The sequence below is a fragment of the Mangrovibacillus sp. Mu-81 genome (genome assembly GCF_036867415.1).
In the GTDB taxonomy this organism is placed as follows: domain Bacteria; phylum Bacillota; class Bacilli; order Bacillales; family Bacillaceae_B; genus Rossellomorea.
In genome coordinates this window covers 1-57671 of sequence record NZ_JBAJHU010000008.1, presented here as the reverse complement: position 1 = coordinate 57671, position 57671 = coordinate 1, and the positions used below count along the sequence as shown (strand labels likewise).

Genomic DNA, 57671 nt, shown 5'->3' with positions numbered 1-57671 from the left:
AGTTCTTTAGTTATTCACCATGACCAGTGACTTTAGCCAAGCTGCTTTCTTCAACTGTTTCTGTTTATGCGAGAACCATTTAGCCATGCACGGATCCTTAGGCATGATCGGCTTCTCATACCAGTCACTTTCTACAGTTGTATAAGAGGACCAGTCACTCTCCATGTCCCAATGATGATTCACTTTTTTGTAAACACTCGAAAGCGGCGGCGTATGTGTCCTCACCATAGAAGGGTCGCAATAATATTCATAATCACTCCTGGAACCTGTAGGTGTCACCTTCATGGCAAACTCACGAAACGATGAATGGTGATCTCTATGAAATAATAATTGAAATAGTATTTTCCCCAATCTGATACGCTCATTCAATTTCCTGAAGTCGTGAACACTCGCCCCGATGAGTTTACCTTTGACTGTGGGGAAAACCACTGAACAAAAATGAAGATGATCCTCAATAAAGAACAAACCTGAACGGAATACCTTCTTTTTATAAACAGGGTGTTCAATGACAGGGCGCTGTATAAGATTCTGCTCATTTATTATCAATGATTGCACAAGCCTCTCTTCATTTCTGTCTGCCCAGAATTTCTCCCATTCATTCTGCATGAATGAAGAAACATGAAAATCCTTCAGCAAGTGAAACATATTCTCCTTAAATAACGTCGAATAATGATAGATGAGGAGCTGCGGATAAGCGTCCTGGAAAATGGACCAATTTGCCCTTTCATACGTCATAAAAAGGTTCTTCCTCGTTTCATCTGGCAGCAGGATTTTAAAAGTATCACTCTCCAAATCCGTCATGTTCCAGCCTGCATTGCGTGATACCATCGATGCCAGAAACGTCCATTTGATTTCAGGATGGAGAATATAAAATTTTTGATAAGCAATTGTTCTTGTAATATTATCTTGATTGTGCCGAAGTATGAGGCATCGGATCGTATCAATCAAATCACTACTGCGTTTAATATCAGAAATATAGGGTATTAAGCGATAAGCGTCATCGAATTCATCCATGTTTTCCTCTTCTCCTTTAGTCATATCTTAAGGAATTTGTAATGAATTATTCACACAAATTGGAGTGGTTTCTGTTATGATATAGTTTAGTCTGCGAGGTGTATTACCATGAAATTCCATTACCCGAATGGGAAAAAGTATATGGAAACGAAATCCCTTCCTAAAAAAACCCGCGTCAAACAAGTCTCCTACAGTAACCGCGGGATGACATTGGAGGAGGATATCAATGAAACCAATGAGTATTATCTTGCCCATAAAACTGCCGTTATCCATAAAAAGCCAACTCCAGTCCAAATCGTGGATGTTCATTATCCAACACGAAGTGCAGCCGTGATTAAGGAAGCCTACTTCAAGCAGCCTTCCACTACAGACTATAACGGGGTATATAAAAGCAGGTATATAGATTTTGAAGCAAAGGAAACAAAGAACAAGACATCCTTTCCCCTTCAAAATTTTCATGAACATCAAATTAACCATATGGAAAGTGTTTTTATACAGGACGGCATCACCTTCGTATTGCTTCGGTTCTCGCTTTCAGAAGAAGTCTATTTACTTCCTTTCAAAGCTTTGAAAATTTATTGGAACCGGATGGTAGACGGGGGAAGAAAATCTATCAGGAAAAATGAAATTGTAGAAGCGGGCTACAAGATCCCTTTAGGACTTCACCCCAGGGTGGATTATTTAAAAATAGTCCATCAGTTATATTTTTAGATAAACAAAAATGAGATACTCTAGAGTTTATCTCAATAGCAGTAGTAGAATTTAAAACTTAGACAATACTAAAAAGACAGAAGATTGAAAGCGAGGAAACAATATGGCTGGTCAATATAAGTCACGGGAAGAAAAGCGTCTAGCCCAGCAAAAATCAAAAACGCCTAAGAATAAAAAGAGATCATTGTTAAAACGTGTCATCATTTCTTTATTCATTATAGGAATCATCGGGATGCTGGCAGGTGCAGGATTATTTGCCTATTATGCATCAAGTGCACCAAAGCTGGATGAAAAATTATTGAAAGATCCGATAGCATCAGAGATTTATGATATGAACGGCGAATTGATAACAACCGTCGGGAAAGAAAACAGGGAATATGCCAATTTCGATGAAATTCCCAAAGTTATGCAGGATGCTGTCCTTGCAACCGAGGATAATCGTTTCTATAAGCATAACGGAATTGACCTTATCCGTCTGGGCGGGGCCGTGATCGCTAATATTACAAGCGGGTTCGGTTCTGAAGGTGCATCCACCATCACTCAGCAGGTCATCAAAGGATCTTTCCTCAGCCCTGATAAAACGCTGAAAAGGAAAGCACAGGAAGCATGGCTGGCACTGAAACTTGAACAGGAATATACAAAAGAAGAAATCTTTGAAATGTATTTCAACAAGGTCTATATGTCGGCCGGCATCCATGGAATGGCGACTGCAGCAGACTATTACTACGGCAAGGAAATTAAGGACATAAAACTTCATGAAGCAGCCCTGATAGCGGGACTGCCGCAAAGTCCAAACAATTATAATCCGTTTAACCATCCTGAAAGTGCAGAAAAAAGACGAAATATCGTTCTTTCCCTGATGGCTCAACATGGAAAAATCACTGAAAAAGAAAAGGAACAAGCTCAAAAGATACCTATTACTGAAGGTTTAGTGTCAAAAGAAAAATTGGAAGCAGAAAACGGGAATAAATACCCTGCCTATGTAGATGCCGTTATCGATGAAGTTGAAAAAATGGGAGACTATAACCTATTCTCGGATGGATTGAAGGTCTATACTACATTGGATACAAACGCGCAGAAACGTGTTGAACAAATTCTGGCAGGAGAAGCCACCAGCTTCAATTATCCAGATCAGGAAGGCGGCATCATGCAGGCCGGTATCACCCTGATGGATACCCAAACCGGTGAAATCCGTGCCATCGGAGGCGGAAGAGACACCGAGGAAGAAGTTCAACGAGGATTTAACTATGCGATTGATACAAAACGCCAACCCGGTTCAACGATCAAGCCGCTGCTTGATTATGGGCCGGCTGTCGAGTACCTGAAATGGTCGACCTATCATATCTTGAAAGATGAACCATATAAATACACGGATGGTCCTGAAATAAACAACTATGATATGCAGCATAAAGGTGCGATCACAATGCGTGAAGCTTTATGGGACTCACGTAACGTCACTGCACTAAAAACGTTCCAGGAAGTCGGACCTGAAAAAGCAGAGGAATTCGTAAACAGGCTCGGGCTTGATTTCGACCACTATTACGAGTCTGCTTCCATTGGAGCCGTTTCACCGGGTATGAACTCTGTCCAAATGGCAGGTGCGTATGCCCCGTTTGGTAATGAAGGAATTTATAACAAACCGCATACAGTAAAAAAAGTGGTCCTTCGTGATGGTGAAACGGAAATTAAAAACGATAACAAACCTGAGCCTGCAATGAAGGAATACACCGCCTACATGATCTCAGATATGCTGAAGAGCGTCATCAATCATCCAAAAGGTACAGGTGCTTACGCGAAGGTACCAGGATTAGCGATGGCTGGGAAATCAGGTACGACAAATTATGACCAAAAAACAAGGGAAGCGAATGATATTCCTAAATCACACGCACCGGATTCATGGTTTGTCGGTTATACAACCAACTATACCGCAGCTGTATGGACCGGCTATGATCAACCAAACAAATTCTCATTAAGCCCATCAGACCGGCACATAGCCCAGTATATTGTCAAAGACTTAATGAGCTACGTACATGATGGCGTGGATACACCAGACTTCAAGAAACCCGGCAGCGTGGTCGAAGTTCAGGTTGAAGAAGGAAGCATCCCGGCAAAACTGCCGAGCGACTACACTCCTGATGATAAAATCATCACTGAATTATTTGTAAAAGGAACAGAACCTACAAAAGTATCAAAAGAGTTTGATAAACTTGATGCACCAAAAGGCCTGAAAGGAAAATTCAATAAAAAGGACAAAACGATCACCCTTGCATGGGACTATGATAAAAAGAAAAAAGACGGCGTTACATTCGAAGTTTCAGTATTGATCAATGGTGCTGATAAACAAACGCTCACTACAACGGATAAAAACGGCCTGAACGTAGAAAATATCACATCCACAGGAACATTCACCTTTGAAGTTGTTGCCATCAAAGGTGACCAGCGAAGCGATCCGGCCACTGTGAATGTGAACGTGAATGGCGGCGGCAATGAAGACGAAGAAGAAAACGAAAATGAACAGGAAAACGGTGATGGCCAGGGAAATGGAAACGGCCAAGGTAACGGAAATGGCCAAGGTAACGGAAATGGCCAAGGTAACGGAAACGGCCAAGGAGAAGGTGACGGCAACACCGGCGATGAAGAAGGAGATAATCCTCCAGCTGACGGTGAAGGCACCGGTACAGGAGAAGATGGTACCGGTGACGACACTGGCAATGAAGGTGAGTCTGGAGGCGGCACGGAAGATGGAACTGGTGACGGCGCCGGGGATGATTCCGGAGGCGACAGCGGCACTTCTCCTAATTCCCCAGGTTTATTTAATCAATAAGAAACAAAAATGAACGCAGCACGGGATCATCCTAAGTGGTTCTGTTTTGAAGTACAAAATATGAATTAACATTGCTTTTCTTATAGTAATTCTCACCAAAATTAAAAAGCAATTTGGAAAGAAAATCAAAAAGAAAAATGCTTGGAGACATATGCTCCAAGCATTTTTTTATCCCAAGATAAGCACTGGTCAGCGATTTTCAAATCTACAAGAATATCCAGAAAATAAGCTACTAAAATAAGGGGATAAACTCCTCTTATTGAGGAAATAGCACGAAAAACAGAGTGAATAAGGGAAAAAATTCCCCCTATTCACTCCAAAAGCATGAAAATGGACCAATTTACTTGCCTTAAAGGAAAAAGCTCCCCTTATATCCCCCGAACCTAGCCCTACTCTGCAGGATAAAGGAAAAACCTCCCCTTATTTAAACATTCAGAGTTTACTCACAATTAAGGATGAAAAAATGTCTGCTTCCTTTATCTGCCTCTAAAACTCACCCCCCCTGCTAGATTAATATCATTCGCAGCAAACCAATTGGTTTAACAATTAGCATGTGAATTTTCATGCTGACAAAAACTTATGACACCATGTTAAAAGGGGTTCTAAATTCAGGGCAGATTTACAGTATAATTTCAACCCCTATATATCAACAAAAAGAAGCAGTCTAATTCAGTTACGAATAGGACTGCTAATTGGTGTGCTAATTTTTTTTATTCGAAATCCGAACCCGTTAGGTTCATTCCGGCTGCCTTATTCTCTGGTCTTTTTCATGTTGTTGATTGCCCTGTCCTTTGCAATCTGCTTATGCAACTCCCGGAATAATTCCGTCAGCTGCACAAAGGAATGATAAAGATTTGGGTTCTGCCTGATGAAAAATAATCTCTCTTCGATATTCACCGGTTTCAGTGATAATTTCTCGCACTCAAGATGCCATTCTTGCAAAGAGACGGGCACTGAATTACTCCAGAACAACAGCATATACAATAAAGCAATCCCTTTCTTCATATGTTGCTGTACAGATTTATCACGGAATTTAAATTGTTCAATGATGATTACTTGTTCTTTATTCCAAATATCCATTACAAATTTAATCGATTTTTCCCTGTGAAGCCAAGGTGATTCCTCCGCCTCTTTCCCATTGTAATACAGCATTTCATACGCAAAGAAATGCGCTTCATCCATATGTCGTTCTGGACAGACAATCACTTCATTTTCTTCAAAGAAAAAAGGGTCAAACAGCTGTTGCGGAACTTGCAGACGAACGGCCGTCATATCTTTTCCTTCTTCTTCATTCTTTTCTGTCCTTCGCGGCACAAATCCAACAGCGGACATCTATCACATTGAGGGGACTGAGCTTTACAGTGGTATCTTCCAAAGAAAATCAGGCGATGATGGGTTTCAGACCATTCCTCCCGCGGAATCTTCCTCATTAATGTGTTTTCCACTTCCAGCACACTATCTTTCCATCTGCAAATTCCCAAGCGTTTACTTACCCTTTCAACATGGGTGTCCACAGCGAGCGCCGGTTCTCCAAAAGCTACCGACACCACGACATTTGCTGTCTTCCTTCCAACTCCCGGAAGTTTGACCAGTTCAGAATGTTCTTCGGGTACATCTCCCCCATGTTCATCTAAAAGAATCTTACTCAACTTCTGGATGTTCTTTGCTTTGTTTCGAAATAGACCGATGGAACGGATATCCTGTTGGAGTTCTTCCAGGGAAACATCTAAAAAGTCCTGTGGTGTTTTATACTTTTCAAATAAGCCCTTCGTTACTTTATTCACTAATGCATCTGTGCACTGAGCAGAAAGCAAAACTGCGATTACCAGTTCAAAAGGATTTTCATGGCGCAATTCACAGTGTGCATCTGGAAACATCTTTCTCATTTCATCCAGGCAGATCTGGACATGTTTTTTATTCAGCACTCTACATCTTCCCCTCACTCTGATTCATCATTTACAGTCTGCACTATCAAAGGGACTGTCCCTGGTCGGGGCAGTCCCTTTGCTTTATCGTTATTGCTCCAGCCAATTATAGAAAGGAACCGATTTTCTCATCGGTAAGTCAGCCTCATTGCGGGCAGGCGATTTTTGATGCGATCTGAACTTTTGACTTTGATTGCGTGCATCCTCTATCGTTTTCACGCCATTCTTCTTCCATTCAAACAAGATGCGGTCGATGTAACGGAAATTCAATTTTCCTGAAATAACCGCTTCACGCAGCGCAGCTTTGATGATCGTGGAATTATGTTCATCCTGATCCAGCCACATAGCCAGCGTTTCACACTCGAGCGGTGATAGGGGACGCCCGAATTCCTGCTCGAAAATTGAATAAATGTCGGCTTCTTCTTCCATTGATTTCTGCATCTTCTTCATCTTGGACTCTTGTATGACAAAGTCGGCAAGCTTTTCCCATAATGGGGCGAGGGAATACTTCTCAAATAATATCCCTTCGGGTGACGCCCCTTCTTCAATCGTCAAGAATTGGTGCTGCATCAGCTTCCTTAAGATGGAAGAACAATATTCAGGAGAGATACTCATATGTTCCGAAAGTTCTTCAGGAGTAGGAAAATAATTTCCTTTTTCGATCTGCCCAAAAATATGCAGCAGCAGGACAAATTCAGATTCATTTAGCCCCAGCGTATGATAATTCGTTAATAATAATTGCGGAATGTTAAGGGTCCCTTCTTCGATCCAGGACACCATCAATTGTTTATAATCCATATTCGGCACACCTCTCTTTAAGTATATCATGCTTATTATCTATGTCGATATGGATGTGTTTCAGAAGAATTATTTAACACTTTTTTCTTAGTCTTACTATATTGAATACCGTTGTTGATTTCCTGGAAGACTTCGCTTTTAAACAGGAGAACACGTCTCCAATCAACAGCTCGTGACAGTTCTGGTATATATAAGATGTTGAACATTTATAAATAAATATAAAAAGCTGACTTTGTGCTGCATTTCTGCAGTAAAGTCAGCTTGAATAATACTTATGGATATAAACGATTCAACAGACGCGGGAATGGGATTGTTTCTCTTACGTGTTCCACGCCACTGATCCATGCTACTGTTCTTTCAAGACCAAGGCCAAATCCTGAGTGAGGGACAGAACCATACTCTCTTAGTTCCAGATACCACTTATACGCATCTGACGCCAGCTCATGCTCTTCGATACGTTTTTTCATAAGTTCTGCGTCATGTATACGTTCAGATCCGCCGATGATTTCTCCATAACCTTCTGGAGCAATAAGATCCGCACACAACACTACATCATCACGGTGGGGATCCGGCTGCATGTAGAACGGCTTGAGTGATGTAGGATAATGGGTAATGAATACAGGCATGTCATATGTTTCAGCGATTGCTGTTTCATGAGGTGCACCAAAGTCATCTCCCCATTCGATATCCTCAAATCCTTTTTCATGAAGAAGCTTGACAGCATCATCATACGTGATTCTTGGGAATGGTGCTTTAATTTGTTCCAGTTTGGAAGTATCCCTTCCCAATCGTTCTAATTCAAGCTTACAGTTTTCAAGGACTGATTGAACGATGAATGATACGTATTGTTCCTGAACTTCCAAGTTATCTTTGAAGTCGTAAAAAGCCATTTCAGGTTCAATCATCCAGAATTCAATCAGATGACGGCGGGTTTTGGATTTTTCGGCTCTGAACGTGGGACCGAACGAGAAGACTTTTCCAAGCGCCATCGCTGCAGCTTCCATATACAATTGTCCGCTTTGAGAAAGATAGGCATCCTCATCAAAATATTTTGTGGCAAATAGTTCTGTCGTCCCTTCAGGTGCACTGCCTGTTAGAATAGGCGGGTCAACCTTGACGAACCCTTCTTGGTTAAAGAATTCATATGTGGCACGGATGATTTCATTTCGAACCTTCATCACAGCATGCTGCTTACGGGACCGCAGCCATAAATGACGGTGATCCATAAGAAATTCCGTACCATGTTCCTTAGGAGTGATTGGATAATCAACCGCTTCATGGATGACATCCACAGCCTTCACTTGTAATTCATAGCCAAAAGGTGAACGTGCATCTTCAGAGACTACACCGGTCACATACAAAGAGGTTTCCTGTGTAAGCGATTTTGCTTTTTGAAAGATTTCTTCTTCTACTTCACTCTTGACTACAACTCCCTGAATGAATCCTGTCCCATCCCGAAGCTGCAGAAACGCAATTTTACCACTTGAACGCTTATTAGCGAGCCAGGCACCAATCGTTACCTCTTCCCCAACAAACTTATTTACTTGAGCAATTGTTGTTTTCACGTTTTTATTCCCTCCAAAAAAAACTAAGACGCTGTATGTATCGTATTATATTATACATTTCGAGCCACCTTGCCGCAATAGATAGCATAAAACACCCATACGTCCAATGTAAAGGACAGACCGTCCCATACCGATCTGCCCGTCCTTTAGTTATTTACTTTTGCTTAAGACAAATTCATGTATTCTTTCGATTGCCTGTTCAATTTGCTCAAGACTTGTTGCATATGACAAGCGGATGTTATCTTCCGATCCGAATCCCGATCCGGGGATAACCGCCACTTTCGCATCCTCTAACAGGGCTTGAACAAAAATATCCACATTGTCATATCCGGTCAGGAGAGCTGCTTCCTTTACATTCGGGAACAAATAAAAAGCTCCTTGAGGCTTTAAACAATCAAATCCAGGAATATTGTTCAATTTCTCAAACACTATATTCAGCCGTTCCTCAAACGCTTTTCTCATTTCTTCCACAGGCTGTTGATCGCCCATATATGCTGCCACCGCACCGTACTGAGATGTGGTTGTAGGGTTGGAGGTTGAATGGCTGACAAGGTTGGTCATCGCCTTGATGATCGTATTATTTCCTGCTGCATAACCGATTCTCCACCCCGTCATGGAATGCGACTTTGATACACCATTGATAATGATCGTCTGTTCTTTGAGCTCATCAGAAAGTTCTGCGATGGACGTATGGACACTTCCATCATAAACGAGCTTTTCATAAATTTCATCGGATACAATCAGGATATCATTCTCCAGACAAACCTGCCCGATTGCCTTTAACTCCTCCGTCGAATAAATCATGCCAGTCGGATTGCTCGGGGAGTTTAAGATCAGGGCTCTTGTCTTTTCCGTAATGGAGTCAGCTAATTGTTCAGGTGTGATTTTGTATGAATTCACCTGCTTACCTTCTACAATGACGGGATTCCCGCCCGCGAGCTTAACCTGTTCCGGGTAACTTACCCAATATGGGGTCGGGATGATCACTTCATCCCCTTCATTCAACAATACTTGAAAGAGGGTGTATAGTGCATGTTTTGCTCCGCTTGTTACGATGATTTCTGAAGGTTTGTATATCAGATTTTGATCTCGCTTGAATTTATGGATGACAGCTTCTTTCAGTTGTGCAGTTCCTCCCGAAGGAGTATATTTTGTGTGTCCTTCCATTAATGATTCGTATGCAGCCTGGATGATATGCTGAGGGGTGTTGAAATCTGGTTCACCCGCTCCAAGTCCGATTACATCAATCCCCTGTGCTTTCATTTCTTTTGCTTTCGCTGTGATCGCCAAAGTTGTTGAAGGTGTTAATGCACTCACTCTGTTGGCTAAAGATAGGTTCATCGATGGGTTCCTCCTAATAGCTTATAAGTTTTCGATTTTCTTCCACCATTCCCCGTTGGAGAAAAGCAGATAAAAATAATTGAGATTTTTCTGATTGTCTAGGTAGGTAATTTCCCAAACCGGACCGACTGATTCATGGCCTAATCTCACTGATAATATCTCTTCGGGATTCTTTTCATCATTTAGTTTATTAATTGCCTGTTCTTTCGAAATGCCATCCGCCCATTGTTTGACGATAATTTCCCCTTTTTTTTCAGGAACGAAAGCAACCATTTTTTCGTTGTCGCCGTCTTTTCCGATAACCACTGTATAAGCATTGGCTCCATGGTAGATGTTTGCTTGATCTATTTCTTTAATAGGTGTCTCATCCAGCACACGTTTGGATGCCTTATCAATTTCTTCCTCTACCGGAGCTCTTGCGCTTTGATACAGAATGACAGAAGCCGTGCCGATCACAAGGATGGCAGCCGCTATGATAATGCTTATCCACTTTTTCATAATAGTTCCTCTTTATGTACGATAAATGGTCAGTACAGCCTGACTTTGATCTTCAGGATCCAAGGCTAAACCAAACATGTAATCATCTTTTTTTAATGTTCTATTCAAAGCATCCACTACTTTATATAATTCATCTGTATATGAAATTCGAACTGTGGAAAGAATTTCAATTTTGCTCTCCAATGCAGATTCCCCCTTCATCTTCTGTCCATCTCTATGGTGGATGGATGCTGTTTCACCCTTGTCTTCAAGAATCACTACACACATTATAACAACATTACACTTGCATATGGTAGACAGAAACTCAAAAAACTTTTTTCATTCTCTTCCTTTTCATATTATTAGGTTTACGGACGGATCAACCTTTCACTTTTTATGCATGATAGGCAACATCATATTGATCAAAGGTGATCACTTCATAATTACTTCTATTGAATTTTATCGAGATCAACCCATGCTGCCCCGTTAAGTAAAGGTCGATCCACGCTTCATTTATCGCTTCAAGCAAGTCCCCATTCAATAACTTTTCTTTCGACCGGTATAGCAATGCCGTCTGTGGATCAATATGTTTGATCAACGGGTCTGAGATGCACTCCGTCTTTGAATGAAGCGGGATTTTTACAATGTTAACATTTTTCAATGGTTTTGACATGAAAACATCTTCTGCATGCCTGGATTGAGAACTCAGCCATAGAAAACGATGTTGAAAAAAAGTAAGTGAGAAGTCCAGACCCTCCTGCTTTTCATTCCCTTCGTGGACCACTTCCATTGAAAGATCCCTTGATATAGGATATGTTTCACCTTCTGTCAGACTCTGCACACCTTTCAAAGTACCGGCGAGCTTACCTGAAAAAGAGGCACCCGTTATGATTTGTTTAATTGAATATCCCTTCCTGAGCTCCTTAATGGTATCTATGTATATTTCGGCTTTCTCCGTGAGGATGATCCCTTCGATTCTTTTGATATGCAGTTGATTCACGTAATAGATCAGCTCTTCAATCTGAGAAAGCGGTCCCGTGTTAATTAAATAATCCTTGCCGGCAGGCACATGAAGCACTGCAACCTCACCTTTCTTCAGAGGCAGAAAGCTGATGGCATATTCACTCTGTGATAAATTAAGGTCAACTTCAGGGACCTTGACCCCGAAACTGACCTGTCCAATCATACTGAATAATAACAACGTGCAGATTACGACTCTCATATTCCCATGCCCCCAGAATTCATCTACTCTTTATCATGTGTTAAAGTATGAAATTTAACCGGTGTCGCTTTGAGGTTACAGGCGTTCAATGGATAAAAAAACGAACCCGATGCTTTGCGATTAGTCGCATGAGCAGGTTCGTCTCTCAGATAATTCATAACCAATCTTCAATCCATGTGATCAAATCGGAAAGGTCTCCCTCTCTTACTTTCATTGCAGGAATCGATTGAATGAAAGCTTTGCCGTAACGGGTCGTCTTGATCCGCCGGTCATACACAATGACAATGCCCCGGTCACTGCTTCTTCTGATTAATCTTCCTACCCCTTGCTTAAACCTTATTATCGCTTCAGGAAGGGAATGACTGGAGAAGGGATTCCTTCCCTGTGCTTTAAGTATTTCAGATTTAGCCTGAGTGACGGGTTCGTCAGGAGGCGAGAAGGGCAATCTCACCAAAGCCAGACAAGACAGGTCTTCCCCTGGTATGTCCACGCCTTCCCAGAAACTGCTGGTACCGAATAGGATGGCTTTATCAAACCGCTGGAAATTCTTTGTCAATCTCGTCCTGCTTCCGGATGTGATCCCCTGAGCCATCAGGACATAATCTTCGAGCAGACCACTCTCTTTCATCAATTCATACGTTTTTCGCAGCATATCATATGAAGTGAATAATATAAGCATTCTTCCTTTAGTCGCTTGAGCGACACCGATCAAATGGGAACTTATTCCTTCTATATATTCCTCGTTCGAAACTTGCTGGATCTCCGGTACATCATTAGGGATGAATAAAGTCGCCGACTGGGCATAATCAAAAGGGGAAGAAAGCTGAAGCTGCTTGATCTCCTCTTTCTTTAAACCGATTTCGTTCAGGAAGTAACCGAATGAATCACTGACAGTCAACGTCGCCGAAGTAAGCACGACACTCTTCTTCTTTGCGAACAACTCCTCTTTCAGGTTTTGAGCGACTGCAACTGGCTGCGCCTGAATGATGAGACTATTTGGCAGCGAACGCGTATCTCCGTCAAGCCAAAGGACATAGTCCGTCATTTCCTTGAGGAAGACGGTTCTGAACTGCTGTTCCAGTTCTCCCCATTCAACCAGGAAACTGTGGAATTCCTCTACAAGTGCTTTTTCATTGTCTTTCAGTTTCAACTTTTTCGATTTTATCGTATCGAGGATCTCCTGAAACTGTTTATTGATTAATTTCATCCCCGAAATGACTCTTTCCATTGCCATCTGAACAGGCTGCCAGCTCCTGCTCATTTTCATCTCTTCCGATATCCTGTGTTGTATCTTCTGGGCACCTGTCCTCTTCTTGGCGTTCTTGAAAAACACATTGCCAAGAACCGTCATCGCTTCTTCCAGGTCGATATAAAATCTTTGCACATGGGAATCCAATTCAAACGAGTGGAGAGAGCCCTCGATATCGTACATATTCATAAGCCCATATAAACGGCCATAAAGCTGTTTTTGATCAAGAGTCCCCAACTGGGAGGTCGAGAACTTTATTGATAGATAGTCCAATACAATTCCCAAATGCTGCCTTGCCGATTTTTCAAGATGATGTGCTTCATCAATCACTAAATAATCATAGGATGGAATCAGATTCCCTTTGTTTATGATATCAGACAGCAGCATGGAATGATTAGTAATGATGAGGTCTGCAGCCTGGGCACGTTTTCTTGCATTCAGATAAAAATCCTTCGAAACCCATGGGTCCTTGCTGTGCGGGAGGTGCCATCCATCATGGCGCAGCCGGTTCCAGAACAATTGTCCGCCGGAAGTGAGGTTCAGCTCATCCACATCCCCCGTTTCAGTTCTTGTCAACCATACCAAGATTTGCATTTTCGTTAAGACGACATCATATTGGAAGTCCCCTTCACGCAGGGACTGCTCAAACTTAAATAGGTTTATGTAGTGGTTTTTTCCTTTTAACAGCACAGTCTGAAATGAGAAAGGACTTACCTTTTCAAGCAGCTTGATTTCTTTTTGCATCAATTGTTCCTGAAGCTGGGTGGTAAAGGTGCTGATCACCACGCGATCATCCCGCTGTTTCGCAAATTGGAGGGAAGGCAATAAATACCCCAATGATTTACCGACTCCAGTGCCCGCTTCGATTACGAGATGTCTGCCCTCCTGAAATGTTTCACTGACTTCATCGATCATCTGGATTTGCGCTTCCCTTTTTTCATAAGGGGAAAGATGCATTTCCAGGTTCGATAAGATATCAGGATCGATAGGATCTCCATCTGCAGCATAAGCTGTCTTACTATCACTTTTCTTTCGGAGTGCAATCCCCCTGTGGACTTCAAGTTCAAGCGGCAGATCTTCCACATGGCCTTGTTTCTGAGTGACGATTTCATTGAACAATAATGATAAGTCACTCTTCAGGTATTCCGAGAGGACCTGAAGTTTCTCCAGTGTCACGAGCGGGAGCAGCTCCAGCCTATGGATAAAGTGAAGCAGAAGCTCCGCAGTCACATAGGCATCACTATCTGCCTGGTGCGGTCTGACATGGCTCAGTGACAACGAATTAGAAAGCTCGGTCAGCTTAAAACTATCTGCTGAAGGCATCGTGATTTTAGCTAATTCGACTGTATCGAATGCAGGACCGTTAAATGTGTAATAGCCGGCTTCTTCCAGTTCAGCTTGTAAAAAAGAAAGGTCGAACGTCACATTGTGAGCGACGAATACCCCGTTTTCCAATAGTTCCAGGATTTTAGGGGCGATTTCATGGAAGGCAGGAGCCCCCTTGACCATCTCATCATTTATTCCCGTCAGTTCTTCAATGAAAGGCGGAATGGGCTTACCTGGAGAAACAAATGATGTAAATTGATCGACAATCTTGCCGTGCTCTATGATGACGGCTGAAATTTGTATTATTTTTTCTCCTCTTTTCGGAGAATTCCCTGTCGTTTCCAAGTCTACTACGATTAATTTGAATGGGTACATATCTTCTCACTGCCTTTATATAGATCCTTCAATAATTCAGTTATACATTATGATTTCTAAATTAGTGTACCATAATTCAAATTAGAAGGCAGATTCCCAGGTATACATTTGTAAAAAAGGACTAAATAGAAGCTGAGTCAAAACAAAAAAAACAACTTCCTAAAGACTAACATGACCAGTGTTGACTCTAAATACCGCTAATGATTTCCGTGCAAGGCTTCGCTTTCCGCGGGTAGCCCGTGAGCCTCCTTTAAATTCGAGGAGGAATTGTCCAGCTGCAGGGCTTAGAGGCACATGACATAAGTCAAATCGACCAAGAAGGCAAAGAACGCCTTCGTGGCCGATTCGCCTTATGCCACACGCCTATGAGCAAAGCCCTTCCGCTTTTCTGATAGGAGTCTTCGTCTTGCACTCCAATCAACCGCTGGAACAAGCTGAAACTAAATGGACATTTGAACAAAGCTAATAAAAACCCGAACTAGTTTGAATATCAGGATTCAAACTAGTTCGGGTTTTACTTAGACTAAAACACTTTTTTCCCCATACTGAAAAATATATTAGTCAGTATATCGTCGCTTCTGGTTCTGTTCCGAGCATTTCCATGATTTGATTGTGTTCGTTCATGATGGCCACTTTCGGGACATGCGTGCGCAACATGTCTTCGGCCACCATTTTATAAGAGATGATGATGACCACATCGCCTTTCTGGACGAGTCTTGCTGCGGCTCCATTCAAGCAAATGACACCGCTTCCTCTTTCTCCCGGTATGATATAAGTCTCGAGTCTTGCTCCATTGTTGTTATTGACGATTTGGACTTTTTCGTTGGCCATCATGTCCACCCGGTCAAGGATATCCTGATCGATTGTGATGCTTCCCACATAATCCAGGTTTGCTTCTGTAACCCGGGCTCTGTGTATTTTTCCGTTCATCATTGTTCTATACATGCTGATTCTCCTTTTTGTCCAATGAGATGATGATATTATCGATTAACCTTGCCTTTTGGAACTGAACGGCGATGGCCAGTATGATTTCACCGTCCCATTCGTGAATGGGCGTCAGTTCGGGGAAGGAATAGATTTCAACATATTCGACCCGGCCAGAAGTCTCATTATGAATGAAGTCTTTCATGCCCGAAATAATAGCTGAAGTGCTCACTTCGCCGGATTCGATCTTCTTCTTCGCTTCTATAAGACTTTCATATATGGCGGGAGCTTCGTTTCTCTCTTCTGAGGAAAGATAAACATTCCTTGAACTTCTGGCCAGTCCGTCCTCTTCTCTGACAGTCGGCACCCGTACAATTTCCACCGGAAAGAAATAATCCTCAACGAGTCCCTCTACAATAGCGATCTGTTGTGCATCTTTCAACCCGAAATAGGCTCTTCTCGGCTGCACAAGATGAAAAAGCTTAGTCAAAACAGTAACAACGCCGTCAAAATGACCTTCTCGCTTTTTTCCGCACAGAATATTTACCCGTTCTTTTACATTCATTTCAACCGATAAGATCCCCTTGTACATTTCGTCTGCATCCGGCATGAACAAAATATCAACATCCGCATTTTCCGCAAGCTTACGGTCGCGTGCAATGTTTCTCGGATATCGATTGAAATCTTCATTAGGTCCGAATTGTAATGGATTCACAAAAATACTCATGACGACGATCTCATTATTGTTCCTTGCTTCTTTTATAAGTGACAGGTGTCCTTCATGCAGATATCCCATAGTAGGGACAAATCCAATGGAGCAGCCAGATTGATTATGTTGATGCATTTCTTCACGGAGTGCAGTAAGTTTCGTTATGGTTTTCATTTTTTACTTCCTCCATAAAGCATCTGCAATTCTTCTTCCCGCATCGTAAAAGAGTGCTTATCTTCAGGAAATCTTCCGCTCTTAACATCTTCTATATAGCCGGTAAGGCTCGAGGTTATGGTCTCTGAGATATTACTATATTGTTTGACAAACTTCGGCACCCTGCCGACGCCGTAATTGACAAGGTCGTGGAAGACAAGTACTTGGCCGTCCACTTCGTTTCCTGCCCCGATTCCGATGACAGGGATGCTTAAAGCTTCCGCAATCTCTTTAGCCAATTGTTTAGGTACACACTCCAATACGATTGAGAATGCCCCTGCCTTTTCACATGCAATTGCATCATCAAGCAGCATTTGTGCTGCTTGCGCAGTTTTCCCTTGTACCTTGTATCCACCTAAAACACCTACAGATTGTGGAGTCAGACCTAAATGCGCCATCACAGGTATTCCGGCGGCGGTCATCGATTGAATGCGTTCGATCACCACACCCGCCCCTTCTACCTTTACAGCATGTGCACCGCTTTCCTGCATGATTCCAGCTGCTGTTTTTAACGTTTCTTCCCTTGATAGATGGTAGGTCATAAAAGGCATATCCGTGATGATAAACGTGTTGGGTGCACCTCTTTTGACCGCTTTTGTATGGTGAATCATGTCTTCCACAGTCACAGGTACAGTGGAATCGTAACCGAGCACCACCATGCCAAGTGAATCCCCTACCAGAATGAGCTCTACCCCAGCTTCTTCCGCTAGTTTGGCACTAGGGTAATCATAAGCCGTCAGCATCGTAATCTTCTCAGATTCCTCTTTCATTTTTAAAAAATCCGTTGTCTGTTTCATATTTTCCTCCTTCTTTACAGTCAGAGGAGACGAAACATCTATGAAAGCACTTTCTTTTCTGGTCATGTTCTGTTCCCGTCCCGTGCTGATTCCCCAGTAAGGAGAGAAATTTGTCCAGGCAAGCGACAGTATTGCTGACAGAACATGCCAATAAAAAAACCTCCTGAAAAAATGACAGAAGGATCCTAAGTGTCTAATATGAATGTTTCGACCCTCTGTCCCAGTCCAATATGGATCAAGGCAGATAATTTGGTATTCATCTTTTTTTGTACTACAGGGTGCAGTTCATTGGATACTGCCCAATTTGAATTATACCATAAAAAAAAGAGAGGGAATAAAGTTTAATCTTCATTCCTCTCCCGGGAGCAATTCTTATATATTCAATTCAATATCTGCGGAATAGATTTGATGAACGGTACCGTCATTGTCTTCTATTTTCAATACACCTTCAGGAGTTATCCCCAGTGCAGTGCCTTCAATTGTCCCATTGATTGTGCGGGCCCTTATTCTTTTTCCGATAGAAACGGCATAGCTTTCCCACAATAGTTTGATGGGAGTGAATCCCTCTTTCATATAGAGAATATAAAGTGATTCGATTCTTTCCAATACCGTCTGAACAAGTTCCGCCCTGGACAGCTGCTCTCCTTTTTCGATTGCAAGCGAAGTGGCAATTGATTGGATTTCATCGGGAAAGTGATCGGTGGTATGATTCACATTCATTCCTATCCCTATAATGATGGAATTGATTTTGTCCGATTCTGCCTGTAATTCAGTCAGGATCCCTGTCACTTTCTTTCCATTAATCAGGATATCATTGGGCCATTTGATTTGAGGTTGAAGATTCGTTGCTTCCTCGATAGCTTGTACAACCGCGACTGCTGTGATCAAGGTGAACTGCGGTGCTTTCTGAGGTGGCAGATGAGGTTTTAAAATCAGACTCATCCAAATCCCGCTGCCTGATGATGAATGCCATTCACGCATTAGCCTCCCTCTTCCTGCAGTCTGTTCATCCGCAATGACAAGAGTGCCTTCGACAGCCCCATTACCTGCTAAATCATGTGCAATCTTTTGTGTACTTGGAACAGATTCTTCATAGTGGATGACTTGCCCCAGAGTTGAAGTCTGTAATCCCAGGCGGATTTTGTTTTCGGTGACACTATCGGGTGTATGAATGATTCGATACCCTTTCTTCCTGACAGCTTCCAATACAAATCCTTCTTTGCGGAGCTCTTCTATATGTTTCCATATGGCCGTCCGGGAACACCCTGCAATATCCGCCAGCGCCTGGCCCGATAAAAATTCCCCATTTGACTCTGAAAAAGCCTGAATCAGTTTTTTTCTGATGGACTGCATGTTTCGATCCACCTCCTAATCATCTCATGTTCGTTCCTGACTTCTCCATGTAATATCGCCATTTCGATATTTCCAAGGACTTCTTTGATCCATGGTCCTCCCTTTCGTCCAGTCCATTGCATAAGATCCCTGCCGGTTACATTCAATTCTTCCCGGCTTTTGATTGGCAAAGATTCAAATTCATCTTTCAATTTCCCAATGGAAGAGGGTGAAATCGAGTGAAGGCAGTTATATACCTTTTCTACATTATTCGCTCTCTGTAAACCAGATTGATAGAGAAGTTCCTTCGTCCATCCTTCTTTTGTACGAATGGAAAGTATCTGTTTTTCTTTTGTTCGCTCTTTGATCATCTTTGAAGGCAGTTTCCACTCTTTTAAAAATTCTGCAGGTCTTTCTTCTATGCATGCTAATAAAAGCAGCCAAGTCTGATCTTTACTTAAACATTTCAATAAAGGAAAGTCCGCAATTTTTTCCATTGTATTTCTCTTGTCGGCAAGGCCAGGAAGTTGCTTGAATAGACATGATTGCAGAAGAAGATGTATGGCCAGATCCTTGTATTCCCCACCCATCATCTTCTCGAATTCCATCGTTTTTCGTTCTACTGCAATATGTGTCAGCAGGTTCTCGTTCAATTTTAATGCGTTCCGGGTGGCAGGTTCCATGTCAAAACCGAGTTGACTGACGAACCGGATGCCCCGCAGCATCCTTAAAGCATCCTCTGAAAAACGATCAGAGGGCGCCCCTACCGTTCTTATGATTCTCTGCTTTATATCCGCCTGACCCTGAAACGGATCATACATCACACCATCTGCATCCATTGCCAGACTGTTCATGGTGAAGTCCCGTCTCTTGAGATCCCCTTCTAAGGAACGGATGAATTCCACTTGATCGGGGCGCCTGAAATCACGATACTCTGATTCAGTCCTGAATGTGGTGATTTCATATTCGCCAAAGGGTTCGATTACCAATACGGTTCCATGTTGGATTCCGATATCGGCTGTACGGGGGAAAATGCTTTTTATTTCGTCCGGAAAAGCCGAGGTTGCTATATCCACATCATTGATGGGTCTTCCAAGAAGGTAATCTCTTACTGACCCTCCCACGAAATATGCCTGGAACCCTGCTTCTTCTATTCTTTTTATAAGTGGAATCGCTTCCTGGAAAATCGTTGGCAGCATTATATTTACATCCTCTCGACTTTCACAGCGAAAGTAGCTGTTTTACATTATTTCTCTATAAATTTTCTCATATTGCTCGAGAATTTTTTTCGAATGAAATTTCGTCCTCGCAGTTTCAAGTGCATTTTTCGATAGGGTTTCATGAAGCGAATCATTACCGAGCAGCCTGATTGCTTTTGAGGCAATTGTTTCTACATCACCGACCTCACAAATATAGCCATTGCTGCCGTCTTCGATGACTTCAGGAATCCCGCCAGTATCGGTACCGATGCATGGAACCCCGCATGCCATTGCTTCAAGGGCAACTAAACCGAAGCTTTCCTTCTCTGAGAGCAGAAGTTTCAAGTCGCTGATCGAATATAGTTCTTCCAGATTATCCTGCTTCCCAAGAAATAATACCCGGTCACGCAGCCCCAGGTCATTCACCTGCTTACATACGACAGTCATTTCAGGTCCATCGCCTACGAGGAGAAGCTTTGCCGGAATTTTTTTTTGTATCAGATTGAAAGATGATACGACATCCTTCACTCTTTTCACTCCGCGGAAGTTAGATACATGGATGACTGCCTTTTCATCTTCGTGGATGCCGTATTCCTTTCGTAAGTGACTTGAATCAACATGGCGGTATACCCGCTCGTCGATGAAATTGTAAACCGTTTTTATCTCTTTATCAGGGCGTATCAACTCATTTGTCTGGTCTGCGAGTGCATTGGAGACCGCCGTTACCACATCCGATTTTTCAATACCAAACCGGATTGCTCCCGTAAGTGACGGATCATATCCGAGTACAGTGATGTCTGTCCCGTGTAGGGTGGTCACGATCTTCACGTCTTTGTCAGCCATCTGCTTGCCCAAAATGGCACAAACCGCGTGCGGAATGGCATAATGCACGTGCAGGATGTCCAGGTTTTCGCGTTCGATGATTTCAGCCATCTTATTTGCAAGTGCTATATCATAAGGGGGATATTGAAATACTGAGTATTGATTGACTTCTACTTGATGAAAATAGATATTATGATACATTTTGTTGATCCTGAATGGAATACTGGACGTAATAAAATGAATTTCATGACCCTTTTCAGCAAGCAATTTACCAAGCTCAGTGGCGACTACTCCAGAACCTCCAACCGTAGGGTAGCAAGTAATTCCGATTTTCAATTTCATATGTCATTCTCCTAACAAGTCGTGATGCAGAATGAGCGTGTTAAAGGAGAAGAACCCTTCTGCATAAAGCATTCCAGCGTCTTTCCCCATCATTCTTTCTCTCGCTTCTATTGCTTCTATGTATTGCTCGGTCAATGGTGTCGAAACACCATTATTCCCTTTATCAAACTGACTTTCATAAGCCCGGAGACTGCCCAGCTTCTGATCGATATGGCTTTCGATATTTACGACAAAATGCGGTCTGTGAAAACCGTTGATGATATAGAAATACAGATGTGCAGCTTTATGTGCAGGTAGTGAAGGATTGAATTTCCGTACACCCGAAGAAAAATACGCCTCTCTCACCAACCTGGAAGCATTTCCATGGTCAGGATGCCGGTCCTGTTCATATGGAGCAAATACAGCTTTCGGCTTATATTTTCTAATGACCGCCACTACTTTACTAATATTTTCATCCGTGAGGAAAATACCGCGGTCAGGGATGTCAAGTGTCACCCTCTCGCTTATCCCCAGAAATTCAGCAGCTTTCATCGCTTCACGTTCCCTTACCGGGACAGATCCGTTGGATGAAAGTTCTGCCTTGGTCAAATCACAGATCACGACCCTTTTTCCTGCCTCTGCATATTTAGCAAGAGTTCCACCCATCCCGATTTCCACATCATCTGCATGCGCACCAAAGGCAAGGATATCCACTTTTTCTCTTGTCACATTAATCCTCCCTTTCGTTTTTAACGCCTCTCCACTGAATATCTCCTCTTTCCAACCCTTTCACCAATACTTCCGCTGTCCCCATGTTCGTCGCTAAAGGGACAGAATATACATCACAAAGCCTGATCAAAGCTGACACATCAGGCTCATGGGGCTGTGCGGTTAACGGGTCCCTGAAAAACAGGACAAGATCCATTTTATCATTTGCGATATAGGATCCAATTTCCTGATCCCCGCCTAATGGACCGGAACGGAAACGATGAACGGATAATCCCGTTTCTTCTGATATCCTCTTTCCGGTTGTACCCGTAGCAAAAAGAGTGTGCTTCTCAATGATCGGCTGGTACGCAAGTACGAAACGGATTAAGTCATCCTTTTTCTTATCATGAGCTATCAATGCAATATTCATCAGCTTCACCCCTAGTCCAAAATATTTTCTAAACCATAAACGAGCGTATTCAGGTTCATAACTGTCTCAACAGAAACTTTGACCCCGGACATGAAGCTTGTCCTGTTATAAGAATCATGACGCACAGTAAGCGTCTGTCCCTCTGCACCGAACATCACCTGCTGATGGGCTATCAACCCGGGCAGCCTGACACTATGGATATGCATACCGTCGATATCGGCACCCCTTGCACCGGAAATGGTTTCCTTTTCATTTTGGTGGCCCTGTGTTTTGGGTTCCCTTACTTCTTTGATCATTTCAGCTGTTTTGACGGCAGTTCCTGATGGAGCATCCAATTTTTGATCATGATGCAATTCAATGATTTCTATATCATCGAAGTACTTTGCTGCCATTTGCGAAAACTTCATCATTAATACAGCACCGATAGCGAAGTTTGGGGCGATGATGCAGCCAAGCTCCCTGGACTCGGCAAGCTCTTTTAGTTCGGAGAGTTCCCCTGCCGTAAAGCCTGTGGTTCCAACGACCGGCCTGACGCCATATTCCAACGCAGTTTTCGTATGCATATAGCCGACTTCAGGTGTAGTGAGATCGATCAGGACATCTGGAGTTTCCTCTTTCAAACATTCTGATATTTCATTATAAACAGGAACGTCGAGGTTCGCTTCGCCTTTATGATCGACCACACTGATCAAAGTAAAATGCGGGGTGTCCTGAACCAGTTCCACTGCTTCTCTCCCCATTCTGCCTCTTGGCCCTGCAATGGTGACTTTAATTTGTTCCATGCTCTTCACCGCCTTCTTTTCTTGTCCAACGATCTTTATCGCGAGTATTGAACTTGTTCATGACCCGATCATGAGCACCCTCGAGGCTGATATCCAGAGAATTCGCCATGCAGATAAGAACAAACAAAACATCGCCGAGTTCTTCTTCAACTGTTTTCTCTTTTTCTGTATTTTTCTTCGGTTTTTCACCATAATAATGGTTAATTTCGCGTGCGAGTTCTCCCAACTCTTCAGTCAACCTGGCCGTCATCGCAAGCGGGCTGAAATAACCTTCTTTAAATTGGCTTATGTATTGATCAACTTCAGTCTGTAATTGACTCATGGTTTTTTCGTTGGTCATCTTGAAAGACACACTCCTTCATCATCTTTTATCATGTTAGCTAAATCTTATCATATTTACAAATATTACGTTTAAAGGATTGCCACATCAAAACGCTTCCTATATAATGTCTCTGTTAATTGGAAATCTATCATCAAAGGAGGGACATCGCCAATGCTCGAATTACGGTTTAAAAATATCTTTTTCATTCTATTAGGTTCTGCAATCTTTGCCTTTGGCCTTGTACATTTTAATATGCAGAATGAACTTGCAGAAGGTGGATTTACGGGTATTACGTTAATCCTATACTTCCTGTTCGATATCGATCCTTCCTACTCTAATCTTGCCCTAAATATACCTCTGTTTTTCATCGGGTGGAAGCTTCTCGGAAAGAAGGCGTTTTATTACACAATTATCGGTACCGTGAGTCTATCAGTGTTCCTATGGATTTTTCAACGTTATCAAATGGTGATCCACCTTGAGGATGACTTATTTCTTGTAGCTCTATTTGCAGGTGTTTTCATAGGAATCGGCCTGGGGATCATTTTCAGATACGGTGGAACAACAGGCGGTGTTGATATCATCGCCAGATTAGTACACAAGTACATCGGATGGAGTATGGGAAAAACCATGTTTATGTTCGATGCTGTGGTCATCATCGCTTCTCTTATCACATACCTGGAATACAGGGAAGCCATGTACACATTGGTAGCTGTATTTGTCGCAGCCAAAGTAATAGACTTCATGCAGGAAGGGGCATATTCTGCACGGGGTGCGATGATTATTTCTGATCATCATGAAGAAATCGCGGGAGTAATTAATGAAAAGATGGATCGCGGTGTCACTGTTTTGAGGGGTCATGGTTCCTTCACTAAGCTGGACCGGGAAGTGCTATACTGTGTCGTTGGGAAAAATGAAATTGTTCGACTGAAAAATATTATAACAGCTGTGGACCCACATGCTTTTGTTTCTGTAACGGTCGTTCATGATGTTCTTGGTGAAGGATTTACACTTGATGCAGACAAGAACCCCCTCAATGACTAAACTGATCTAAAATGGGATCCTCCATAATGAAAGAGGCTGAGACACTTTTGTCCCAGCCTCTTCTTTCGTTACCGTGAAATTAGTCTTCACCCTGCATACCGGTAAAGATCAATACAAGTCTTAGGAGCTCGATTACCGCTACTGCAGCTGCTGCTACATATGTCATCGCGGCTGCATTTAATACTTTCTTTGCATGCCGTTCTTCTTCATTGCGGATCAATCCCAGCGAAACAATTTGATTCATCGCACGGGATGATGCATTGAATTCAACAGGAAGAGTGATTAATTGGAAGACAACACCCGCTGCCAGCAGGACGATACCGAGAAGGAACATGCCTGTCATTTGTGTAAACATTCCAATGAGCAGGAAGATCCAAGACATATTCGAACCGATATTTGCAACCGGCACCAAAGCATGCCTGAAACGAAGAAAAGCATAGCTTTCAGCGTCCTGGATGGCGTGTCCTACTTCATGGGCTGCAACAGCAGCCCCGGCTACTGAATGGCCATGATAGTTATCGGGTGATAATGCAACCGTTTTTGAAATCGGATTGTAGTGGTCGCTCAGGAAGCCCCTGCCCTCTACCACCTTTACATCAAAGAGTCCATTCTCATCAAGTATCTTTCTTGCCATTTCCCTTCCGGTCTTACCGGAAGTCGTAGCCACTCTTGAATATTTTTTAAACGTACTTTTCACCCGCATTTGTGCCCAGATCGGGATCAATGCAATGAGTAAAAAGTAGATAATAAAACTCATCATTGTCACAAAAACCTCCAGATGTTCAGATAACTAAATTTTATATTGCTATAAAGATTCTGTCAATTTTTTTGCCGTTCTGATGAAGGAGCTTCTCCCTGTCCCCTGTATTTTCTCCAACCTACATAAGATAATGTAGAGACAATAATACTTCCGGTTGAAATAATCACCCACCATAAAGAAGGATCTGCTTCATCTTCCTTTTTATTTTCAAAAAGATGCTCAAGATCTGATTGCAGGGTTGTTAATTCTGCCATTGCGTCAGTGCTTTCCAGAACTTTTTGCCGATAATGATCCAGATAAGATATCCTTGCATCCAATGCCTGTGCCTGGTCTACTGGAATATCCAGTTTGATACTTGGCTGTATGATGTTGTATTTCGATAAAAACAAATTCAGTTCTGTATGATATTGTTCGCTGTTTCCGCTTTCAGCCGCCGATTTCACGCCATTAAAAGCTTCCATCAGCGGATCTTCCATTTCAATCCAAAGAGGCTGATAATGACTTGATAATGCATCCATGACTAACCTGAATCTTGTGACAGCATTCACTTTCTGTTCAATTCCGGAATTCGTCTGATTAATGGTTTCTAAAGCAAGATTATGTGAGATCGTCAGGATCCTCAGCTCATCCATTGAAAACGACTGGTGCATGCTTTGTACAGTAAACTCTTCCGAAAAATGATTCAGTAAATGTTTCGCTTCCTCATATTTACCGGCTTTAGTCATTTGCAATGCCTGATCGGCGATATCATCTAGTTCATTTACTGGAGACGGAGCGTGATCTGCTAGAGAAATATGCGGAGCTGAAAATAAAAAGAATAGGATAAACACTGCTTTCATGAATTTCATACTTGTCCCCCCTAAAACTACTAATAAAGTGTATGAAAGGGTGGACAAGAGTAGACCAAAAAAGCTCTCTAAAAGTTGGGATCCAAATGGTAACGAGGTGTCTTTTGGGTGAAATAATAGGCTAGTGCAATCGAAAAAATGCTGAGCCAGAATGTAAAATAACCAATGTTCTGTATGTAAAGAAATAACTTGGAATAAACAGGGAATTGCATGTAAACATAATCAATAATATCATTATGTAAAGTCCAAAGTGCACCTGCAGCCAAGTGCCACATTTTCACTCGATAGAATGAAGAATATAATAGGCCCTGCAAAGCCATCGCACCATGGGATACCATCAACATATATCCTTCCCACGGCAGTTCACCGCTGACCATTAAGGTGAGCAGATTCATGACGACAGCCCAGACCCCATATTTGAATAATGTAATGATTGCCAGCACCTCAAAAAGCGGCCAATTCCTGTTCCTCAGGAACGCAATCAGGACGAAACAAAAGAAGAGACTTGCTGTAGGGCTGTCAGGAACAAAGATCATGAATTGATCCGGTGTATTTCTCAATTGAGGCATGTACCAAATATAACCGTAAATCGTACCTAAGAGATTTACGATGAGCAGCAACCATATAAAAGCTTTATTTGTCAAAATGGAGAAAAGCCAAGTAATCATCGTACCGGCCCCTTTCTTATAAAAGAGTTTCATCGTAGAAAAAAAGAGCCAACATCTGCTGGCTCTTTTTATACATGTTATTCTGCTTTCAGTCCGGAAATGAATTCAGCCAGTTTATCCAGCTCTTCATCCGTACCTTTGAATAAACCTGCCGGCATCCCAGGAGGCTTACCATTTTTGGCGATGTCTTTAATTTCTTCAGGCTTCAGTCCTGTTCCGACTAAAGATGGCGCCGCTGCTCCACCTGTCATATTTTCACCGTGACAAGTGATACAGCTGTTTTTAGCATCAGAAAAGATTTTATACCCTTCAGATTCTTTATCGATTTCTGCTTCCGCCACGATCTTTCCTTGTTCTTTCGCTGCTTCCCAGTCATGAGTTGCAACAGATTCCCAAGTCAGGAAGTAAGTGGCTGCAAGAGCTAACAGCATGAATCCAGTTGCAAATGGACGCTTTGTCGGACGGCGTTCAGGTCCTCTGTCAATGAATGGTGCAAGAAGCAGCGCTCCAAAAGCAATCCCTGGAATGATGAATGCTCCAATCACATTATAAGGTCCAGATGCATATGTGTACTTAAGTAATTGGTATAAGAATAAGAAATACCAGTCAGGCAATGGAATATATCCAGTATCCGTAGGATCGGCGATACGTTCTAACGGTGATGGATGTGCAACCGTTAAACATAAGTAACCAATCAGGAAAACAGCCCCTACCAGCCATTCTTTCAGTAAAAAGTTTGGCCAGAAAGCTTCTGTTTTTCCAGGGAACTCCGAATAATCTTTAGGAATATTCGGTTTTCTGTTTGCAGGCACACGAGAATCACCAACAAACTTCATCCCTTTTCCTCGATGCATAGTGTCCCCCTCCTTTTAGTAGGTTTATCAGATTTTCAATAAATCGTATCTTATAGCGGTCCGGAAATACCTTGCTTCCGGATCATCAGGAAGTGAGCTCCCATTAATCCAAGAAGTGCAGCAGGCAGGAAGAATACGTGAATCGCGAAGAAACGCGTTAACGTTTGAGCACCTACAATTGTAGCATCACCGGCTAAGAGCGTTTTCACTTGTTCACCGATGAATGGCGTTGCAGCCGCAATTTCAAGACCAACCTTCGTTGCGAATAGCGCTTTCATATCCCACGGCAATAAATAACCGGTGAATCCAAGCCCTAACATGACGAAGAAAATAAGTACTCCAACAACCCAGTTCAATTCACGAGGTTTCTTGTATGCACCTTGGAAGAATACACGCAGTGTATGTAAGAACATCATTACGATTACCAAGCTTGCTCCCCAGTGATGCATTCCACGGACGATTTGACCGAATGCTACTTCGTTTTGCAGATAATAAACTGATTCCCAAGCGTTCTTGATATCGGGTACATAGTACATAGTCAGGAACATACCAGATAAGATTTGGATCACGGTTACGAAGAAAGTCAGACCGCCGAAACAGTAAACAAACGCAGAGAAGTGATGCGCAGGGTTTACGTGTTCAGGTACTTCGTGGTCCGCAATATCCCGCCACATAGGCGTAATGTCCAAACGCTCGTCAACCCAGTCATAGATTTTGTTCAGCACAGATTACGCCCCCTTACTTAACATATTTATTTGGTTCAGGTTGTCCAAGGTATAAAATACCGTCTTTCTCTTTTGTCGGATATGTATCCAACGGTGCTGTCGGTGGTGTACCAGGAATGTTTTTACCATTTTTCTCATACATTCCACCATGGCAAGGGCAATAGAACTTATTCGGGTTATTCTTGTCTCCGGCCCAGTTGACTGTGCATCCAAGATGCTTACATACTGGTGAAAGAGCAATGATATTACCTTCCTTGTTCTTGTATACCCATGCAGTGTGAGTAACTTCTGATGTGTACCACGCATCTTTTTGTTCATAAGAATAGTCGACACGAACTGGTTCATTCGTTAGTTCTGATACTTTTTGCTTCGTCGCAATAAAATCTCCGGCAGCTGAAGTTTTCAATACTGGATCGACAGCAAATCGAACCATTGGCATCAGCATTCCTGCTGCCATGAAACCGCCTACACCCGTAAGTGTATAGTTAAGGAATTGACGTCTCGATACACGATGCTTGCTCATCCTTTTCCCCCCTCTATCGTAAGGTAAGTCCATCGGACATATTTCGCACAAATATAAAACTAGGACATAACTATGATATATTAAAGTTATTACAAGGTCAATAACTCAATAAACTAAAAGATGGATACTATGTGAAGTTTTTATGAATTTTTTTGCCATTTTTGTACAATGACATTCAACAGCTGTTTCACTTGATCTTCCATGATTGAGTGCTTATATTGTTCGTCCAAATGTTCCAGCGGGATTGACGGGATCCATATCAGTTGATCATTAAAAGCCTGTTCCGACTTTTTCCACTCACTATCGGAAGTAAGAAAGAAAACATGTTTCACTCCGCTTTCCTTCATTCGTGTCTCCCATTCCTGCACTTCTCCGGTTTTGCCTTCATTGGTTCCCATCAGGTAGGTAAATGGAGGCGTTATCATCATCCGCCCCTTGAATTGCCTCTCCAAATGGAGGGTGAGCAGTGATATGAATTCGGTCTGGGCTGCCGACGATTTGATATCGTTTATGAAATCAACGGGAATCATCGGGATCACAGCGGTATCTATGTATTCTTTCTCCGTTTCAAAAAGTTCAATATCCTTTACATTCCAATTCATCTTGTTCCCTCACTTTTTTCTATCATTTTATACCTCCCATCATATCATTTAATCCTTCTTTTTATAAAGGAAATTCACTTATTCCGTAGTATGTACAATATAATGGAAGCTATGAATAAGAATGAAAAAAAAGAATGAAGGAAGTCTTCATTCTTTTTTCTCCAGTGTATTCAGTTCTTTCGTCAATTTATTGAAGGATTCTTTATCCCCGTTATCCAAAGCACGATCAATTGCTTCCAACAGTCGATTTTTTTGAAATGAATGCAAGCTCTCTTTCAAGAACTGTTCTGCAACGATCCGGTCCTTTTCATTAATCAGCAGGTATTTCGGCATGAATGGATTCTCTTCCAGCACCGCTGCGAATTGGTAACTTGAATTGGCTTTACTGAAGTTCAGTTGGATATAGATATCTTCATCTTTATTCAATCGGATATCATGAAATGATTTTTCAGCATCGGTCGTCATGATGTTTTCTTTGTAGAAACGGAATGGAACATCTTCAACACAATGAGTCGACATCACTAAGCCTCTTGGACAATATTGCGATTCTTCTACAAAGTGTACTTTCTTCATTAACTGATCGTGACTCATCAAATAATTTAATATCCATACACATTCTCTTCTTTTCAATTGATAACGATTTAAAAACCAGCGAATAAATTCTTTCTTCTCGTTGACAGAAACAGGGGTGGTCATAGGTTTCCCTCCTCTGCGAAATCCAATTTAATTAATAAACCGGTCTAATGATAATGTTCGTTCCCATTCAGGCAATTGCAGCTTTGTACCTGCCGGCCAGTCGTCTTCATTCAACCCCGGGTCAGTCTTGCAGTCTTTCAATCAATTCCTGCCACTCATCATTTGAAGGATCCATATTAAGGAGTTCTTTATATACTTCTATTGCTTCTCCCCTTAGTCCTTCTTCAGCAAGGAATTCTCCGTACTCTGCCAGGAACTCCACATGATTCTTAAAATAAGTATATGCAGCCCGGTAATGTTTTAATGCATGATTATATTGTTCAAGCCCCTCGTATGCTTTTGCAAGATCCCAGATAATCTGAGGTTCCTCTTCTCCTTCTGCCTTCAGCATTTGGGCGATTTCCAATACATCTTCAAAGCGATCCTGGATAAAGAACAGCTTATTGATGAGCAGGGCTGCTTCCAAGTATCCTGGATCGAGTGCAAGTGCATCCCTCAGCAATTTCTCCGCTTCTCTTTCCATGCCGAGCTTCAGGGATATCCTCCCCCCATAAAGGTTCAGTTCTTTGTTGTATTGGTCCTGCTTGACTCCTTCATGTATGACACTCATGCTGTCTTCGAGCTGCTCTTCATGTTCATAAGCCTTTGCAAGCAGCAAATACACTGAATGGTAATCAGGATCGAGTTCTTTAACGGAGACAAGTTTTTCAATTGCCGTTTCATAAAAGCCCGCCTGATAAGCAGTAAATGCATAACCGAACAACGTATTGATTTCCAAATGCTCTTCAATGGCTTTCTCATAGTGTGATAATGCCTCTTCAAAAGATCCACCCACACTGTATGCTTCAGCCAGACGCTGATGGATGTAAGTACCGCCGATCTCCGTGGTTCCACGTTCAATCAAATGGCTGTAATACCTGATCGCTTCGAGAAATCTTCCCGTTTCAGCGTATAACTCACCAAGGCCGAAATGAATGACAGGTTCGTCGGGCAAAAGCTCTTTAGCCTTCAGGAGCTTTTGTTCACTAACCTCAAAGAGACCCTGCATCTGATACAGATCTGCCATTAACAGCAAAGCCCGTGGATAGGAAATGTCACCTTCATCTAATTGTGAAAGTTGTTCGATTGCTTCTTCTTCCTTATCCATTTCAACCAACACTTCTGCAAGTTCGATGATCAATTCACCTTCGCCGGGATAATATAAAAGCAGATTTTCATATAACTCTTTCGCTTCTTCTAGAAATCCTAATTGGTGAAGCTCTTCTGCCAAGCTGAATTTTTCTTCATGACTGCCGAACTTCAATGTTTCTTTAAAGTGCTTCTTCGCTTCTTCCAATTGACCTTCTTCCAAAGAAGTTATCATTTTTTCTCCGTAAGACATGTTTATTTCCTTTCTATACTGCATTATTTTCTATAAAAATAGCATACCTTTCCTCATGCTGGAGAACTCATTGCCAAATCGGACTGTCAGTTGAAAAATCCCGGAGTTTGAATTCTGAGTTCTTTTCCTGCACCAGGATAAAAGTAGCCCTGATCATGTAAATAGTAATACTTCCCTCTATTCATTGTACATTTTAGTTCATGACTTTCATAATGAAATGAATCGCTGTCAGGCACGGGCAGCTCCTCACTCTTCATATAGAGGTTATAACTTATTTCTCCACCTGACAGGAAATTTCCTCTATGCGGGTATATGCCAATTTTTTTCAATTTTTCTATGGACATTGGGACTTTTTGCGGTATTTCTTCTGAAAAATGAGGAATTTTCTCGAATTCCATAGTTTTTTGCCAAATTTTAAGATGCTTTATTTTTTCTTTTTTGTCCAGTTTTGTCGTAAAAAAGGGGATAAAAGTAATGGGGTAATCAAGTAACAGCCCTTTAATCCATCCCCATTTAACCGATTTAAATGCTATCATGTCATCCAGCTTCAACCAAATGACCGGAACTTTATTCCGTTTACATAACCTGATGATCTCGGGTGTTATCAACCGTGGCGGGGAAACCAGACCGATTGTATAATCAAGGGGGCTGTTTAAAAGACATGTTTTACATTCCTGAAGTTTATCATGAAATTCAAATTCATACGAAATAGTAAAAGACGTCAGGATGGTGGTACACCCTTTTGATATAAAATGGTTCAGTACATAGGTCTTGAAAGAAGTAAATTCTCGATCGACGGGGAACTCCAGATCACACATTACATGTACAGGGGTCATGATGAAGGGGGAAACATTCAATCTCATATGGTTATAATGAGAAAAACTATTTCTTATAGCAGTTATGCGGTCCTCCTCAATCAACAAAGAAATTTCACGGAGGTTGTCTTGGATTGCACAGCAGGCACGTTCGATAATATATTTACTCATCACTTCACCTTCCTTTATAGACAAGCTATGAAGAAAGGGAAATGGAAATGACTGTTTGTTCATAAATTTACGGAAGAAGACAGGGGGTCTTCTTCCGTAAGGAATCAGAATTACTTTACCAGTATATTTAAATCTTCAAAGAATTGGGGATAAGAAATTTTAATGGCATCAGCATCTTCCAAATAAACAGGAGAATCCGTTATTAAAGAGGCTACTGCAAGCGTCATTCCGATTCTGTGATCTCCCCATGAATGGACGTCTGATCCTTGGAGTGTATTAGTCCCCTCAATGATCATACCGTCATCTGTCGCTGTAATATTGGCACCAAGCTTCTTCAGTTCCTGTACAACGGCATCAATTCTATTCGTTTCTTTGACTTTTAATTCTTCTGCGTCTTTGATGATGGTTGTACCTTTTGCCTGTGTTGCCAATAACGCAATCACAGGGATCTCATCAATAAGTGTTGGAATCAGATCTCCCCCAATTTCAATCCCATTGAGATCGGAGGTTTCCACAATGATATCGCCGATTCTTTCCCCCGAAGCCGGCTTTTCCATCACTTCCATTCTTGCGCCCATTCTTCGCATGACTTCGACGATACCTGTTCTTGTTTCATTTAACCCTACGTTCTTTAAGGTGACCCTGCTGCCTTTCACGATCGCAGCAGCAGTCATAAAAAATGCAGCACTGGAAATATCTCCAGGGACATACACATCGGTCCCGCTGAGTATTTGTCCTCCGCGAAGCTTAATCGTATCTTCCTGCCTCTCGATTTCCCCGCCGAATTCAAGAATCATCTTCTCAGTATGGTCCCTTGTTCTTTGAGGCTCGGTGATTTCTGTCACGCCTTCTGCCTGCAGTCCCGCTAACAAGATGGCGGATTTCACTTGGGCACTTGCGACAGGAAGGCTGTATTTAATGGCTTTTAAGCTGCCTCCTCGTATGGACAGCGGCGTGAAGTTACCTCCATCTCTTCCATCGATAGCCGTACCGAATAGCTTTAAAGGATCTGTCACTCTTTTCATTGGACGCTTTGCAATGGATTCATCTCCGATCAAGACAGAATGAAATGGTCTGCCAGCCAAGACACCCATCATCAGTCTGGTCGTCGTCCCTGAATTTCCTGTATCCAATATTTCAGCGGGCTCTGACAAGGAGTCCCAACCGCTGCCTTCCACTATTACTGCATCTTCTTGCAGCTTGATATCTGCACCCAATTTACGGAAACATGATATTGTGCTTAAACAATCTTCCCCCATCAGGAAATTATGAATCGTCGTCCTCCCTTCCGCTACAGCGCCAAACATGACTGCGCGATGGGAAATCGACTTATCCCCGGGAACATGGAGTTCCCCATTTAATCCTTGTTCCGGCTTTGTTAGTTTTAATTTATTCTCCATCGTTCTCCTCCTTAATCGATAAACAACTCGTAAGTTGTCTTTTCTTTCAGACATTCCACTGCTCTTTTACGATCTTCAATGGTTTGAAAGCTGATGACCAAAACACCGTATAAATCCTCACGGGTTTCAAGGATTCGAATATTGGTCAAGCTGATTCTTTCTTCCGCTAAAAAGGCGGTCAACTCTGATATGATTCCCGGATAATCGGGAACATCAATATATAAGTCGTAAAAAGCTGGAATAGCCCCTTTCGACAGGACGGGAAGCTCATCACGAAATACCTTTGCCTCATGAAAGTAACTGTATATCTTATCCGAATCATTTTCTCTTATCATCCCAATAACTTCTTCCATTTCTACTTTCCACTTTCCGAGTATATCCAGCAACACATGACTGTTTTGCAGTGTGATATCTTTCCACATCACCGGATTCGAAGAAGCAATTCTTGTAATATCACGAAATCCGCCCGCAGCAAGTCTCTTCAGATAAGGGTGCTCCCCTGAAGAATCCTTCGCTCGATGAACAAGGGACGCTGCGATGATGTGAGGGAAGTGGCTGATCATACCCGTCAGTTCATCGTGTTCATCTGAATGAACGACAAGAAACTTTGCACGTGTTCCGCTTAGCCATCTCTTAAGTGTATCAACCCTATCATTATGGATACTCTCAGGCGGTGTGAGCATATAAAAGGCATTTTCAAATAGAATTTTCTTCGCCGCACTTACTCCGCTTTTATGAGAACCTGCCATCGGATGTCCGCCTATGAAGGTGACTCCTTTGCTGATCAAAGGCAGTGATGCTCTCATAATACATTCTTTCGTGCTTCCCGTATCGGTGACTATGACATCCGATTTCAGATTGGTGTTATGTAATATCTTCAGAATTTTTTCAGTTTGGGTGACCGGCGTTGATATAATGATAAGGTCCGCATTTTCAGCACCTTGTTCCAATGACAAAGCCATTTCATCAATCACGCCGAGTGTTTTGGCAAGACGTAATTCATTATGATTTACATCATATCCGGTGATTGAGGCATATTGGTGTTCTTCTTTTATGCAAAGCGCAAGAGAACCTCCGATCAATCCCATACCCACGATCAATACATTGCCTTCCATTCTACTTCTCTCCCTTACATGAGACTTTCATGCATTTGAAAAAAGCCGGACAGGTTAACTTGATGACCCTCCGGCTGCCGTTTATTCAATTATCAGCGATTTGTCAGTATTGCCTCGCAAGAGCAAGAAACTCCTTCATCAGTGAGATCAACTCTTCATTTTGTTCTGCCGACCCGACTGTAATTCTGACAGATTGAGGATAACCCAGCGCTTCGCCTGAACGGACAATATACCCCTTACTCATCAGATATCGGAAGACTTCATCCCCGCTGACCCCGAAGTCAATCAGGATAAAGTTCGCTTGGGATTTCAAAAATCTCACTCCGCTGATTTCACAAAACTCATAAAACTGGCGGAGCCCATTCCGATTCAGCTTCCTGCACTCTTTGATGAATTCCTGATCCTCCAATGCAGCTGAGGCAGCCCCCTGTGCGAGGGAATTGTTGTTGAAAGGTTCCCTGATCGGTTCCAATTTACTGATTACATCCATGCTCCCCACGCCATAACCTATTCTGAAGCCAGCTAAGCCGTAAGCTTTTGAAAAGGTCCTTGTCACCAAAAGGTGTGGATAGGTTTGAAGTAATTCTATGGAATCATAATAATCCTCAGCAGTGACATATTCAAAATAGGCTTCATCCAATACGACCAATACACCTGAAGGAACACGGTCGAGGAAGTCGATAAGTTCTTCTTTACGAATGTATTCGCCTGTTGGATTATTCGGGGAGCACAACCAGACAACAGCAGTTGTCTCATCAACGCAGTCAAGCATCTTCCCGAGCTGATGCCTTCCCTCCCCGTCGAGGGGAACCTCCCTTACCTCTGCCCCCTCTACAATCGCGTTATGTTTGTATTGGGGAAAGGTAGGTGCGGCCATCACAGTGCTTTTCGTGTGATCGAGCAGTGCTCTTGAAACCATTTGAATCACTTCATCCGAGCCGTTCCCAAAGAGCAGCTGCTGCGGCTCCACTGACAAATGGCCGGCTACTTTCATGCGCAATTGCTTTGCGTACCCGTCCGGATAAATGGCATGCGACGCAGCTGCAGAAGAAATGAAGGACTTTACTTTTGGAGAGCATCCATATGGGTTCTCATTTGATGCAAGCTTCACTACTTTTTCAAGATTGAATTGCTCTTTGACATCTTCCATCGTCTTTCCGGGTTGATATGCTTTAAGATCGTGTAATTGAGATTTCCATTGCATATACAAAACTTCCTTTCAATCCGTATGTCGACTGACTATTTATACCTATACTTATTCCTTATTGAGCAAATCGGGTCTCAGTGAGACGGCATTCTTCAAATAAATATGCTGGATATCTTTTTGCGGGCATGCTGTATTATAATGGATCATCACCCTTATACATCGTTCCAGCCCGCCTGGTACATTGAGTTCCTGCATACACATGACGGGAACGAATTTCCAATCTTTAAAGTGCCTCAATGCTTTTGCAGGAAACGCTTCCGTTATATCTGAAGTCGTAGATATGAAGACGGACGCCACCTTATCGTGATCAATATGGTTATGTAGAATCATTTGATTCAGCAGTTCATGAGTTGAATGGAGAATTTCCTTTTCGTTATTCTCTTCAACTGTAGTCGCTCCCCTGATTCCCCTCATCATCATTCTCACTCTCCCTTTTTTCTATTCTCTATTTGTCACCAATCCATTTAGGAATATCCCGTATGAATCGATCTGCCGCAGCGAGTCCTTCTAGAGGGACATTTGATAGTATGGGATGCCCTATTTCTCTTAACAGCACGAATACCGGGGTACGGTCTTTTGATTTTTTGTCACTTTTCATCTTTTCCAAAAGATGGTCGAACGTAATTTTATCTTCGATGGACAGATCGTAACCCAACGAACTCACCCAGCGCACAAACTCTTCAAGGTTGATTGAAAGTCCGCAATATCTTTTACTGAGATAAAGAGCATACACCATCCCGATCATGACCGATTCACCATGGGTCCGCTTTCCATATCCGCAGGCGCTTTCAACAGCATGCCCGTATGTGTGTCCTAAATTCAGGTATGCCCGGATGTCCGCTTCTTTCTCGTCTTTCGAAACGATATCTGCTTTGACTTTGATCCCTTTTAACAGACAGTCAAGGATAAAGTCATCGCGCAGGTCACTCACAGCTGTGAAGTTCGTTTTCAATTCCTCAAGGAATGAAGCTTGTGATAGAAATGCGTGCTTGATCACTTCAGCATAGCCTGAAAGAACTTCTTTTGCAGGTAAACTGTCAAAATAGTCAAGGTCGAAAAAGACGCCTTCCGGCTGATAGAATTGACCGACCATGTTCTTTCCCATGGGATGATTGATCGCTACTTTCCCCCCGACTGCGCTGTCATGGGCGAGTATAGTTGTAGGTACGCCAATGAAAGGTATGCCTCTCATATAGGTCGACGCTACAAAACCAGCAAGATCCCCTATGGCTCCACCTCCAAATGCGATCACAAGAGACTTTCTGTCGACGTGGTTGCAGAGACCATGTGTTATAGCATCCTGATAAACAGCAAAGCTCTTTGACTGCTCCCCTGGAGGAGCCGTATAAATCGTTATTGGATAGAATCGCTTAAGGTCATTTGCAAAACCCTGACCGTAAAGTGAAAAGACTGCTTCATCTGCAATAATCCAAACAGTGGAGATGTCGGGAAATTGAGCAGAAATGAAAGTTGTGATGTTCTCTGTTATTCCTTTCCCAAGCAGCACATCATATGACTTTGAAGAAGTTCTCACATGTATTTTTTTCATTTAATATTCCTTCGTTTCTCTCCGGAGTGTTTCAACATCCCTTTGGAGCTTATCAAATTGATCACTGTGAAACTGTTCCGTGATCGCTTCTGCCAATTCCCATGCAACGACTGCCTCAGCCACTACACTTGCGGCAGGCACTGCACAACTGTCAGACCTTTCGATACTTGCTTTAAATGGCTCCTTTGTATCGATATCCACGCTTTGCAGCGGTTTATACAGCGTTGGGATGGGCTTCATGACACCTTTAATGTGGATAGGCATCCCCGTTGTCATCCCGCCTTCAAATCCACCCAATCTATTCGTTCTTCTGTAGTAACCTTTTTCCTCACTCCAAAGTATTTCATCATGCACTTCACTGCCTGGTTTTCTTGCCATTTCAAACCCCAGTCCGAATTCAACACCTTTAAATGCATTGATGCTCATGATGGCACGGGCCAGTTTAGCATCAAGCTTTCTGTCGTAATGTACATAACTGCCGACCCCTTGCGGCATTCCTTCCACAATCACTTCCACGACTCCTCCAATTGAGTCGCCGTTTTTCTTTGCTTCATCTATTAAATTCATCATTTTGCTTGCCGCATTACCGTCAAGACAGCGGACAGGCGATTCCTCTGTTCTTTCTTTTAAATCATTTATCGAATCGTAGTTTACGTTTTCTGCTTTGATTCCGCCGATTTCAAGTACGTGGCCTACCACTTCTATACCTAGAAGATTTAACAACTTTTTAGCGACCGACCCAGCTGCCACCCGGACAGTGGTTTCTCTTGCCGACGATCGTTCAAGGACATTCCGCAGATCACGGTGGCCATATTTCATACCTCCAACCAAATCGGCATGTCCCGGTCTTGGACGTGAAATTTTTCTCTTCACTTCATCTTCCTCGCCAGGTGATATAGGCTCTATACCCATCACTTTCGTCCAATGGGTCCAATCTTTATTCTCGACTACCAGCCCAAGAGGTGAACCAAGCGTATATCCGTGCCGCACACCTCCGACGATTGAAACGCGGTCTTTCTCTATCTGCATCCTGCGTCCGCGCCCATAGCCTTTCTGCCTTCTTGCCAAGTCCCCGTTGATGTCTTCTGCTTCTATCGGCATACCAGCCGGCAAGCCTTCGATGATCGTCGTCAATTGCGGACCATGAGACTCTCCTGATGTTAAATATCTCATAACACTTTCCCCCTTCAACTCGTTAAAGAATTATGTACCAATATAACATAAGTATTCTATTCATTCCTAGTACTATCTTCAAAAAAATTTAGAGAGTTGCCGCTGTCCTCCCGGATACCTGTTTTCACCCAATTGTGCACAAAAATATCAACATTCACTGGAGACTTGTCCAGATAAAGAATAAAACGATGAATATTGAAGCATCGCAGTTCGAAAGCTGCAAGCCTCTTTATCCATCGTTCATTAATCATATTTTCTTATAAAAGAATGTATCCTCGGATTGGAAACCGTATTGACCAGGGTTGAAAATCTGTTCCGTGCTCCCTACGAAGAATACCCCGCCCGTTTTCAGGGATTCATTGAATTTTTTATATAAATGATCCTTTGCTTCTTCTGTAAAGTAGATTAGAACATTTCGGCAAACAATCAAATCAAAATCCTTTTCAAATGAATCCGCAAGCAGATTTTGCTGTTTGAAAGTCACGGCACTCTTAATTTCTTCTTTTACTTTATATAGAGGTCCTTCTGAAGTGAAGAACTTATGTTTGATTTCAGCGGGTACTTCTGACAGTGATCGTTCGGGATAGATTGCATGCTCTGCTCTTTGCAGTGCATTCCTGTCTAAATCCGTTGCCAGGATATCGAGCCGGGAAAGTGGAAGATAATTTGAAAGCATCATGGCTAAGGTATAGGGTTCTTCCCCGGTCGAACATGCTGCACTCCAAACCTTCAATGTCCCCTTACCCTTTAATAGTCTGGGCAGGATTTGTGTCTCGAGAACATCCCACCTTTTATAGTTCCGGTAGAATTCAGAAACATTGATCGTCATCCGGTCCAGGAATTCAGCCATATGCCCTTCATCCGTACTAATGGTCATATAATAATCATGAAAGCTGGTGTATCCCTTTTTCTCATACAGCGCTGTGAGTCTTCTTTTCATTTGCGCTTCTTTATACAGGGATAAATCAATCCCGGTCCTTCTTTTTATGCCTTGGATGAAATCACTATAGTCATTAACCATTCTTACTCACTCTCTCTGCAGCATTACTGAATTATTTATGTATATAAGATATATCGAACAGAGTTGGAAATTCTTAATATTAATTTTCAAAATACTAGGATTCATTATGCTGATTTTGGCAAATCAACAAATTGAAATTACGGTATCAGCGCATAAAAAAGACAAGCCATCGCTGACTTGTCTTCTCGTCCTTCTATAGAAAGCGCGGATTAATAGATCCACTCGTTCATTAGTTTTGAATATTCAACAAGCTCTTCTTCTTTGAAGAATAAGCCGATTTCCCTTACAGCGCTTTCAGAAGAGTCAGAACCATGGATAATGTTCTTTCCTACTGTCAGGCCAAAGTCACCGCGGATCGTCCCAACAGCAGCATCTTTGGGGTTTGTAGCGCCCATCATTCCACGTGCTGTAGAAATGACATTCTCTCCTTGCCATACCATAGCAAAAACAGGACCAGACGTAATAAAGTCAACAAGTTCACCAAAGAAAGGTCTTTCTTTATGTTCACCATAGTGCTCTGAAGCAAGTTCATCAGAGATGCTCATTAGCTTGGCACCGACTAATTGGAAGCCTTTTTTCTCAAAGCGTGATACGATATCACCGATTAACCCTCTTTGCACGCCGTCAGGCTTTACCATTAAAAACGTTTTTTCCATCTTCCCCACTCCTAATTATGTATGTATAGTCTGTCCGAGGACGTCCCACGAAAATATTAACAGAGTTTAGGGGTTTTGGCAACGTTTCCATTTTAAATTTTCTTAATATTTTCTTTTGCCTATAAAGTTTGCGATATTCTTGAGAGTCTTCTTTACGCGGTTATGCGGCAAAGATTCCAGATCTCTTAAAGCCCTGTCCAGGTACATTCTGCTGACACGGTGAGAACGTTCGATGGCATCCGAAGCAAGGATCGAGGAAATCACCTCTTTCATGTCTTCAGGTGATGTTTCTTCCGTAATCTTCTCTACTTCAGCTCTGAGAACAGGATCTTCCATAGCATACAAGATCGGCAGGGTGATATTCCCCTGCCATAGATCACTGCCAGCGGGCTTCCCTAACTCTTCTTCACTCGCTGTCAGATCCAATATGTCGTCCGTGATCTGAAAGCTCATCCCAACATTATATCCGAATCGGAACAACCTTCTATGTACTTCTTCAGGGGCTCCTGAAGAAATGGCACCCAATTGACAACTGACGGCGATCAATAAAGCTGTCTTCCGTTTGATTCTCAATAAATAATCTCTCAGATTCTGATCATAACGGTATTTATCCTTGATCTGGGCTATTTCGCCTTTACAAAGCTCAACGATTGTATGGGAGAGGATCTTATGCGCTTCTGGATTTTTTATATGCGTCATATATTCCAAACCACGTGCAAAAATATAATCTCCCGTGTACATGGCGATCCGATTATCCCACTGCGCTTTTATCGTAGGTTTCCCTCTTCTCAATTCCGCATCATCAATCACATCATCGTGGACCAGCGACGCCATATGGATCAGCTCCAAGGCGACAGCCACATTTTTCACGGAGTCAATATGGTAATCCCCGAATTTTGCTGAAAGCAAGACAAAAACAGGACGGATCCGTTTTCCGCCAGCTTGCAGAAGATGCAGGGATGCTTGATTCAGGAGTCTGGAATCTGATTCAATGGCTGATTCAAGTTCCATTTCAATTTGATCTATGTCTGTTTTTAGAAAGGAATATATCCTGTTTAGCTTCATAGTTAATCCACCCAGTATACTGATTTGCGATTTTCTATTTCTTGTACCCTACATGCATAGCCGCCACTCCGCCGCTATAAGGTTTAAAATATATGTCTTTAAAGTCCGCTTGTCTATACATATCTGCCAATTCCTTCATCCCCGGGAAATCGCGGGCAGATTCCTGCAGCCATGAATATTCAGTAAAGCTTTTGGCAAAGATTCTTCCGAACACAGGCATGATGAATCTGAAGTACATATAGTAAAGCTGTTTGAATCCAAACATTGTCGGCTGCGATGTTTCCAGACATACAGCCATTCCGCCAGGTTTCAACACCCGGTTCATTTCTTTTAGGACATGTAAATAGTCAGGTACATTCCTTAACCCAAATCCGATGGTGACATAATCGAATGTATCGTCTTCAAAAGGCAGTTCCATAGCATTCCCGTGAATAAGCTCAATATTTGAGAGGTGCGATTCTTTTACTTTACCTTTTCCAATCGACAGCATGTTCTGACTGAAATCCAGGCCGAATACTTTTCCTTTCTCTCCAACTTGCTCACCGATCGCAAGCGTCCAGTCTGCCGTTCCGCAGCACACATCCAATGCTTTGGATCCTTTTTTCACATCCATGTGCTTCATTGTTTCCTTTCGCCATTTTTTATGCTGCTGGAAACTGATTACTGAGTTCATTTTGTCATAATTCGAGTAAATCTTCTCGAAAACGCCATGAACTTTTTGTTCTTTAGACTGTTGCATAACTTTTACCCTTCTTCCGCATATAATTTCGTGATAAGCAGAGACTCAGTGAAAGGAAGAAAATCCATGAGTAATTCCCTGACAGCAGGTGCTGCCGGCTCTTTCTCATCTAACTGATTTTCTATGTCTTTCAGAATCACATCCATTGTGCCTTCGATGGCGGACAGTATAAGATGACCTTTCACAGGCTCTCCTGGTTGTTCCAAAAGAGTGGCTAAAGCATCAGTGAAAATGGTTTTCTGCGAGTTCTCGAATGCTAGGCGCTCTTGTAAGAGTCTATTATACAAAAGTGTGTCTGACAGAAGGGGAATCCATTCTTCCTGTTGTATAAACTCATAGAAATGGCCGACAATTGACGTTTCTATGATCCTTACACTTTCCATCAATTCATTGATGGATGTGCATTCTTTTTTATACATCGATATCTTGCACTCATTAATTTTTTTAATTGCACTGGATAATGCTTCGATCAGATCTACGTCCTCTGTATCTGCTAGCGTTTTATAATAAAGACTGCTGAAGTATACTCCAGCAAGTACCGTTAACTGTCTTTCTTTAAGTGAATCCTGTTCAGAAACCGTTACCTTCTCGTGGGTCTCAAGGGCAACATGTAAAAACATAGCAGTAGAAATCCACTTTATTTCTTTATGTGTGACCATTCGCTGTTCATTCATAAATGGAAGGAGCAGGCAGCTGATACGATTTCGATCAATATAAGGGTGATCGATGTACTCCTTCAAATAAGAGTGATGAAGCTTTTCTTCTATGTATTGATGAATGATATTCGCTTGATGATCGTAATCAATGAATTTCATACCCATTTCCCCATTTCTACTATGTTTCACACTAAAAATTTCAGCAATAAGTATTATACCATAAAACATTCAAAAATAGGGAACCATCGACCTGGCCACAGATGCAAAGATCAATCAGCTTCCGGTGTCCGGTTCACACTGATATAACAAAGGGGACGACTAAGAATATGGCTCTTGGTTCGTCCCGCATGTACAAGTGCTATTTTTTGTTTTCACTTTCAATTTCTCCGTAATTGGTAAGGATGGTGGCTTTACCTCTTACTTTGATTGCAGAAGTGTGATCAGTGAATTGTGCAATCATCACTTCCCCTTTATCAAGTTTCTCAGAATGATGAAAGCGTGTATCCGTACCCCTTGTCAACCCAATTACGTTAACACCGTCTTCTGCTGCCTTAATGACTACATAATCGTTTGAATTCATTGGACCCACTCCTGTACTTACTTTTTAATGAATGAAAGCACTTCGCTGCGCGCTTGGGAATCCTCTTTGAACGTTCCACGCACTGCTGTCGTCACTGTGCTTGATCCGGGTTTTTTTACCCCTCTCATCGTCATGCACATATGTTCAGCTTCAACAACTACCATGACACCATACGGTTCCAGTGTTTCCATGATAGAATCGGCTACCGTCGACGTGATTCTTTCCTGAAGCTGCGGCCTTCTTGCGACAGATTCTACCGCTCTTGCCAACTTACTCAGTCCGGTAACTCTCCCATTCCGGGGGATATACGCAACATGCGCACGACCATAGAAAGGAACAAGGTGGTGTTCGCACATTGAATAAAAAGGTATATCTTTAACAAGGACCAGCTCTTCGTGGTCTTCACTGAAAATAGTTTCAAAATATTCTTTAGGATCATGATCTATTCCCGAGAAAACTTCTGCATACATTTTCGCAACCCGCTTAGGTGTATCCAGTAACCCTTCTCTATTAGGATTTTCTCCTATTGCTTCCAGTATTAAACGCACCGCTTCTTCAATTTGGCTATGGTTGACTTCTGCCATTATGTTGTCCTCCTACTATCTCTTAAAGAAATAAACTAACATTGTTAATATTAGCATAAGCCAATAATCTCATAAAGCCCAGTGCTTTCGAATTTTTCAAAAAAACACTTTTATACACTGCTGACGAGTTCCTTGCAAGGATTTCCCCTTTTGCGTCTTCGCGATGAGCCTCGGCCATTCCCGGCTTAAAAGAAAAAAGACCGCATAAATGCGGTCTTCCTCACGCTCAAAGTATGTAATTATTTTACAGCTTCTTTAAGCGCTTTACCTGGTTTGAAAGCAGGTACTTTGCTAGCTGAGATTTCGATCTCTTCACCTGTTTGTGGGTTGCGACCTTTACGGGCTGCACGCTCACGTACTTCGAAGTTACCGAATCCGATTAATTGTACTTTATCACCTTTTGCAAGTGAATCTTGAATTGTATCGAAAACAGCGTCAACCGCTTTAGTAGCGTCCTTCTTAGATAGCTCAGCAGCTTCTGCAACAGCATTGATTAATTCTGTCTTGTTCATGCCATTCACCTCCTCCCAAGGAAATGTCTCAGTCATGATTCATTTACTTTAATATCATTAGTAAACAACTTTAGCGTATTCTATACATGAAGCATAGAAAAAACGCTTGAAAACGTTGCTGAATCAATATTCAACAACAATTCTGTTAAAAGATTATCACAATAGATTGTGCTTAGCAAGAATAAATCAAGAAATAATGGGAATCTTTTCTTATTTGATACATAAATGTAATAGAATCTCCTCTTTTTCCCTTTATATTGCTATTTCTTGAAGTTTTCCTTCAGAAAGAAAGCGCTTCACAATGTCCATTGCTCTTAAACAGTTCCCATTCTTTCAGGCAGTTAAACATGAAGGTTAATAACTTTATCATCTTTAGGAATAAAACCTGCTATCGCCGCTTTTGATTTTCAATCCTCCTGCTTTGTTCATGTATTCTCAAAAGTTTAAATCAAACAAAAAAAGACCCTCATAAGAGAGTCTCAACATGTTTATAGGATAATAGCGATTAATCCGCCGGAGCCTTCGTTGATGATTCTTTCGAGTGTATCTTTCAGTTTGTATCGGGCATTTTCAGGCATTAGTGACAGTTTGGCCGAGATGCCTTCTCTGACGATGGAACTTAAGCTTCTTCCGAAGATATCAGAGTTCCAGATCGACAGCGGATCATCTTCAAAATCCTGCATTAAGTAGCGGACAAGTTCTTCGCTTTGTTTTTCCGTTCCGATAATCGGTTCGAATTTGGATTGAACATCTACTTTAATCATATGAATCGAAGGGGCCACGGCTTTTAGACTCACTCCGAATCGTGCTCCCTGGCGTATGATTTCCGGTTCATCCAGACTCATGTCATTCAGGGAAGGTGCGGCTATTCCGTATCCGGTCTGCTTCACCATTCTCAGTGCATCCGAGATTTGATCATATTCTGCTTTTGCATGTGCAAAGTCCTGCATCAGCTCGAGCAAGTGATCTTTCCCTCGAATTTCAACCCCTACAATTTCCTTCAATACTTCATCATATAGTTCATCCGGCGCATAAAGATCGATTTCAGCAATTCCCTGCCCCATATCAATGCCGGCCAGGCCTGCTCTCTCGATGTGCTCAAACTCGCTGAAGTAATGGACGACCCGGTCCACATCACGAAGCCGCTTGATATCTTTGACTGTTTCCTTAACCGCTTCCTGATAATTTTGTCTGAGCCAATGTTCTTCTTTCAATACCATTACCCAGCTCGGTAAATTCACATTCACTTCCAGCACCGGGAATTCGAACAAAGCTTCACGCATTACATTCAGTACATCTGAATCCCTCATACTTTCTACACTCATCGCAAGTACCGGGATATCATATTTCTCCTCCAGGTTCACTCTCAATTCTTCCGTTTCCGTTGCATGCGGTCTTGCCGAGTTGATGACCATGATAAATGGTTTACCAACTTCCTTTAACTCCTCGATGACTCGTTCTTCTGCTTGGATATAGTCACTTCTCCCAATCTCACCGATCGATCCATCGGTCGTGACTACCACTCCTATTGTAGAATGCTCCTGAATTACCTTACGTGTTCCGATTTCAGCCGCTTCATGAAATGGGATTGGCTCTTCATACCATGGTGTATTGATCATTCTCGGGCCGTTTTCATCTTCGTAGCCTTTTGCACCGGGTACTGTGTATCCGACACAGTCTACCAATCTCACATTTACCTCTAAACCTTCGTCCACATGTACAGATATCGCCTGATTAGGTACGAATTTAGGTTCTGTTGTCATGATTGTCTTCCCTGCAGCACTCTGCGGCAGTTCATCCTGCGCTCTGGCACGTTCAGATTCACTTACAATATTAGGAAGGACAACAAGTTCCATGAACTTCTTGATGAAGGTAGATTTTCCTGTTCTTACAGCTCCCACCACGCCTAAATAGATATCTCCGCCTGTTCTTTCAGCAATGTCTTTAAATAGATCGACTCTTTCCAAGAGATTCCCTCCCATCTTATATTCCAGGGATGTTTCATCCGTGTATTCTGACTCACATTCTATATTTATGATGTTGTCCTAATGACTTATGACTATTAATATGATTTTTTTACCTCCTTATGACTAAAAATTGAATTTATTATGTCGTAGCAATTATGTTCAGGTTCAATTGATGAAAGCTCCCTTAAAGGATGACATAAAATAATAACCCTTCTCCTACAATATATTTTGCAAGAAAAGGGTTATGCCTATTTTGTCATAAAGACGGGTTCTTTCTTTTCATCCACTGTATACGGGAGTGAGTATGCCGGAACGAATAAAGAATCGTCGGTCAGTAAATGACGGATGTCTTCTCCTCTTTCAGGGATCTTTTCGGCTGATTGGAGCTGTTCATAGAGATCCATGGAATAATCCACGAATATTTCTCCGCTTCCATTGATTACAAGCGGAAGTTTCTTATTGGAATAGGGGCTGTCCACATACACTTCCCCGTCATATCCTATTTCCTCGTAGTTCAATTTATATACATTCGGTGCTACTTCTTTTTTAAAAGGAGGGTAATCTCCCGCTTGGATCCTGATGTTAATTCCCCTAATTGTTTCGGCCATTCTGAGATCGAATATTTTCACAGTCGGGTTTTCCTCGACATCCATTAAGACATATTGAAAAATCCCCCCGTTCTCAAATGCGTTCCCCGGGATCTCAGGCAAATACTGAGGAGATAACTTTTTAAAGTCGACTGGATACTTTTGATAAATCGATGTGTCCTGGTCTCTGGTCTTGATCGGGAGCAGACCGTTAGTATCTTTCTGATACTGCTTAACAGCTTCTTGAACAGCTTTCACTTGGGTGTCATAGGGTATCTGATTTTGACTGAGATTCTCTTCAGGATAGAGACAGCCAGTCAGTACCGTCATGGTCAATAATAAGATCATTCCGGTTAAGCCAATACGTTTCAATCTGCAAACTTCCTTTCACTGGTATCTGCTTAATGAGTGGGACCGCTTAATACGATATAGATCATCATGAGTCCGCCTGCTATCATCAATATGTATGCCATAAACGCCGTGATAAAACGAATGAATTTTTGTTTGATTTTGTAGCGGCTGAAATAAATCATCAATATTGCAAAAAACATAAATCCCATTGATGCAAACGATATCCACATTTTCATCATAGAAGTCATGGTACATCCCTCCTGTTATCGAATGTATTATATCACAAGTCAATTCTAAAAGAATGTGTGTTCAATAAAATGTCAGAATGATGTTTCCCATCATCAAGAATCTCTAAACAAAAAAGAAGAGCGACTCATGAACAGTGCATCACCATGAGAGGTGACACCTGATTCATGAGCTGCTCTAAATTTTGAAAGAGACCTACCCATCCATAGGCAAAGCTGTATATATTCATCACAGTGTATGCAGGGGAAGGACTTTTCGCATCCTCTAATGCCTATTTATAATGCCTATTATTGAAAGATTTCCATTGGGTTATGAGCGTTCTCCCAATATATTCACGATATCTTCCATTTCATCCGTCTTTCCGCGCGACATTAAATGATCGACTGCTTCTTTTGCATTTACATGATTAAATAATACGTCGTATAACGCATTTGTAATCGGCATCTTCACCTCGAATTTTTGTGCCAGCTGATGCCCTGCTTTCGTCGTTCTGACGCCTTCCACAACCATTCCCATGTTTTCCAGGACCTCTTCGAGATTATGCCCTTTTCCGAGCATATTACCGGCCCTCCAGTTTCTGGAGTGGACACTGGTGCATGTAACGATGAGGTCCCCGATGCCGGCTAAGCCTGAAAAGGTAAGCGGGTTGGCTCCCATCTTGGTGCCCAGCCGGGCGATTTCAGCCAGTCCCCTGGTAATCAGAGCAGCTTTGGCATTGTCCCCGTACCCTAATCCGTCTGTGATGCCGGCTGCTAAGGCAATGATGTTCTTTAATGCCCCGCCGATTTCAACACCAAGTAAATCAGGATTGGTGTAAACTCTGAAATTTTGGTTCATAAAAAGGTCTTGGACTTCTTCTGCCGACTTCATATCCTCTGAAGATACTGTCACGGTTGTCGGATGTCTTAAGCTTACCTCTTCTGCATGGCTGGGACCCGACAGGACAACGACCGAATGCAGATTTTCATGAAGCATTTCATCCTCGATGATTTCTGAAATCCTTAAGAGAGTATCAGGTTCAATCCCTTTACTTACATGGACAATCGTAAGCGGATTACTTTGAACTTCCTGGACCTGTCCAAGCACTTGCCTGATCGCTTTCGTCGGAACGGCCAGGATGGCTGTCTCTATTCCATCCAGAGAGGCTTTAAGGTTGGAGTAGCCGACTATGGCTGCAGGAAGTTTTACGTTTTTCAAATATTTATGATTGGTATGATGATCATTGATTTCCTGAATCTGATCCGCTTTATGGCCCCACAATCTTACTTCATGCCCGTTATCAGCCAATACCATGGCAAGAGCTGTCCCCCAGCTTCCTGCGCCAATGACCGTAACTTTTTTAGAATTTTTCATATTTACACCTGCCTCATTATTTTCTTGCGCGTGCGATAATACGAATAGGGGTTCCTTCAAATCCAAATGCATCCCGGATCCTGTTTTCCAGGAATCGTTCGTAAGAGAAGTGCATTAATTCAGGGTCATTCACGAATACAACAAAGGTTGGCGGCTTGACCGCAACTTGGGTCGCATAGTAAATTCTTAATCTCTTACCATTGTCGGTAGGGGTCGGATTCATTGCTACAGCATCCATGACCACTTCATTCAATACACTTGATTGAACGCGCATTGCATGATTTTCACTCGCTTTATTTATAACAGGAAGAAGCGTGTGTATTCTTTTCTTCGTTTTTGCAGAAAGGAAGATGATCGGTGCGTAATCCAGGAACTGAAAATGATCCCGTATATTCTGCTCCCATTTATTCATCGTTTTCTCATCTTTTTCAACTGCATCCCATTTATTTACCACAATGACGACGGCACGACCTGCTTCATGTGCATAACCGGCGATTTTCTTATCCTGTTCTATTATTCCCTCTTCACCGTCTATTACAACCAAAACAACATCAGAGCGTTCGATGGCTCTGAGCGCCCTTAACACACTGTATTTTTCAGTCGTTTCATACACTTTTCCTTTCTTTCTCATGCCTGCAGTATCAATGATGACGTACTCTTGTCCATCAAATGTGTACGAAGAATCGATCGCATCCCGGGTTGTACCAGCTACATTACTCACTATGACCCGGTCCTCCCCTAATAATGCATTAACGAGAGATGATTTACCTACATTCGGCCGGCCGATCAGTGAAAACTTAATGACCTCTTCGCCGTATTCCTCATCAACCTTCTTCTTAAAATGCTTTGCCGCTTCATCAAGCAAGTCACCAAGACCAAGTCCGTGTGATCCCGAGATAGGGAAAGGTTCGCCAAATCCTAATGAATAGAAATCATAGACCATTTCCCTCATTTCAGGATTATCGACTTTATTTACTCCCAATACAACAGGCTTGTTGGAACGATATAAAATCTTAGCTACGATTTCATCGGCAGCTGTGACCCCTTCACGGCCATTCGTCAGGAAAATGATGACGTCGGCTTCATCGATCGCAATTTCAGCCTGCTGCCTGATTTGATCCAGAAACGGCTCATTGCCTAATTCAATTCCACCTGTATCGATAATATTAAATTCATGAGTCAGCCACTCAGCAGAGCTGTATATACGATCCCGTGTAACGCCCGGAACATCTTCTACAATTGAAATTCTTTCCCCGACAATCCTATTAAAAATCGTGGACTTACCAACATTGGGACGTCCTACGATTGCAACAACTGGTTTAGACACTTTTTTCACCCTTTCTTGAATAAGCTTATGATTCTCGCCTTATCCTTTAAGCCTTTTCATTTCCACTGTTTCAACATCCATGCATTTTCAATAATAAAGACTGGCCCATAAGCTGTATTTTCCCTTATGGGTCAGTCCCCTTAACTTTAATATTTTATCAGTAAACGAAAGAACTGGCAATCAATGTTTCACAATGACAAAAAGCCCGTCATCCAATTCATGGGCGATCCCGTCCAATATAGCTTCTAAATTTGCACAGATTTTCTGCAGTTCTTCATCTGTTTTGCAATGGAACACCGTTGTTCCGCTTGGTACTTTTTCAGGTGACGTCGTTACGGCAGCCAGGATGAATTTTTGAATAGTGGTACTCAATCTGCATTTCTCCCCTTTTGGATCGCTTTTGATTCTGATGGCATTCTGATGGCATTTTCAAGCGTCGGCACCTGTCCCAGGATCGCTATGGCTTTCTCAACATCTTTGCGCTGCGGAAGTACAAAGACCGCCACCCTGCCGTCATCCAAATCGCGTTTAGCAAGAGGCGTAAGTGCCGGGGTTCCCGAATCTTTGAAAATCCCGAGTGAAGTCGACATATCATGAAGAATGGCCTGTCTTTGACCGAGGTTGGCTATCGTTGATCTCGCATCGAAGGATTTAGGGGATAACACGAACCCCATTCCATAATTCATGATTTCTTCCTGCCTGACTTTCAGACCGATATTCATAATATAAATGTTATCGACATAAAGACCCGGCCCATCGAAATGGGGTTTGACAAATTTAATGTTAACAATATCTTTGAGTTTTCCGCCCGCCATCAGTTTATGTGAGGTGATCATACATATGACACTGACACCGAGTGCGGCATAAATGTTAAATACAATATAACTCAGCGTAGACAGCAAGGAGGTAAAGATGACCAGGTAATTCCTGCTTTCAAACGCTACTGCTATTCCCTCTATATAAGTTGCCCCCCTTGGGACAAGCTCATAACCATCAAGCTCTGTCAGCGTATTCCTCTCCATATTTCGCACCTCTCGAAACTGCGATGCAGCCACTGTCAGGAAGGTAATCGCCGTGAAGTTCTCTTCCAATAACGCTGGCACTGCAATCGTACCAAGCCCTGCCGCTATAAACCCCAGTGCAATATGTATGATTTTCCCATGTAAATAGGTCGGGTACTGTCTATAATCCGTCCGGAGCATATAAATTCTCGTTATCGTACCCACCACAACTCCAAAGATAACCGGATACACATATTCATTCATATACTTTTAACTTCCCCTTTTTTAGGTGAAATTTTGTTGTTCATCAAGGCATTTACTTCATGAAAGAGTCTCCAGCCCATTGTCAACAGCACCATGTACCCCGCTTTATCCAAGAAACTGTGATTTCCTATCGATTCAACAAACCCGATTTTATTTAGTGTAACGGCAAGTAACACATCCCCCGTCATTCCACCGCTCAATACCGTAAGAAAGAGCATTTTAACCTTTTCCAAGGAACTATAAAATAAAAAGCCGAGGCTCACAGACAGCAGAGCTGCTACCAATTGAGGATCGATGATCATAAGGACGGGATCATAAATGCCAATCATCCCTATTCCTGCATAAGACATCGCAATCGTTAAAAGTCCAATCAACATATACAGTTTCTGTCTTAAACCGAGAGCACGTATATAGAAGAGCGCCAGTACAGCCATAAATACGAATGCCGCATATACTTCGTAAGAAAATATAGTGAAACTATAAGGGAACAGACTAATCAAGCACAGCAAAAGGAACGAATATGTAAATCGTCCATTTGTTTTTTTCTGCATGATAAAAGTTGTATAAATCCATAAACCCCAAGCTACCCATAAAAAAATAATTCCTTCCATGTTCCCATTCCCCCTATTATCTACATTATGGAAAATCTTTATGTAATTCATTCATGCATGTTTCATTTTCTTATTGAAAAAATAAGTAAAGGAGGTGTTATGAATGGGTAGAGACCGTCAAGAGAAGAAATTAAAGCAATCGGGACGCGTGGAATCAGACCGTGACCAGAAACTCGAAAATAAAGGTGCCACAGGAATGGAAAGTCCTGAAGAGTCGAGAAGGAGACAGAAGTAATACTGATTTTCTGTTTTGTAATGGATAAAGGCGATTCTATTTGGAATCGTCTTTCTAATCCCGATTTCATTCAAATAACAAAAAAAGACGAATCCCCAAGGGACTCGCCTTCTGCATTATTTATTCTTTTGTCTGTTACTGAAGCTGGCAGGCTTCTGACCGCGGATCTCCAGCCAATGATGCACTTCCCCTGATAGGATTAAGGGCACAGTATGCAAATCTTGAATCTTTTCACACCCCAGTGCACACATTAGGTATTGTATGTCTGCATGAATCTCGTGCACTTCATTTATTGTTTCATTTAGACCCCTATCAATCATACTTCTCAGAACAGCTCCGGCCATTCCTGCTGAACACGCACCTAAACTTAACGCCTTTACAATCTCAAGGCTGTTTCGAATTCCTCCGGAAGCAATAATCGGCAAATCACTCGAAGTGCATCCTTCAACTATGGAGACAGCAGTAGGAATGCCCCAGTCATCGAAAAAATCCAGCATCCTATGCCTTCGCTGATTTTCTATCCTGGAGAAATTCGTTCCACCGAAGCCTCCGACGTCGATCGCCGAAATAGATGTTTTTGATAGTAATTGTGCTGTTTCCTTACTGATACCGAAACCTGTTTCTTTTACGATCACCGGGACAGATAACGCATCTGAAATTTTTTCGATCCGTTCAAGTGCACCCCTGAAATCCCGGTCACCTTCAGGCATGGTCAGTTCCTGAATGACATTCAAGTGAATCTGAAGTGCATCTGCTTCAATCATTTCCACTGCCTCAATCGCCTGCCGGACAGTTGCTTCGCTGCCAAGATTAGCAAATATCACGCCATCAGGATTATTCTTTCTGACGATCTCATATGTTTTCCGTTCACCTGGGTCCTTCAGTGCCGACATCTGAGAACCAACCGCCAAAGCAACTCCAGTTTCCCGTGCCAGTATTGATAAGTCACTATTGATTTTGGAGGTGTAACCTCCCCCGCCCCCGGTCATCGCATTCACGAAAATTGGCGAACTTAAAGAAAGTTCGCCAATTTGGGACTGAAGATCGATATCAATAAGTGCAGAATCCGATAGGCTTTGATGCACGAATTTCACATCATCAAAACCCGTCATTTCCTGCTGTCCCGTTGAAAGGGCATACTCAATATGATCCCGTTTTCGTTTAGCTCTATTCACAGTCCATCACCATTTTTTATTTTAGGTCTTTTAATTTATCTCCAATCATTTCACCTAATTGGAATCCGGTGTTTTCCTCCGGCATTTCATAATCTGTCACTTCTTCTTCTTTCTCTTCCAATGCTTTTATGCTCAGGGAAAGACGCTGATCAGATTCATTTACATCCAATACTTTTACTTTAACCGATTGGTCTTCTTTTAATACTTCATGTGGTGTGCCGATGTGTTTATGTGAGATTTGTGAGATGTGTACCAATCCTTCAACACCTGGGAATACCTCGACAAATGCCCCATAAGAAACCAATCGTTTAACGATACCATCCAACACGCTTCCTTTAGGTGCCTTATCACTAATATCGCTCCAAGGTCCAGGGAGCGTTTCTTTGATCGATAATGAAATTCGTTCATTATCACGGTCGACACTCAACACTTTCACTTGGACTGTCTGACCTTCAGATACTACATCTGAAGGCTTTTCGACATGCTCGTGGGACAATTGGGAGATATGCACAAGACCATCCACTCCGCCAATGTCAACAAATGCTCCGAAATCAGTGATGCGCTGAACAGTGCCTTCAAGGACGGCTCCAGATTCAATGTCAGTCAGCAGCTTCTTCTTCTGCTGCTGTTTCTCCGCTTCCACTACCGCACGATGAGAGAGGATCAGTCTGTTCTTATCCTGGTCCAATTCTACAATCTTGAATGTAAGCACCTTATCCTTGTAGTCCGCGAAATCTTCCACATAATAATCTTCCACCAACGAGGCTGGCACAAAGCCCCTCACTCCAAGGTCAACAACCAGGCCGCCTTTTACGACATCCTTGACTTCTGCTTCAAAGACGTCTCCATTTTCGAAACGGTTCTTCATTTCTTCCCATGCTTTTTCCGCATCGACTTTACGCTTGGAAAGAACAAGCAGCTCTTCTTCCACTTTTGTCACGATTAACTCCAGTACATCTCCCTCACTGACGACGTCAGAAGCTTTTTCAATGTGAAGGCTTGAGAGTTCACTAATTGGAATGATGCCATCCACTTTACTATCTTGAACATCAACTAGGACTTGTTTCTCTTCGACCTTAGTGACGGTTCCCTTAACTTTTTCACCAATTTCGAGATTTTTCACTTCAATTCCATTCATGTCTTCCATTATGTACTCCTCCTTAATCCATGACTGCAAAGATTTTATTTTTGTGAATTTTTACACAATTTAAATAAATTAGTCTTTCTATTAACTTCTAATAAATACAACTATTTGTCAAGCAAGAAAGTCCGGTTATACCATCAGTTTTTCAATATGCTGCATGATGATTTCCGTCGTTTTTTCTGCATTTAGTTTTTGTTCCTTTACTTCATTCATCGGAATGGGCGGACCATATACCACTTTTAACTTTCTGAAAGGCTTATATGGCCCAATGATTGCACACGGAACCACTTTCGCGTCCGAACGTAAAGCAAAGAATCCAGCTCCGGCCAGACCTTTACCGACCTGCCCCGTTTTACTTCTAGTACCCTCCGGAAACAAGCCTAAAACATTTCCGTCACTCAAAACCTTCAACCCTCGCCGAAGCGCTTCACGATCGCTCATGCCGCGTTTTACAGGAAATGCATGGACCCCTGGTAGAATCTTTCCGAGTATAGGCAGCTTGAACAGTTCCTCTTTCGCCATGAACGAAACAGGTCTGGGAGCAGTGATACCCACTACCGGAGGGTCAAGGTTGTCGATGTGATTAGCACACAGAAGCACTCCGCCTTCTTTCGGGAAATGCTCCAGCCCCGTTATTTCGATGCGATAAAGGGGGGAAAGAATGGCGTTTACCAATCCTCTGGCAAATGAATATAAATTCATATTAACCTTTCCTTTCCACAAGAGACATTATGCGGTCGACCACTTCAGGAATGGTGAGCGAAGTCGTGTCAATCTCAGTGGCATCATCCGCTTTTTTCAAAGGTGCGATTTCACGTTCAGAATCGATTTTATCTCTGAGTGCAATTTCTTCTTTTAACTTTTCCAAATCTGAAGGAAACCCTTTTGAAACATTTTCATCGTGTCTTCTTTGGGCTCTTTCCTCTACGCTTGCTAACAAAAATATTTTGACTTCGGCATCAGGAATGACGTGCGTGCCGATGTCTCTTCCATCCATCACGACTCCGCCTTCACGTGCAAGTCCCTGCTGTCTTTTCACCATTTCTTCTCTGACTTGAGAATGAATGGCTGCATGGGATACAGAGTTTGTTACTTCTGATTGACGAATTTCATTGGTTACATTCACACCGTCCAGGAAAACAAGCTGCCCTTTATCAGAAGGCTCCAATTCAATCTTTGTCGTTTCCAACAGCATTTTCAGTTCTGTTTCATTGTGCATATCTACACCTGACTTCAATGCTTTATATGTCAGGGAACGATACATTGCTCCTGTATCGATATAAAGATAGGATAATCTTCCTGCTACAATTTTAGCGACGGTACTCTTACCCGCTGCTGCAGGTCCGTCAATGGCAATTCTCAACTTCATCAAAACATTCCACCTACTTAACTTCCTTATAATTTCTACCCTATTCTATCATAAAATCGGGCGAACTTCGTAAGAACTTTCTCTCGAACAGCATTCTTATCTATTTAGAATACTCTTTGACAGAGCTCAGCAATAAAAAGAAAGCAGGCTGCTTTCACCTGCTTCGATTTCCTGATATGGTTTCCACTATTTCACTATATTCCATCTTCTCCACCCCTTCATAAAACACGATCCTATGAAGTTCAGGCAGAATATTAAGTTCATGAAAAACAAATTGCACTGCCAGAAGTAAAATAAAATGGACTATGGCGAGTTTTATCAAGATCCGTTCGACTGCTTTCATCGGGTATCATCCTTTTCCTGTCATTAAGAAAAAGTATGTGTAAATGGAGGGATTTTATTCAAGCAGCCCTTTTTTTCTCAATTCTAATTGTCTTTCGAAGCAAAAGCGCATGATAAGTTGACGCTGGGTTTCCGTTAAGTTCAGGAATTGGATGCTTGCAATCGTCTTCTTATTCTTATCCCAAACCCGCACGATACTCCCCTCTATTTCCAGATAGTGACATTCGCCTGTTTGCATCGCAAGGACTATGGTCATGGTGATCCGTGAGCCCCGTTCGATTTCCATTCCTTTCTTTACTAGTACAGCACATCCGCCGGCACTGATATCCTCTGTGACTGTAGGGTGATAGCGGTCATTGAAAAAGAGTGATATATCCGCATTTGCATCTACGCGAACGAATTGTCTCCTTTGTATTTTAACCAGTTCTTCCTCTCCGGGATAGTGAATATGAATCATGGGGATCTTGGCTATCTTTCTGTTCAGGACTTCCGTCTCAAACATCAGGACGGTTTGTTCATTATAAATAAAACTGGCCTTGAGCTGAGTTCCATCAATCAAAAAAACGGTTTTTCCCGTTTTGGTATGTATTGGATAATCAATATAAATACCGTCTCTTCCCATCTCCACTACCCTGCAGCGATATTTTTCTATCGTATCGTTATGTATAGGTTCGAGTTGCAGTGTTATTCCGGCTTTGATCATTGTACATTACTCCCGCTTTCCCGCATCTGATAATATGTATCTATATTATGTCACGTAAAATCTTTCCTTTCCATACTTTTTTTACTAATACATATGTGTTTACAGGAAAACTCGACCGTCTTTCCGTGGATCAAGTGAAAGAGGCTGGGGCAATACAATAAAACAACTGTTCAAAGGCGGACTTTATCAGTGATGTCTCTGAATACCGCTAATGATTTCCGTGCAAGACTTCTCTTTCCGCGGGTAGCCCGTGAGCCTCCTCAGCTAGC

The 57671-nt window shown here is 42.3% G+C and carries 62 protein-coding genes; 4 read left to right on the top strand and 58 right to left on the bottom strand.

The genetic code is table 11. The annotated features are described in order from the left end of the window. Positions 1-6: 6 nt before the first annotated feature. The gene (locus V6B33_RS15725; RefSeq protein ID WP_334218705.1) at positions 7-1014 is read right to left on the bottom strand and encodes a DUF2515 family protein; all 1008 of its coding nucleotides are present in this window, start codon (positions 1012-1014) and stop codon (positions 7-9) included. A 108-nt stretch (positions 1015-1122) separates the two neighbouring features. Between V6B33_RS15725 and recU the strand changes: the two genes are divergently transcribed. Both recU and V6B33_RS15715 read left to right on the top strand, forming a co-directional pair. Further along, positions 1123-1725 (top strand): Holliday junction resolvase RecU, encoded by a 603-nt coding sequence (gene recU / locus V6B33_RS15720; RefSeq protein ID WP_334218704.1) that lies wholly within the window; start codon positions 1123-1125, stop codon positions 1723-1725. A gap of 103 nt (positions 1726-1828) precedes the next feature. Further along, a complete protein-coding gene (locus V6B33_RS15715; protein ID WP_334218703.1) occupies positions 1829-4549 on the top strand; it encodes a transglycosylase domain-containing protein in 2721 nt (906 codons plus the stop codon). A gap of 750 nt (positions 4550-5299) precedes the next feature. Here the strand turns inward: V6B33_RS15715 and V6B33_RS15710 are convergent. The 19 genes from V6B33_RS15710 to V6B33_RS15620 form a co-directional block, all read right to left on the bottom strand. Continuing rightward, positions 5300-5821 carry a YpoC family protein gene (locus tag V6B33_RS15710; protein ID WP_334218702.1) on the bottom strand — a complete coding sequence of 174 codons (522 nt, stop codon included), beginning with the start codon at positions 5819-5821 and terminating at the stop codon, positions 5300-5302. Further along, the gene (nth, locus tag V6B33_RS15705) at positions 5818-6474 is read right to left on the bottom strand and encodes an endonuclease III (RefSeq protein ID WP_334218701.1); all 657 of its coding nucleotides are present in this window, start codon (positions 6472-6474) and stop codon (positions 5818-5820) included. The genes V6B33_RS15710 and nth overlap by 4 nt, the downstream gene beginning before the upstream one ends. A gap of 90 nt (positions 6475-6564) precedes the next feature. Further along, positions 6565-7272 carry a DnaD domain-containing protein gene (locus V6B33_RS15700; RefSeq protein ID WP_334218700.1) on the bottom strand — a complete coding sequence of 236 codons (708 nt, stop codon included), beginning with the start codon at positions 7270-7272 and terminating at the stop codon, positions 6565-6567. Positions 7273-7544: 272 nt separating this feature from the next. Next, positions 7545-8837 (bottom strand): asparagine--tRNA ligase, encoded by a 1293-nt coding sequence (gene asnS, locus V6B33_RS15695; protein WP_334218699.1) that lies wholly within the window; start codon positions 8835-8837, stop codon positions 7545-7547. Between the two features lie 150 nt (positions 8838-8987). Next, positions 8988-10178, bottom strand: coding sequence for a pyridoxal phosphate-dependent aminotransferase (locus V6B33_RS15690; protein ID WP_334218698.1), 1191 nt, complete (start codon positions 10176-10178; stop codon positions 8988-8990). A 21-nt stretch (positions 10179-10199) separates the two neighbouring features. Further along, positions 10200-10676 (bottom strand): cell wall elongation regulator TseB-like domain-containing protein, encoded by a 477-nt coding sequence (locus tag V6B33_RS15685; protein WP_334218697.1) that lies wholly within the window; start codon positions 10674-10676, stop codon positions 10200-10202. Positions 10677-10688: 12 nt separating this feature from the next. Then, a complete protein-coding gene (locus V6B33_RS15680; RefSeq protein WP_334218824.1) occupies positions 10689-10859 on the bottom strand; it encodes a YpmA family protein in 171 nt (56 codons plus the stop codon). Between the two features lie 190 nt (positions 10860-11049). After that, positions 11050-11877: a hypothetical protein gene (locus tag V6B33_RS15675; protein WP_334218696.1), complete on the bottom strand. Its 828-nt coding sequence runs from the start codon at positions 11875-11877 to the stop codon at positions 11050-11052. A 154-nt stretch (positions 11878-12031) separates the two neighbouring features. Then, complete coding sequence (dinG, locus tag V6B33_RS15670; RefSeq protein WP_334218695.1) at positions 12032-14827, bottom strand: ATP-dependent DNA helicase DinG; 2796 nt, start codon at positions 14825-14827, stop codon at positions 12032-12034. A 561-nt stretch (positions 14828-15388) separates the two neighbouring features. Beyond that, entirely contained in the window at positions 15389-15772 is a 384-nt protein-coding gene (gene panD, locus V6B33_RS15665) for an aspartate 1-decarboxylase (protein ID WP_334218694.1), read from the bottom strand. After that, positions 15765-16634 (bottom strand): pantoate--beta-alanine ligase, encoded by an 870-nt coding sequence (gene panC, locus V6B33_RS15660; protein WP_334218693.1) that lies wholly within the window; start codon positions 16632-16634, stop codon positions 15765-15767. Before panC ends, panD begins: the two co-directional genes overlap by 8 nt. Continuing rightward, the gene (panB, locus tag V6B33_RS15655; protein WP_334218692.1) at positions 16631-17470 is read right to left on the bottom strand and encodes a 3-methyl-2-oxobutanoate hydroxymethyltransferase; all 840 of its coding nucleotides are present in this window, start codon (positions 17468-17470) and stop codon (positions 16631-16633) included. The genes panC and panB overlap by 4 nt, the downstream gene beginning before the upstream one ends. A gap of 372 nt (positions 17471-17842) precedes the next feature. After that, a complete protein-coding gene (locus V6B33_RS15650) occupies positions 17843-18823 on the bottom strand; it encodes a biotin--[acetyl-CoA-carboxylase] ligase (RefSeq protein ID WP_334218691.1) in 981 nt (326 codons plus the stop codon). Continuing rightward, the gene (locus V6B33_RS15645; RefSeq protein WP_334218690.1) at positions 18799-20001 is read right to left on the bottom strand and encodes a CCA tRNA nucleotidyltransferase; all 1203 of its coding nucleotides are present in this window, start codon (positions 19999-20001) and stop codon (positions 18799-18801) included. The genes V6B33_RS15650 and V6B33_RS15645 overlap by 25 nt, the downstream gene beginning before the upstream one ends. Before the next feature lie 42 nt (positions 20002-20043). Next, positions 20044-21165, bottom strand: a complete 1122-nt coding sequence (gene bshA, locus V6B33_RS15640; protein ID WP_334218689.1) for an N-acetyl-alpha-D-glucosaminyl L-malate synthase BshA — start codon at positions 21163-21165, stop codon at positions 20044-20046. Between the two features lie 3 nt (positions 21166-21168). Then, positions 21169-21873: a bacillithiol biosynthesis deacetylase BshB1 gene (bshB1, locus tag V6B33_RS15635; RefSeq protein ID WP_334218688.1), complete on the bottom strand. Its 705-nt coding sequence runs from the start codon at positions 21871-21873 to the stop codon at positions 21169-21171. A gap of 1 nt (position 21874) precedes the next feature. Beyond that, on the bottom strand, positions 21875-22282 hold the full coding sequence (mgsA, locus tag V6B33_RS15630) for a methylglyoxal synthase (protein WP_334218687.1): 408 nt from the start codon (positions 22280-22282) through the stop codon (positions 21875-21877). An 11-nt stretch (positions 22283-22293) separates the two neighbouring features. Beyond that, entirely contained in the window at positions 22294-23064 is a 771-nt protein-coding gene (dapB, locus tag V6B33_RS15625; RefSeq protein WP_334218686.1) for a 4-hydroxy-tetrahydrodipicolinate reductase, read from the bottom strand. Further along, a complete protein-coding gene (locus V6B33_RS15620; protein ID WP_334218685.1) occupies positions 23051-23404 on the bottom strand; it encodes a nucleotide pyrophosphohydrolase in 354 nt (117 codons plus the stop codon). Before V6B33_RS15620 ends, dapB begins: the two co-directional genes overlap by 14 nt. Before the next feature lie 153 nt (positions 23405-23557). On the opposite strand from V6B33_RS15620, the gene V6B33_RS15615 reads away from it, so the two are divergent. Then, positions 23558-24427: a YitT family protein gene (locus tag V6B33_RS15615; protein ID WP_334218684.1), complete on the top strand. Its 870-nt coding sequence runs from the start codon at positions 23558-23560 to the stop codon at positions 24425-24427. Between the two features lie 79 nt (positions 24428-24506). Here the strand turns inward: V6B33_RS15615 and V6B33_RS15610 are convergent, their stop codons facing one another. The 32 genes from V6B33_RS15610 to V6B33_RS15455 form a co-directional block, all read right to left on the bottom strand. Then, a complete protein-coding gene (locus tag V6B33_RS15610; RefSeq protein WP_334218823.1) occupies positions 24507-25184 on the bottom strand; it encodes a zinc metallopeptidase in 678 nt (225 codons plus the stop codon). A gap of 62 nt (positions 25185-25246) precedes the next feature. Then, on the bottom strand, positions 25247-26035 hold the full coding sequence (ypjB, locus tag V6B33_RS15605; RefSeq protein WP_334218683.1) for a sporulation protein YpjB: 789 nt from the start codon (positions 26033-26035) through the stop codon (positions 25247-25249). 68 nt (positions 26036-26103) lie between these two features. After that, the gene (locus V6B33_RS15600; RefSeq protein ID WP_334218822.1) at positions 26104-26700 is read right to left on the bottom strand and encodes a DUF1405 domain-containing protein; all 597 of its coding nucleotides are present in this window, start codon (positions 26698-26700) and stop codon (positions 26104-26106) included. Positions 26701-26780: 80 nt separating this feature from the next. Next, complete coding sequence (locus V6B33_RS15595; protein WP_334218682.1) at positions 26781-27557, bottom strand: menaquinol-cytochrome c reductase cytochrome b/c subunit; 777 nt, start codon at positions 27555-27557, stop codon at positions 26781-26783. A 50-nt stretch (positions 27558-27607) separates the two neighbouring features. Beyond that, positions 27608-28282, bottom strand: a complete 675-nt coding sequence (gene qcrB, locus V6B33_RS15590) for a menaquinol-cytochrome c reductase cytochrome b subunit (protein ID WP_172250609.1) — start codon at positions 28280-28282, stop codon at positions 27608-27610. A gap of 13 nt (positions 28283-28295) precedes the next feature. Beyond that, positions 28296-28805 (bottom strand): QcrA and Rieske domain-containing protein, encoded by a 510-nt coding sequence (locus V6B33_RS15585; RefSeq protein WP_334218681.1) that lies wholly within the window; start codon positions 28803-28805, stop codon positions 28296-28298. A gap of 140 nt (positions 28806-28945) precedes the next feature. Then, positions 28946-29407, bottom strand: coding sequence for a YpiF family protein (locus V6B33_RS15580; protein ID WP_334218680.1), 462 nt, complete (start codon positions 29405-29407; stop codon positions 28946-28948). 147 nt (positions 29408-29554) lie between these two features. Next, positions 29555-30103: a ReoY family proteolytic degradation factor gene (locus V6B33_RS15575; protein ID WP_334218679.1), complete on the bottom strand. Its 549-nt coding sequence runs from the start codon at positions 30101-30103 to the stop codon at positions 29555-29557. 121 nt (positions 30104-30224) lie between these two features. After that, positions 30225-31484 carry a tetratricopeptide repeat protein gene (locus V6B33_RS15570; protein WP_334218678.1) on the bottom strand — a complete coding sequence of 420 codons (1260 nt, stop codon included), beginning with the start codon at positions 31482-31484 and terminating at the stop codon, positions 30225-30227. A gap of 86 nt (positions 31485-31570) precedes the next feature. Then, positions 31571-32020 (bottom strand): hypothetical protein, encoded by a 450-nt coding sequence (locus tag V6B33_RS15565; RefSeq protein WP_334218677.1) that lies wholly within the window; start codon positions 32018-32020, stop codon positions 31571-31573. A 560-nt stretch (positions 32021-32580) separates the two neighbouring features. Then, on the bottom strand, positions 32581-33870 hold the full coding sequence (gene aroA / locus V6B33_RS15560) for a 3-phosphoshikimate 1-carboxyvinyltransferase (protein WP_334218676.1): 1290 nt from the start codon (positions 33868-33870) through the stop codon (positions 32581-32583). An 11-nt stretch (positions 33871-33881) separates the two neighbouring features. Beyond that, the gene (locus tag V6B33_RS15555; protein ID WP_334218675.1) at positions 33882-34985 is read right to left on the bottom strand and encodes a prephenate dehydrogenase; all 1104 of its coding nucleotides are present in this window, start codon (positions 34983-34985) and stop codon (positions 33882-33884) included. 103 nt (positions 34986-35088) lie between these two features. Beyond that, positions 35089-36189, bottom strand: a complete 1101-nt coding sequence (hisC, locus tag V6B33_RS15550; RefSeq protein ID WP_334218674.1) for a histidinol-phosphate transaminase — start codon at positions 36187-36189, stop codon at positions 35089-35091. A 51-nt stretch (positions 36190-36240) separates the two neighbouring features. Further along, positions 36241-36612, bottom strand: coding sequence for a chorismate mutase (aroH, locus tag V6B33_RS15545; protein WP_334218673.1), 372 nt, complete (start codon positions 36610-36612; stop codon positions 36241-36243). 25 nt (positions 36613-36637) lie between these two features. Next, positions 36638-37741: a 3-dehydroquinate synthase gene (gene aroB / locus V6B33_RS15540; protein WP_334218672.1), complete on the bottom strand. Its 1104-nt coding sequence runs from the start codon at positions 37739-37741 to the stop codon at positions 36638-36640. Then, positions 37742-38914, bottom strand: a complete 1173-nt coding sequence (gene aroC, locus V6B33_RS15535) for a chorismate synthase (RefSeq protein ID WP_334218671.1) — start codon at positions 38912-38914, stop codon at positions 37742-37744. A gap of 247 nt (positions 38915-39161) precedes the next feature. Beyond that, a complete protein-coding gene (locus tag V6B33_RS15530; protein ID WP_334218670.1) occupies positions 39162-39935 on the bottom strand; it encodes a CheR family methyltransferase in 774 nt (257 codons plus the stop codon). A 209-nt stretch (positions 39936-40144) separates the two neighbouring features. Next, entirely contained in the window at positions 40145-40591 is a 447-nt protein-coding gene (gene ndk, locus V6B33_RS15525) for a nucleoside-diphosphate kinase (protein ID WP_334218669.1), read from the bottom strand. Positions 40592-40693: 102 nt separating this feature from the next. Then, complete coding sequence (gene hepT / locus V6B33_RS15520) at positions 40694-41656, bottom strand: heptaprenyl diphosphate synthase component II (protein ID WP_334218668.1); 963 nt, start codon at positions 41654-41656, stop codon at positions 40694-40696. A 34-nt stretch (positions 41657-41690) separates the two neighbouring features. Then, positions 41691-42395 carry a demethylmenaquinone methyltransferase gene (locus V6B33_RS15515; protein WP_334218667.1) on the bottom strand — a complete coding sequence of 235 codons (705 nt, stop codon included), beginning with the start codon at positions 42393-42395 and terminating at the stop codon, positions 41691-41693. Between the two features lie 5 nt (positions 42396-42400). Next, complete coding sequence (locus V6B33_RS15510) at positions 42401-43210, bottom strand: heptaprenyl diphosphate synthase component 1 (RefSeq protein ID WP_334218666.1); 810 nt, start codon at positions 43208-43210, stop codon at positions 42401-42403. A gap of 199 nt (positions 43211-43409) precedes the next feature. Beyond that, the gene (gene mtrB, locus V6B33_RS15505; protein ID WP_334218665.1) at positions 43410-43631 is read right to left on the bottom strand and encodes a trp RNA-binding attenuation protein MtrB; all 222 of its coding nucleotides are present in this window, start codon (positions 43629-43631) and stop codon (positions 43410-43412) included. 17 nt (positions 43632-43648) lie between these two features. Continuing rightward, positions 43649-44215, bottom strand: a complete 567-nt coding sequence (folE, locus tag V6B33_RS15500; RefSeq protein WP_334218664.1) for a GTP cyclohydrolase I FolE — start codon at positions 44213-44215, stop codon at positions 43649-43651. Positions 44216-44454: 239 nt separating this feature from the next. Further along, positions 44455-44727: an HU family DNA-binding protein gene (locus V6B33_RS15495; RefSeq protein ID WP_172251611.1), complete on the bottom strand. Its 273-nt coding sequence runs from the start codon at positions 44725-44727 to the stop codon at positions 44455-44457. A gap of 488 nt (positions 44728-45215) precedes the next feature. Beyond that, positions 45216-46694: a stage IV sporulation protein A gene (gene spoIVA, locus V6B33_RS15490; protein ID WP_334218663.1), complete on the bottom strand. Its 1479-nt coding sequence runs from the start codon at positions 46692-46694 to the stop codon at positions 45216-45218. 248 nt (positions 46695-46942) lie between these two features. Continuing rightward, positions 46943-47653 carry a hypothetical protein gene (locus V6B33_RS15485; protein ID WP_334218662.1) on the bottom strand — a complete coding sequence of 237 codons (711 nt, stop codon included), beginning with the start codon at positions 47651-47653 and terminating at the stop codon, positions 46943-46945. Positions 47654-47682: 29 nt separating this feature from the next. Then, on the bottom strand, positions 47683-47880 hold the full coding sequence (locus V6B33_RS15480) for a DUF2768 domain-containing protein (protein ID WP_334218661.1): 198 nt from the start codon (positions 47878-47880) through the stop codon (positions 47683-47685). A 307-nt stretch (positions 47881-48187) separates the two neighbouring features. After that, positions 48188-49231, bottom strand: a complete 1044-nt coding sequence (locus tag V6B33_RS15475) for an NAD(P)H-dependent glycerol-3-phosphate dehydrogenase (protein WP_334218660.1) — start codon at positions 49229-49231, stop codon at positions 48188-48190. Positions 49232-49247: 16 nt separating this feature from the next. Next, positions 49248-50558 carry a ribosome biogenesis GTPase Der gene (der, locus tag V6B33_RS15470; RefSeq protein WP_334218659.1) on the bottom strand — a complete coding sequence of 437 codons (1311 nt, stop codon included), beginning with the start codon at positions 50556-50558 and terminating at the stop codon, positions 49248-49250. Positions 50559-50738: 180 nt separating this feature from the next. Further along, positions 50739-50930, bottom strand: a complete 192-nt coding sequence (locus V6B33_RS15465) for a capping complex subunit for YIEGIA (RefSeq protein ID WP_334218658.1) — start codon at positions 50928-50930, stop codon at positions 50739-50741. Next, positions 50927-51823 carry a YIEGIA family protein gene (locus V6B33_RS15460; protein WP_334218657.1) on the bottom strand — a complete coding sequence of 299 codons (897 nt, stop codon included), beginning with the start codon at positions 51821-51823 and terminating at the stop codon, positions 50927-50929. The genes V6B33_RS15465 and V6B33_RS15460 overlap by 4 nt, the downstream gene beginning before the upstream one ends. Beyond that, positions 51820-52434, bottom strand: coding sequence for a YphA family membrane protein (locus V6B33_RS15455; RefSeq protein WP_334218656.1), 615 nt, complete (start codon positions 52432-52434; stop codon positions 51820-51822). The genes V6B33_RS15460 and V6B33_RS15455 overlap by 4 nt, the downstream gene beginning before the upstream one ends. Before the next feature lie 103 nt (positions 52435-52537). Here V6B33_RS15455 and V6B33_RS15450 point away from each other — a divergent pair, with 103 nt between their 5' ends. Then, a complete protein-coding gene (locus V6B33_RS15450) occupies positions 52538-52669 on the top strand; it encodes a YpzI family protein (protein WP_334218655.1) in 132 nt (43 codons plus the stop codon). A gap of 116 nt (positions 52670-52785) precedes the next feature. On the opposite strand, the gene fni is transcribed toward V6B33_RS15450, so the two are convergent. The 6 genes from fni to V6B33_RS15420 all read right to left on the bottom strand — a co-directional run bounded on the left by fni (position 52786) and on the right by V6B33_RS15420 (position 57402). Continuing rightward, a complete protein-coding gene (fni, locus tag V6B33_RS15445; RefSeq protein ID WP_334218654.1) occupies positions 52786-53844 on the bottom strand; it encodes a type 2 isopentenyl-diphosphate Delta-isomerase in 1059 nt (352 codons plus the stop codon). 16 nt (positions 53845-53860) lie between these two features. Continuing rightward, positions 53861-54994 carry a 30S ribosomal protein S1 gene (gene rpsA / locus V6B33_RS15440; protein ID WP_334218821.1) on the bottom strand — a complete coding sequence of 378 codons (1134 nt, stop codon included), beginning with the start codon at positions 54992-54994 and terminating at the stop codon, positions 53861-53863. Positions 54995-55117: 123 nt separating this feature from the next. Continuing rightward, positions 55118-55690, bottom strand: a complete 573-nt coding sequence (locus tag V6B33_RS15435) for a lysophospholipid acyltransferase family protein (RefSeq protein ID WP_334218653.1) — start codon at positions 55688-55690, stop codon at positions 55118-55120. Between the two features lies 1 nt (position 55691). Next, the gene (gene cmk, locus V6B33_RS15430; RefSeq protein ID WP_334218820.1) at positions 55692-56357 is read right to left on the bottom strand and encodes a (d)CMP kinase; all 666 of its coding nucleotides are present in this window, start codon (positions 56355-56357) and stop codon (positions 55692-55694) included. 154 nt (positions 56358-56511) lie between these two features. Next, positions 56512-56700, bottom strand: coding sequence for a YpfB family protein (locus tag V6B33_RS15425; RefSeq protein WP_334218652.1), 189 nt, complete (start codon positions 56698-56700; stop codon positions 56512-56514). Positions 56701-56754: 54 nt separating this feature from the next. Continuing rightward, positions 56755-57402 carry a flagellar brake protein gene (locus V6B33_RS15420; RefSeq protein ID WP_334218651.1) on the bottom strand — a complete coding sequence of 216 codons (648 nt, stop codon included), beginning with the start codon at positions 57400-57402 and terminating at the stop codon, positions 56755-56757. Positions 57403-57671: the final 269 nt, after the last annotated feature.

Bases quoted from the DNA above. Each gene is read 5' to 3' on its own strand.
- V6B33_RS15725 (WP_334218705.1), bottom strand. From the start codon at position 1,014: ATGGATGAATTCGATGACGCTTATCGCTTAATACCCTATATTTCTGAT.
- recU (WP_334218704.1), top strand. From the start codon at position 1,123: ATGAAATTCCATTACCCGAATGGGAAAAAGTATATGGAAACGAAATCC.
- V6B33_RS15715 (WP_334218703.1), top strand. From the start codon at position 1,829: ATGGCTGGTCAATATAAGTCACGGGAAGAAAAGCGTCTAGCCCAGCAA.
- V6B33_RS15710 (WP_334218702.1), bottom strand. From the start codon at position 5,821: ATGACGGCCGTTCGTCTGCAAGTTCCGCAACAGCTGTTTGACCCTTTT.
- V6B33_RS15700 (WP_334218700.1), bottom strand. From the start codon at position 7,272: ATGGATTATAAACAATTGATGGTGTCCTGGATCGAAGAAGGGACCCTT.
- V6B33_RS15690 (WP_334218698.1), bottom strand. From the start codon at position 10,178: ATGAACCTATCTTTAGCCAACAGAGTGAGTGCATTAACACCTTCAACA.
- V6B33_RS15685 (WP_334218697.1), bottom strand. From the start codon at position 10,676: ATGAAAAAGTGGATAAGCATTATCATAGCGGCTGCCATCCTTGTGATC.
- V6B33_RS15675 (WP_334218696.1), bottom strand. From the start codon at position 11,877: ATGAGAGTCGTAATCTGCACGTTGTTATTATTCAGTATGATTGGACAG.
- dinG (WP_334218695.1), bottom strand. From the start codon at position 14,827: ATGTACCCATTCAAATTAATCGTAGTAGACTTGGAAACGACAGGGAAT.
- panD (WP_334218694.1), bottom strand. From the start codon at position 15,772: ATGTATAGAACAATGATGAACGGAAAAATACACAGAGCCCGGGTTACA.
- panC (WP_334218693.1), bottom strand. From the start codon at position 16,634: ATGAAAACCATAACGAAACTTACTGCACTCCGTGAAGAAATGCATCAA.
- panB (WP_334218692.1), bottom strand. From the start codon at position 17,470: ATGAAACAGACAACGGATTTTTTAAAAATGAAAGAGGAATCTGAGAAG.
- V6B33_RS15650 (WP_334218691.1), bottom strand. From the start codon at position 18,823: ATGCAGTCCATCAGAAAAAAACTGATTCAGGCTTTTTCAGAGTCAAAT.
- V6B33_RS15645 (WP_334218690.1), bottom strand. From the start codon at position 20,001: ATGCTGCCAACGATTTTCCAGGAAGCGATTCCACTTATAAAAAGAATA.
- bshA (WP_334218689.1), bottom strand. From the start codon at position 21,165: ATGAAATTGAAAATCGGAATTACTTGCTACCCTACGGTTGGAGGTTCT.
- mgsA (WP_334218687.1), bottom strand. From the start codon at position 22,282: ATGAATATTGCATTGATAGCTCATGATAAGAAAAAGGATGACTTAATC.
- dapB (WP_334218686.1), bottom strand. From the start codon at position 23,064: ATGGAACAAATTAAAGTCACCATTGCAGGGCCAAGAGGCAGAATGGGG.
- V6B33_RS15620 (WP_334218685.1), bottom strand. From the start codon at position 23,404: ATGACCAACGAAAAAACCATGAGTCAATTACAGACTGAAGTTGATCAA.
- V6B33_RS15615 (WP_334218684.1), top strand. From the start codon at position 23,558: ATGCTCGAATTACGGTTTAAAAATATCTTTTTCATTCTATTAGGTTCT.
- V6B33_RS15610 (WP_334218823.1), bottom strand. From the start codon at position 25,184: ATGAGTTTTATTATCTACTTTTTACTCATTGCATTGATCCCGATCTGG.
- ypjB (WP_334218683.1), bottom strand. From the start codon at position 26,035: ATGAAATTCATGAAAGCAGTGTTTATCCTATTCTTTTTATTTTCAGCT.
- V6B33_RS15595 (WP_334218682.1), bottom strand. From the start codon at position 27,557: ATGCATCGAGGAAAAGGGATGAAGTTTGTTGGTGATTCTCGTGTGCCT.
- V6B33_RS15585 (WP_334218681.1), bottom strand. From the start codon at position 28,805: ATGAGCAAGCATCGTGTATCGAGACGTCAATTCCTTAACTATACACTT.
- V6B33_RS15580 (WP_334218680.1), bottom strand. From the start codon at position 29,407: ATGAATTGGAATGTAAAGGATATTGAACTTTTTGAAACGGAGAAAGAA.
- V6B33_RS15575 (WP_334218679.1), bottom strand. From the start codon at position 30,103: ATGACCACCCCTGTTTCTGTCAACGAGAAGAAAGAATTTATTCGCTGG.
- V6B33_RS15570 (WP_334218678.1), bottom strand. From the start codon at position 31,484: ATGTCTTACGGAGAAAAAATGATAACTTCTTTGGAAGAAGGTCAATTG.
- V6B33_RS15565 (WP_334218677.1), bottom strand. From the start codon at position 32,020: ATGATAGCATTTAAATCGGTTAAATGGGGATGGATTAAAGGGCTGTTA.
- aroA (WP_334218676.1), bottom strand. From the start codon at position 33,870: ATGGAGAATAAATTAAAACTAACAAAGCCGGAACAAGGATTAAATGGG.
- V6B33_RS15555 (WP_334218675.1), bottom strand. From the start codon at position 34,985: ATGGAAGGCAATGTATTGATCGTGGGTATGGGATTGATCGGAGGTTCT.
- hisC (WP_334218674.1), bottom strand. From the start codon at position 36,189: ATGCAATGGAAATCTCAATTACACGATCTTAAAGCATATCAACCCGGA.
- aroH (WP_334218673.1), bottom strand. From the start codon at position 36,612: ATGATGATGAGGGGAATCAGGGGAGCGACTACAGTTGAAGAGAATAAC.
- aroB (WP_334218672.1), bottom strand. From the start codon at position 37,741: ATGAAAAAAATACATGTGAGAACTTCTTCAAAGTCATATGATGTGCTG.
- aroC (WP_334218671.1), bottom strand. From the start codon at position 38,914: ATGAGATATTTAACATCAGGAGAGTCTCATGGTCCGCAATTGACGACG.
- V6B33_RS15530 (WP_334218670.1), bottom strand. From the start codon at position 39,935: ATGGTTAATGACTATAGTGATTTCATCCAAGGCATAAAAAGAAGGACC.
- ndk (WP_334218669.1), bottom strand. From the start codon at position 40,591: ATGGAAAAAACGTTTTTAATGGTAAAGCCTGACGGCGTGCAAAGAGGG.
- hepT (WP_334218668.1), bottom strand. From the start codon at position 41,656: ATGAAGCTAAACAGGATATATTCCTTTCTAAAAACAGACATAGATCAA.
- V6B33_RS15515 (WP_334218667.1), bottom strand. From the start codon at position 42,395: ATGCAACAGTCTAAAGAACAAAAAGTTCATGGCGTTTTCGAGAAGATT.
- V6B33_RS15510 (WP_334218666.1), bottom strand. From the start codon at position 43,210: ATGAAATTCATTGATTACGATCATCAAGCGAATATCATTCATCAATAC.
- mtrB (WP_334218665.1), bottom strand. From the start codon at position 43,631: ATGAATTCAAACGATTATGTAGTCATTAAGGCAGCAGAAGACGGTGTT.
- folE (WP_334218664.1), bottom strand. From the start codon at position 44,215: ATGGCAGAAGTCAACCATAGCCAAATTGAAGAAGCGGTGCGTTTAATA.
- V6B33_RS15495 (WP_172251611.1), bottom strand. From the start codon at position 44,727: ATGAACAAGACAGAATTAATCAATGCTGTTGCAGAAGCTGCTGAGCTA.
- V6B33_RS15480 (WP_334218661.1), bottom strand. From the start codon at position 47,880: ATGACTTCTATGATGAAAATGTGGATATCGTTTGCATCAATGGGATTT.
- V6B33_RS15475 (WP_334218660.1), bottom strand. From the start codon at position 49,231: ATGAAAAATTCTAAAAAAGTTACGGTCATTGGCGCAGGAAGCTGGGGG.
- V6B33_RS15460 (WP_334218657.1), bottom strand. From the start codon at position 51,823: ATGAATGAATATGTGTATCCGGTTATCTTTGGAGTTGTGGTGGGTACG.
- V6B33_RS15455 (WP_334218656.1), bottom strand. From the start codon at position 52,434: ATGGAAGGAATTATTTTTTTATGGGTAGCTTGGGGTTTATGGATTTAT.
- V6B33_RS15450 (WP_334218655.1), top strand. From the start codon at position 52,538: ATGGGTAGAGACCGTCAAGAGAAGAAATTAAAGCAATCGGGACGCGTG.
- V6B33_RS15435 (WP_334218653.1), bottom strand. From the start codon at position 55,690: ATGAATTTATATTCATTTGCCAGAGGATTGGTAAACGCCATTCTTTCC.
- cmk (WP_334218820.1), bottom strand. From the start codon at position 56,357: ATGAAGTTGAGAATTGCCATTGACGGACCTGCAGCAGCGGGTAAGAGT.
- V6B33_RS15425 (WP_334218652.1), bottom strand. From the start codon at position 56,700: ATGAAAGCAGTCGAACGGATCTTGATAAAACTCGCCATAGTCCATTTT.
- V6B33_RS15420 (WP_334218651.1), bottom strand. From the start codon at position 57,402: ATGATCAAAGCCGGAATAACACTGCAACTCGAACCTATACATAACGAT.